At 40.3% G+C, this 57,671-nt stretch carries 55 protein-coding genes, 1 tRNA gene, 1 pseudogene and 1 riboswitch; of the genes and pseudogenes, 41 read left to right on the plus strand and 16 right to left on the minus strand.

Going from position 1 to position 57,671, the window contains the following annotated elements; translation table 11 throughout:
- Positions 1-241: 241 nt before the first annotated feature.
- From KQ486_RS10170 to tsaD, 6 genes are all read left to right on the plus strand, one after another.
- Positions 242-318: transfer RNA gene (locus KQ486_RS10170), tRNA-Asp, on the plus strand.
- 174 nt (positions 319-492) lie between these two features.
- On the plus strand, positions 493-1,449 hold the full coding sequence (gene thiL / locus KQ486_RS10175; protein WP_246569287.1) for a thiamine-phosphate kinase: 957 nt from the start codon (positions 493-495) through the stop codon (positions 1,447-1,449).
- A 15-nt stretch (positions 1,450-1,464) separates the two neighbouring features.
- Complete coding sequence (gene tsaE / locus KQ486_RS10180) at positions 1,465-1,914, plus strand: tRNA (adenosine(37)-N6)-threonylcarbamoyltransferase complex ATPase subunit type 1 TsaE (RefSeq protein WP_144163754.1); 450 nt, start codon at positions 1,465-1,467, stop codon at positions 1,912-1,914.
- Positions 1,911-2,609, plus strand: a complete 699-nt coding sequence (tsaB, locus tag KQ486_RS10185) for a tRNA (adenosine(37)-N6)-threonylcarbamoyltransferase complex dimerization subunit type 1 TsaB (RefSeq protein ID WP_144163755.1) — start codon at positions 1,911-1,913, stop codon at positions 2,607-2,609. The genes tsaE and tsaB overlap by 4 nt, the downstream gene beginning before the upstream one ends.
- Positions 2,602-3,051 carry a ribosomal protein S18-alanine N-acetyltransferase gene (gene rimI / locus KQ486_RS10190; RefSeq protein ID WP_144163766.1) on the plus strand — a complete coding sequence of 150 codons (450 nt, stop codon included), beginning with the start codon at positions 2,602-2,604 and terminating at the stop codon, positions 3,049-3,051. Before tsaB ends, rimI begins: the two co-directional genes overlap by 8 nt.
- The gene (gene tsaD / locus KQ486_RS10195; protein WP_144163756.1) at positions 3,052-4,062 is read left to right on the plus strand and encodes a tRNA (adenosine(37)-N6)-threonylcarbamoyltransferase complex transferase subunit TsaD; all 1,011 of its coding nucleotides are present in this window, start codon (positions 3,052-3,054) and stop codon (positions 4,060-4,062) included.
- Positions 4,063-4,380: 318 nt separating this feature from the next.
- Here tsaD and KQ486_RS10200 read toward each other — a convergent pair whose 3' ends face one another.
- Entirely contained in the window at positions 4,381-6,318 is a 1,938-nt protein-coding gene (locus KQ486_RS10200) for an ABC-F family ATP-binding cassette domain-containing protein (protein ID WP_144163757.1), read from the minus strand.
- An 87-nt stretch (positions 6,319-6,405) separates the two neighbouring features.
- Between KQ486_RS10200 and KQ486_RS10205 the strand changes: the two genes are divergently transcribed.
- The gene (locus tag KQ486_RS10205; protein ID WP_144163758.1) at positions 6,406-7,035 is read left to right on the plus strand and encodes a redox-sensing transcriptional repressor Rex; all 630 of its coding nucleotides are present in this window, start codon (positions 6,406-6,408) and stop codon (positions 7,033-7,035) included.
- Positions 7,036-7,071: 36 nt separating this feature from the next.
- Positions 7,072-8,481, plus strand: a complete 1,410-nt coding sequence (locus tag KQ486_RS10210) for an MDR family MFS transporter (protein ID WP_144163759.1) — start codon at positions 7,072-7,074, stop codon at positions 8,479-8,481.
- Between the two features lie 580 nt (positions 8,482-9,061).
- On the opposite strand, the gene KQ486_RS10215 is transcribed toward KQ486_RS10210, so the two are convergent.
- Together KQ486_RS10215 and KQ486_RS10220 are read right to left on the minus strand one after the other, a co-directional pair.
- The gene (locus KQ486_RS10215) at positions 9,062-9,265 is read right to left on the minus strand and encodes a YdiK family protein (RefSeq protein ID WP_144163760.1); all 204 of its coding nucleotides are present in this window, start codon (positions 9,263-9,265) and stop codon (positions 9,062-9,064) included.
- Positions 9,266-9,268: 3 nt separating this feature from the next.
- Positions 9,269-9,985, minus strand: coding sequence for a CPBP family intramembrane glutamic endopeptidase (locus tag KQ486_RS10220; protein ID WP_144163761.1), 717 nt, complete (start codon positions 9,983-9,985; stop codon positions 9,269-9,271).
- A 249-nt stretch (positions 9,986-10,234) separates the two neighbouring features.
- On the opposite strand from KQ486_RS10220, the gene groES reads away from it, so the two are divergent.
- From groES to KQ486_RS10250, 6 genes and pseudogenes are all read left to right on the plus strand, one after another.
- Complete coding sequence (gene groES, locus KQ486_RS10225) at positions 10,235-10,519, plus strand: co-chaperone GroES (protein WP_144088986.1); 285 nt, start codon at positions 10,235-10,237, stop codon at positions 10,517-10,519.
- Positions 10,520-10,558: 39 nt separating this feature from the next.
- On the plus strand, positions 10,559-12,190 hold the full coding sequence (gene groL / locus KQ486_RS10230; RefSeq protein ID WP_216687557.1) for a chaperonin GroEL: 1,632 nt from the start codon (positions 10,559-10,561) through the stop codon (positions 12,188-12,190).
- 592 nt (positions 12,191-12,782) lie between these two features.
- Positions 12,783-13,553: a gluconate 2-dehydrogenase subunit 3 family protein gene (locus KQ486_RS10235; RefSeq protein ID WP_255439962.1), complete on the plus strand. Its 771-nt coding sequence runs from the start codon at positions 12,783-12,785 to the stop codon at positions 13,551-13,553.
- A 20-nt stretch (positions 13,554-13,573) separates the two neighbouring features.
- Positions 13,574-15,325 carry a GMC family oxidoreductase gene (locus KQ486_RS10240; RefSeq protein WP_216687558.1) on the plus strand — a complete coding sequence of 584 codons (1,752 nt, stop codon included), beginning with the start codon at positions 13,574-13,576 and terminating at the stop codon, positions 15,323-15,325.
- Positions 15,326-15,483: 158 nt separating this feature from the next.
- Positions 15,484-16,056 (plus strand): SCO family protein, encoded by a 573-nt coding sequence (locus tag KQ486_RS10245; protein ID WP_216687559.1) that lies wholly within the window; start codon positions 15,484-15,486, stop codon positions 16,054-16,056.
- Between the two features lie 169 nt (positions 16,057-16,225).
- A pseudogene (locus KQ486_RS10250) lies at positions 16,226-16,327 on the plus strand (hypothetical protein); the annotation flags it as partial.
- Positions 16,328-17,174: 847 nt separating this feature from the next.
- Here the strand turns inward: KQ486_RS10250 and KQ486_RS10255 are convergent.
- Positions 17,175-17,531 carry a hypothetical protein gene (locus tag KQ486_RS10255; RefSeq protein WP_216687560.1) on the minus strand — a complete coding sequence of 119 codons (357 nt, stop codon included), beginning with the start codon at positions 17,529-17,531 and terminating at the stop codon, positions 17,175-17,177.
- Positions 17,532-17,636: 105 nt separating this feature from the next.
- Here KQ486_RS10255 and KQ486_RS10260 point away from each other — a divergent pair, with 105 nt between their 5' ends.
- Positions 17,637-17,999, plus strand: a complete 363-nt coding sequence (locus KQ486_RS10260) for a coiled-coil domain-containing protein (protein WP_216687561.1) — start codon at positions 17,637-17,639, stop codon at positions 17,997-17,999.
- A 587-nt stretch (positions 18,000-18,586) separates the two neighbouring features.
- On the opposite strand, the gene KQ486_RS10265 is transcribed toward KQ486_RS10260, so the two are convergent.
- Complete coding sequence (locus tag KQ486_RS10265; RefSeq protein ID WP_216687562.1) at positions 18,587-18,799, minus strand: hypothetical protein; 213 nt, start codon at positions 18,797-18,799, stop codon at positions 18,587-18,589.
- A 121-nt stretch (positions 18,800-18,920) separates the two neighbouring features.
- Positions 18,921-19,148, minus strand: coding sequence for a YczO family protein (locus KQ486_RS10270; RefSeq protein ID WP_144163779.1), 228 nt, complete (start codon positions 19,146-19,148; stop codon positions 18,921-18,923).
- A gap of 377 nt (positions 19,149-19,525) precedes the next feature.
- On the opposite strand from KQ486_RS10270, the gene KQ486_RS10275 reads away from it, so the two are divergent.
- The 6 genes from KQ486_RS10275 (at position 19,526) to KQ486_RS10300 (ending at position 26,662) form a co-directional block, all read left to right on the plus strand.
- Complete coding sequence (locus tag KQ486_RS10275) at positions 19,526-20,482, plus strand: AAA family ATPase (protein WP_144163778.1); 957 nt, start codon at positions 19,526-19,528, stop codon at positions 20,480-20,482.
- A gap of 1 nt (position 20,483) precedes the next feature.
- Positions 20,484-21,749 (plus strand): DUF58 domain-containing protein, encoded by a 1,266-nt coding sequence (locus tag KQ486_RS10280; RefSeq protein ID WP_186278680.1) that lies wholly within the window; start codon positions 20,484-20,486, stop codon positions 21,747-21,749.
- The gene (locus KQ486_RS10285; protein ID WP_144163776.1) at positions 21,749-23,953 is read left to right on the plus strand and encodes a DUF4129 domain-containing transglutaminase family protein; all 2,205 of its coding nucleotides are present in this window, start codon (positions 21,749-21,751) and stop codon (positions 23,951-23,953) included. The genes KQ486_RS10280 and KQ486_RS10285 overlap by 1 nt, the downstream gene beginning before the upstream one ends.
- Positions 23,954-24,080: 127 nt before the next feature.
- Positions 24,081-24,183: riboswitch (purine riboswitch) on the plus strand.
- 153 nt (positions 24,184-24,336) lie between these two features.
- Positions 24,337-25,659 carry an NCS2 family permease gene (locus KQ486_RS10290; protein WP_144163775.1) on the plus strand — a complete coding sequence of 441 codons (1,323 nt, stop codon included), beginning with the start codon at positions 24,337-24,339 and terminating at the stop codon, positions 25,657-25,659.
- A gap of 285 nt (positions 25,660-25,944) precedes the next feature.
- The gene (locus tag KQ486_RS10295; RefSeq protein WP_216687563.1) at positions 25,945-26,511 is read left to right on the plus strand and encodes a DUF2179 domain-containing protein; all 567 of its coding nucleotides are present in this window, start codon (positions 25,945-25,947) and stop codon (positions 26,509-26,511) included.
- Positions 26,483-26,662, plus strand: coding sequence for an NETI motif-containing protein (locus KQ486_RS10300; protein ID WP_255439964.1), 180 nt, complete (start codon positions 26,483-26,485; stop codon positions 26,660-26,662). Before KQ486_RS10295 ends, KQ486_RS10300 begins: the two co-directional genes overlap by 29 nt.
- Before the next feature lie 71 nt (positions 26,663-26,733).
- On the opposite strand, the gene KQ486_RS10305 is transcribed toward KQ486_RS10300, so the two are convergent.
- Positions 26,734-26,964, minus strand: coding sequence for a YgaP-like transmembrane domain (locus KQ486_RS10305; RefSeq protein ID WP_186278679.1), 231 nt, complete (start codon positions 26,962-26,964; stop codon positions 26,734-26,736).
- A gap of 72 nt (positions 26,965-27,036) precedes the next feature.
- On the opposite strand from KQ486_RS10305, the gene KQ486_RS10310 reads away from it, so the two are divergent.
- Genes KQ486_RS10310 through KQ486_RS10325 form a run of 4 tightly spaced genes read left to right on the plus strand, consistent with a single transcriptional unit; the run spans position 27,037 to position 30,439 of the window.
- On the plus strand, positions 27,037-28,785 hold the full coding sequence (locus KQ486_RS10310) for an adenine deaminase C-terminal domain-containing protein (protein ID WP_216687564.1): 1,749 nt from the start codon (positions 27,037-27,039) through the stop codon (positions 28,783-28,785).
- 33 nt (positions 28,786-28,818) lie between these two features.
- Entirely contained in the window at positions 28,819-29,877 is a 1,059-nt protein-coding gene (locus KQ486_RS10315) for a DUF3048 domain-containing protein (protein ID WP_216687565.1), read from the plus strand.
- 43 nt (positions 29,878-29,920) lie between these two features.
- Positions 29,921-30,226: a YerC/YecD family TrpR-related protein gene (locus KQ486_RS10320; protein ID WP_144163770.1), complete on the plus strand. Its 306-nt coding sequence runs from the start codon at positions 29,921-29,923 to the stop codon at positions 30,224-30,226.
- Complete coding sequence (locus KQ486_RS10325; RefSeq protein WP_216687566.1) at positions 30,227-30,439, plus strand: hypothetical protein; 213 nt, start codon at positions 30,227-30,229, stop codon at positions 30,437-30,439.
- Between the two features lie 15 nt (positions 30,440-30,454).
- Here the strand turns inward: KQ486_RS10325 and crcB are convergent, their stop codons facing one another.
- Positions 30,455-30,793, minus strand: coding sequence for a fluoride efflux transporter CrcB (gene crcB, locus KQ486_RS10330; RefSeq protein WP_144163769.1), 339 nt, complete (start codon positions 30,791-30,793; stop codon positions 30,455-30,457).
- Positions 30,790-31,164 carry a fluoride efflux transporter FluC gene (locus KQ486_RS10335; RefSeq protein ID WP_144163768.1) on the minus strand — a complete coding sequence of 125 codons (375 nt, stop codon included), beginning with the start codon at positions 31,162-31,164 and terminating at the stop codon, positions 30,790-30,792. The genes crcB and KQ486_RS10335 overlap by 4 nt, the downstream gene beginning before the upstream one ends.
- A 115-nt stretch (positions 31,165-31,279) precedes the next feature.
- Between KQ486_RS10335 and mgtE the strand changes: the two genes are divergently transcribed.
- A complete protein-coding gene (gene mgtE / locus KQ486_RS10340) occupies positions 31,280-32,650 on the plus strand; it encodes a magnesium transporter (RefSeq protein ID WP_216687567.1) in 1,371 nt (456 codons plus the stop codon).
- Between the two features lie 437 nt (positions 32,651-33,087).
- Here the strand turns inward: mgtE and KQ486_RS10345 are convergent, their stop codons facing one another.
- The gene (locus KQ486_RS10345) at positions 33,088-34,470 is read right to left on the minus strand and encodes a glycine--tRNA ligase (RefSeq protein ID WP_216687568.1); all 1,383 of its coding nucleotides are present in this window, start codon (positions 34,468-34,470) and stop codon (positions 33,088-33,090) included.
- Positions 34,471-34,890: 420 nt separating this feature from the next.
- Between KQ486_RS10345 and pcrB the strand changes: the two genes are divergently transcribed.
- The 5 genes from pcrB (at position 34,891) to pruA (ending at position 42,736) form a co-directional block, all read left to right on the plus strand.
- Positions 34,891-35,598: a heptaprenylglyceryl phosphate synthase gene (gene pcrB, locus KQ486_RS10350; RefSeq protein WP_216687587.1), complete on the plus strand. Its 708-nt coding sequence runs from the start codon at positions 34,891-34,893 to the stop codon at positions 35,596-35,598.
- On the plus strand, positions 35,599-37,812 hold the full coding sequence (pcrA, locus tag KQ486_RS10355; RefSeq protein ID WP_216687569.1) for a DNA helicase PcrA: 2,214 nt from the start codon (positions 35,599-35,601) through the stop codon (positions 37,810-37,812).
- A 39-nt stretch (positions 37,813-37,851) separates the two neighbouring features.
- The gene (ligA, locus tag KQ486_RS10360; RefSeq protein ID WP_216687570.1) at positions 37,852-39,846 is read left to right on the plus strand and encodes an NAD-dependent DNA ligase LigA; all 1,995 of its coding nucleotides are present in this window, start codon (positions 37,852-37,854) and stop codon (positions 39,844-39,846) included.
- Positions 39,847-39,858: 12 nt separating this feature from the next.
- Entirely contained in the window at positions 39,859-41,070 is a 1,212-nt protein-coding gene (locus KQ486_RS10365) for a CamS family sex pheromone protein (protein WP_216687571.1), read from the plus strand.
- A gap of 109 nt (positions 41,071-41,179) precedes the next feature.
- Positions 41,180-42,736 (plus strand): L-glutamate gamma-semialdehyde dehydrogenase, encoded by a 1,557-nt coding sequence (gene pruA, locus KQ486_RS10370; RefSeq protein ID WP_216687572.1) that lies wholly within the window; start codon positions 41,180-41,182, stop codon positions 42,734-42,736.
- 315 nt (positions 42,737-43,051) lie between these two features.
- On the opposite strand, the gene KQ486_RS10375 is transcribed toward pruA, so the two are convergent.
- The 3 genes from KQ486_RS10375 to pepF form a co-directional block, all read right to left on the minus strand.
- Positions 43,052-43,231: a septum formation initiator gene (locus KQ486_RS10375; protein ID WP_216687573.1), complete on the minus strand. Its 180-nt coding sequence runs from the start codon at positions 43,229-43,231 to the stop codon at positions 43,052-43,054.
- Positions 43,228-43,905: a Dph6-related ATP pyrophosphatase gene (locus KQ486_RS10380; RefSeq protein WP_216687574.1), complete on the minus strand. Its 678-nt coding sequence runs from the start codon at positions 43,903-43,905 to the stop codon at positions 43,228-43,230. Before KQ486_RS10380 ends, KQ486_RS10375 begins: the two co-directional genes overlap by 4 nt.
- A 116-nt stretch (positions 43,906-44,021) precedes the next feature.
- Positions 44,022-45,821: an oligoendopeptidase F gene (pepF, locus tag KQ486_RS10385; RefSeq protein WP_216687575.1), complete on the minus strand. Its 1,800-nt coding sequence runs from the start codon at positions 45,819-45,821 to the stop codon at positions 44,022-44,024.
- A 364-nt stretch (positions 45,822-46,185) separates the two neighbouring features.
- Here pepF and gatC point away from each other — a divergent pair, with 364 nt between their 5' ends.
- From gatC to KQ486_RS10405, 4 genes are all read left to right on the plus strand, one after another.
- Complete coding sequence (gatC, locus tag KQ486_RS10390; protein WP_144161949.1) at positions 46,186-46,479, plus strand: Asp-tRNA(Asn)/Glu-tRNA(Gln) amidotransferase subunit GatC; 294 nt, start codon at positions 46,186-46,188, stop codon at positions 46,477-46,479.
- Positions 46,480-46,491: 12 nt separating this feature from the next.
- A complete protein-coding gene (gene gatA / locus KQ486_RS10395) occupies positions 46,492-47,970 on the plus strand; it encodes an Asp-tRNA(Asn)/Glu-tRNA(Gln) amidotransferase subunit GatA (RefSeq protein ID WP_216687576.1) in 1,479 nt (492 codons plus the stop codon).
- The gene (gene gatB, locus KQ486_RS10400) at positions 47,967-49,397 is read left to right on the plus strand and encodes an Asp-tRNA(Asn)/Glu-tRNA(Gln) amidotransferase subunit GatB (protein ID WP_216687577.1); all 1,431 of its coding nucleotides are present in this window, start codon (positions 47,967-47,969) and stop codon (positions 49,395-49,397) included. Before gatA ends, gatB begins: the two co-directional genes overlap by 4 nt.
- Positions 49,398-49,464: 67 nt before the next feature.
- Positions 49,465-50,370: a diacylglycerol kinase gene (locus tag KQ486_RS10405; RefSeq protein ID WP_216687578.1), complete on the plus strand. Its 906-nt coding sequence runs from the start codon at positions 49,465-49,467 to the stop codon at positions 50,368-50,370.
- Between the two features lie 87 nt (positions 50,371-50,457).
- On the opposite strand, the gene KQ486_RS10410 is transcribed toward KQ486_RS10405, so the two are convergent.
- Positions 50,458-50,655 carry a hypothetical protein gene (locus KQ486_RS10410; protein ID WP_216687579.1) on the minus strand — a complete coding sequence of 66 codons (198 nt, stop codon included), beginning with the start codon at positions 50,653-50,655 and terminating at the stop codon, positions 50,458-50,460.
- Positions 50,656-50,905: 250 nt separating this feature from the next.
- Between KQ486_RS10410 and rlmD (KQ486_RS10415) the strand changes: the two genes are divergently transcribed.
- The 5 genes from rlmD (KQ486_RS10415) to KQ486_RS10430 all read left to right on the plus strand — a co-directional run bounded on the left by rlmD (KQ486_RS10415) (position 50,906) and on the right by KQ486_RS10430 (position 55,254).
- A complete protein-coding gene (gene rlmD / locus KQ486_RS10415) occupies positions 50,906-52,273 on the plus strand; it encodes a 23S rRNA (uracil(1939)-C(5))-methyltransferase RlmD (protein WP_216687580.1) in 1,368 nt (455 codons plus the stop codon).
- Between the two features lie 258 nt (positions 52,274-52,531).
- Positions 52,532-52,669, plus strand: a complete 138-nt coding sequence (locus KQ486_RS14720; RefSeq protein WP_446053829.1) for a DUF6429 family protein — start codon at positions 52,532-52,534, stop codon at positions 52,667-52,669.
- Complete coding sequence (locus tag KQ486_RS10420; RefSeq protein WP_216687581.1) at positions 52,662-54,101, plus strand: YcdB/YcdC domain-containing protein; 1,440 nt, start codon at positions 52,662-52,664, stop codon at positions 54,099-54,101. Before KQ486_RS14720 ends, KQ486_RS10420 begins: the two co-directional genes overlap by 8 nt.
- Before the next feature lie 560 nt (positions 54,102-54,661).
- Entirely contained in the window at positions 54,662-54,931 is a 270-nt protein-coding gene (locus tag KQ486_RS10425; RefSeq protein ID WP_216687582.1) for an AbrB/MazE/SpoVT family DNA-binding domain-containing protein, read from the plus strand.
- Entirely contained in the window at positions 54,931-55,254 is a 324-nt protein-coding gene (locus tag KQ486_RS10430; protein ID WP_216687588.1) for a type II toxin-antitoxin system PemK/MazF family toxin, read from the plus strand. The genes KQ486_RS10425 and KQ486_RS10430 overlap by 1 nt, the downstream gene beginning before the upstream one ends.
- A 52-nt stretch (positions 55,255-55,306) precedes the next feature.
- Here the strand turns inward: KQ486_RS10430 and KQ486_RS14395 are convergent, their stop codons facing one another.
- Positions 55,307-55,525: a hypothetical protein gene (locus tag KQ486_RS14395; protein ID WP_246569289.1), complete on the minus strand. Its 219-nt coding sequence runs from the start codon at positions 55,523-55,525 to the stop codon at positions 55,307-55,309.
- A 170-nt stretch (positions 55,526-55,695) separates the two neighbouring features.
- Positions 55,696-55,800: a YjcZ family sporulation protein gene (locus KQ486_RS10435; protein ID WP_144161970.1), complete on the minus strand. Its 105-nt coding sequence runs from the start codon at positions 55,798-55,800 to the stop codon at positions 55,696-55,698.
- A gap of 351 nt (positions 55,801-56,151) precedes the next feature.
- Between KQ486_RS10435 and rlmD (KQ486_RS10440) the strand changes: the two genes are divergently transcribed.
- A complete protein-coding gene (gene rlmD / locus KQ486_RS10440) occupies positions 56,152-57,615 on the plus strand; it encodes a 23S rRNA (uracil(1939)-C(5))-methyltransferase RlmD (RefSeq protein WP_216687583.1) in 1,464 nt (487 codons plus the stop codon).
- Positions 57,616-57,671 lie beyond the last annotated feature (56 nt).

The raw sequence follows: 57,671 nt of genomic DNA on the forward strand, positions 1-57,671 counted from the left end.
GTTGAATAAACTTCATAGCAAGGTAAGATATGGAGTACTCGAAGAGTGCAACCAAAATTTTTACCGCAACTACGTTGGATTAACTTCGAAGGAAGGTAAGATGGGAGTACTCAAAGAGTGCAACCAAATTAATCATCGCATCTTCGTCAGATTAACTTCGATGTAAGATGAAATATGGAGTACCCGTAGGGTGCAACCAAAATATTCACTCATATGAAGGTGGATTTAATTTTTTAAATAAGGTCCGGTAGTTCAGTTGGTTAGAATGCCTGCCTGTCACGCAGGAGGTCGCGGGTTCGAGTCCCGTCCGGACCGCCATTCATACATAATGTAAAACATGTGGGAGACCACATGTTTTTTTGTTTAGCTTAAAAAAGTTTATTCATGTAAAAGTATAAATCTTATTCCATTACATATGCGAAGTATTCTACTAACGAATTTCATAAGCACATGTTATTATTGAAAAAAGATCTCTTCATTGGTGGTGTTCTTTTGAAGGAATTCGAGTTTATTGAAAAGATTAAACCGTCTTATTATAGAAATTCATCTGTTATTAAAGGGATCGGTGATGATGCTGCTGTTGTAAGCCCGCCAAATGGATATGAGCTTGTAATTGCTTCTGATACAATGGTAGAGGATATTCATTTCTCTTTTGAATATATGCAGTTGAGTGATATTGGCTTTCGTGTATTGGCGGCGAATTTAAGTGATTTAGCAGCAATGGGAGCAAGACCACTCTACTACGCAGTAAATATAGCTGTTCCATCTACTTATTCTGATGAACAATTAACCGATTTGTATGTTGGTATGAATGAACTTGCCCAAAAGTATAAACTCGATTTAATTGGTGGAGATACAGTTTCTGCAAATGAATTGGTTATTACGATTAGTGTATTTGGAAAAGTGTTGCCGAATAGAAAACGATTAAGAAGTTACGCGCAAACAAATGATATTGTTTTTGTTACAGGTAATCTAGGAGAAGCAGCCTATGGTTACGACCTACTACAATCAAATTTTCTTTTGGAAAATTATTTTACCAATCGACATAAGCGACCTATTCCCCGGATTGATTTTGTGGAATTGACCGATTCAGTGATTCGTATGTCTTTGAATGATCTGAGTGATGGATTAGCAAGTGAACTCAATGAAATCGCTGAAGCTTCACAAGCTACAATTGTAATCCACTGGGATGACTTACCGATCCATTCTAAAATGACCAATATAGAAATTGAGCAATTAAAAAAGTATGTTTTATCAAGTGGAGAAGACTTTGAGTTGGTCGGCACGTGTTCTCCAACAGAATGGGATCTATTGAAAGAGGCTACAAACAATCAGCTACCAGTGACACCTATTGGCAAGGTTACTGCTGAAACAAGTACGCCAGAAGTATATTTAACGATAAATGAAACAAAAACAATTTTGTGTAAAAGTGGTTATTCACATGGCTAGAAGATAGGTGATTGGATGAAAGAATTTATTGCAAATAATGAAGAAGAAACAATGGATTTTGCTGAAAGGTTAGGCGAGTTATTACAACCAAATCAAGTAATCACGCTCGATGGTGATTTAGGTGCAGGGAAAACAACGTTTACAAAGGGGTTAGCAAAAGGGTTAGGAGTCAAACGAACAGTCAATAGTCCAACCTATACGATTGTAAAAGAGTATCGTGGTCGGATGCCTCTTTATCACATGGATGTGTATCGACTGGAGGATAGCGAAGAGGATATTGGTTTTGATGAATATTTTTCAGGTGAGGGTGTCACTGTGATCGAATGGTCCGATTATATTCACACTTTTCTACCTGATACGTACTTAAAGATTCAAATGAAGAAGGAAAGTGCAGATCAACGTCAAATTCTTCTTCAACCTATTGGCGAAGAATATGAGAAATTAATTGAGGAGCTTCAACAATGAACATATTAGCAATCGATACTTCGAACCGACCAATGAGTGTCGCATTATATCACAATGAGATTCCTTTGATTGAGCACACGTTAAATAGTAAACGAAATCATTCTGTGCAATTGATGCCAGCGATTGAGTATTTAATGAAGGAAGTGAACCTTCAGCCTAAAGATCTTTCGAAAATTGTCGTTGCTAATGGTCCTGGTTCGTATACAGGATTACGGATTGGTGTCACTACGGCAAAAACACTGGCTTGGTCGTTAAATATCCCATTAGTTACTGTCTCTAGTCTTGAGCTTGTAGCGGCTAATCTAATTTACTCAAATGGTCTTGTTTGCTCGTTTTTCGATGCGAGACGGGGAAACGTCTTCACTGGATTGTATCGTGCTCAAGAAGGCCAATTAGCGGTACAATTGCCTGACCAGAATATCGCGATGGACGAGTGGTTGAATCAACTAAATGAATTGGGAGAACCGATTACAATGGTCAGTCCAACAGAGCATTCATTTCATGATTTGGTTTCTGAAAAATTAGGCGATCGTGCCAAATGGATTAGAGGGCATCTGAGTTTCCCGCAAGCGGGCCAGCTTGTTCTACTGGGAAAAGATCGAGAACCCGTGGATATTCATTCAACGAGTCCGAATTATCACCGATTAGTTGAGGCTGAAGTCAAATGGATGGAGAAAAATGGACGCAATGAGTAAGGAAGCGATTGTCAGACGGATGACCATTGAAGATTTGGATCAAGTGATGGACGTAGAATATGCTTCCTTCCGTTCACCATGGAGGAAAGCAGACATTTTACATGACTTAATCAATAATCCATTTTCAGATTACCTAGTCATTGAAAAAGGAGATCGAGTCATTGGCTATTGTGGTGCATGGACAGTCGTGGAGGCGGCACAAATAACGAACATTGCTATCCATCCAGAAGAGCGAGGACAAGGATATAGCGTGAAATTATTTCAACGGATGATCAAATACTTAAAATTAAAAGAAGCAACTGAGCTGACATTGGAAGTAAGAAAATCCAATCATGTGGCTCAGCAATTATATGAGCGATTTGGTATGAAACCAGTAGGCGTACGAAAAAATTATTATCAGGATGATGGAGAAGATGCCATTGTCATGTGGGTGGAGTTATAAATGAAGCAAGAAAAAATTTTAGCAATCGAAACAAGTTGTGATGAAACAGCAGCAGCAGTCGTCGAGGGAGGTACAACATTACTTTCCAATGTCGTCGCGACGCAAATGGAGATCCACCAGAAGTTTGGTGGTGTCGTCCCCGAGTTGGCTTCCCGCCACCATATTGAACAAATTACCATAGTCATTGAAGAGGCATTAAACGAAGCGAAAGTCACGATGGAAGAGATTGATGCAATTGCGGTCACTGAAGGCCCAGGTTTAGTCGGTGCATTGTTGATCGGTGTGAATGCAGCAAAAACGTTGGCATTTGCTCATCAGAAACCATTAATTGGTGTGCATCATATTGCCGGTCATATTTATGCTAATCGGTTGGAACAAGAATTTCAATTTCCGCTGTTAAGCTTAGTTGTTTCTGGAGGACATACAGAGTTAATCTTAATGAAAGAACATGGCGATTATGAAATTATTGGAGAAACAAGGGATGATGCTGCGGGTGAAGCATACGATAAAGTCGCAAAAGCATTAGATTTGCCTTATCCAGGTGGACCGGTGATCGATCAACTGGCTCACGAAGGAGAAGAAACATACGATTTTCCACGTTCTTGGTTGGAAAAAGGGTCATTTGATTTTAGCTTCAGTGGTTTAAAAACGGCGGTTGTGAATCAAATCCATCAGTTAAAGCAAAAAAATGAACCGATTTCAAAAGCCAATATCGCAGCATCCTTCCAAGCAAGTGTTGTTGATGTGTTGGTGGAAAAGACCTATCAGGCGGCCCAACAATACGGTGTGAAGCAATTGATCGTCGCTGGTGGTGTTTCAGCGAATCGAGCGCTCCGAAAGTCGATTGAGGAAAAGTTTGAAGGTACAGACATTGCAGTATCCATTCCTCCACTATATTTATGTACGGATAATGCAGCGATGATTGGAGCAGCAGCTTCCATTCAGTATCATAAAGATGAATATGCTAAGCTAGATTTAAATGCACAACCTGGCTTAATGATTGAAAAGTAAAATATGTTATCCACAGCGACAACGAGTTGCTGTGGGTATTTTTTTATATAGACTGTTATGACGCTGTTGATAATGTGTATAAAAATGTGGATAACAATTGATTTAATTGTGGATAGTGTGCATAAGTCTGTGGATTGGGATTAAATCAATGGAGGATATGTGGATATGTTCGTGGATAAATATAATGAAAGAAAACTCGTCTAATTTATTATTAGATTTCCTATTAAAGTGCAGTTCATTAATATTGCACTCTAAATCGATGCAAAAAAACCCGAACTGACATTTAGTTCGGGTTTGACTTTAAATATAGCTGTTTTTTTATTGCATTCCATCCATCTGCAGTTGCAATTGCTCCCACTCTTCCATATGTTTTTCGAGTAGATGTTGATGGTGCTGCAGATCATCTTGAATGGATTGTAATCTGGAATAGTCACCAGCAATTTCAGGATCGCTCATCGTTTCTTCTAGTTGTTCAATTGTCGTTTCCGTCTTGCTAATTTCTTCTTCGATGGCTTCGAGTTTTCGTTGCACTTTACGATATTCACGTTTGAACTCTTTTTCTGCTTGAAAGTCATGCTTGTCTGATTGCTCACTTTCACGTTCATTTTCTGATCTTGCCAACTCTTCCAGTTCAGCTTCTTCTTCGATCTTTTCAACGTAATAATCATAGTCACCCAAAAAGACGCGTGATCCTTCTTTCGTTAATTCCATCACTTGAGTGGCAATTCGGTTAATGAAATAACGGTCGTGCGACACAAATAGGATCGTTCCTGGAAAATCAGCCAATGCTGCTTCAAGAACTTCCTTGCTGTCTAAATCTAAATGGTTTGTCGGTTCGTCCATTACCAGTACGTTTGCTTGTTGTAGCATGAGTTTTGATAAAAGCAGACGAGCTTTTTCGCCACCGCTCAGCATGCCAACCGTTTTTAATACATCATCACCACTGAATAAGAAGTTACCGAGAATGGTCCGTACATCTTTTTCATTTTTTTGTGGATAGTCATCCCATAACTCTTGAAGAACAGTTTTTTTCGGATGTAATGACGCTTGTTCCTGATCGTAATAGCCGAATTGTACATTTGTGCCAACTTGGATTGTACCGTGTACTTGTGCTAATTTCTTTAAAATCGCTTTGAGCAATGTTGATTTCCCCACACCATTGGGTCCGACAATTGCTAAACGATCCCCTCTATTAACATGGAAGTTCACCTTTTGGAAAACAGGTTCATCCATGTCTTCATATTGGGCCATCAAGTTTTCTACTTTCAATACATCATTTCCGCTTTTGCGTTGGATGGAAAAAGAAAACTTGGTCGATTTATTTTCAAGAGTCGGGCGGTCCATCAGCTCCATTTTCTCTAATTGCTTTCTTCTCGCCTTCGCACGATTACTGGTAGAATCTCTAGCAATATTTCGTTGAATGAAGTCTTCTAACTGTTTCACTTCCGCTTGTTGCTTCTCATATTGCTTTAACTCAAGTTCATAATCTTTTGCACGTTGGGTTAAATAGTAGCTATAGTTTCCATGATATTTCTTCGTTCGTTGGAAGGTCACTTCATACACGGTTGAGATGGTTCGGTCAAGGAAATATCGGTCGTGAGAAACAATTACAATTGCACCGTCATATCCCCTCAAATAGGCTTCCAACCAACTTAGCGTCCGGATATCCAAATGGTTTGTCGGCTCGTCCAGGATTAACAGCTGTGGTTTAGCCAATAATAGTTTCGCCAACGCGAGCCTCGTTTTCTGCCCACCACTTAATTCATTAACAGGTGTAGAAAAATCGAAATGGCCAAAATCTAGTCCATGCAATACAGATTCAATCTCAGCTTCATATTGAAAACCACCAGAAGACTGAAACAAGTTTTGCTTTCGGTCATAGTCTTGGAGCAGTTGTTGATATGCTTCTTCATCTTTCATTTCATCAGGATCGGCCATCTTTACTTCCATGGCTCGCAAATCTTTTTCCAAAGCGATTGTGTCTTCAAAAAGAGTGAGCATCTCATCCCAGATCGTAGCTGTGGAATTCAAACCAGAGTGCTGTTCCAAATAACCAATCGTCAAATCCTTTGGTTGATAGATTTCGCCTTCATAAGAAAGCTCTCCAGCCATTATTTTAAGCAAGGTCGATTTACCTGCGCCATTTCGTCCGACGATGGCAATCCGATCTTGGTTATGTACTTCTAATTTAATATCCGATAGAATAAGGTCAGCGCCAAAATATTTACGGACTTGATTTAATTGCATTAAGATCATAATTTCACCTCTAACTATATCTCCTCCATTTTAGCATGGTTATAAAGAATACGTTAGTGGTTGAATTGGATAAAAGGAGTCTAAGTGATGAAAGATGACCGCATCCCACGAGCAACGGTGAAGCGGCTGCCGCTTTACTATCGACATTTAAATATTCTTTCAGATCAAGGAAAAAATCGAATTTCCTCGAAAGATTTAAGTGAAATCGTCAAAGTAGATTCAGCAACCATCCGAAAGGACTTTTCTTATTTCGGTGAGTTGGGCAGAAAGGGTTACGGATATGATATCCAGAAATTAATTCAATTTTTCCGGAAAATTCTTGACCAAGACGAGGTCTCAAAAGTAGCGTTGATCGGCGTCGGCAACTTGGGGAAAGCATTATTGAACTATAATTTTATTAAAAATGATAATATGAGAATCGACTTAGCATTTGATACGAATGAGCAGAAAATCGGTCATTCGATTGGGAATGTAAGTATTTATGCGTTAGATGAACTTGAGACAAAGTTAAAAGAATCAGGGATCCAAGTGGCCATACTGACTGTACCTGGAAGTGTTTCCCAACAAGTCGCTGACCGCTTAGTAGAAAGTGGAATCGAAGGAATTTTGAACTTTACGCCAATCCGATTAAACGTACCGGATACTGTGCAGGTACATAGCATTGATTTAGCCGTTGAGTTACAAACATTGAATTATTTTTTGAAAAACAAATCGTAAAAATTTTTTTTGGAAAACGTTTTGAGGTGAGCAGCATTGAGTAAGGAAGCTAGTACCACGAATAAATGGCTCGTCATCATATCCGTTTTATTTGGAACATTTACGGTCATTCTAAATAACAGTATGCTGAATCCGGTTCTTCCGGACTTTATGTATATATTCGATTCAGATGCCGTCGGAGTCAGTTGGATCTTAACGATTTTCATGCTGTCCATGGGCATGACGATGCCATTGACCGGATACTTAGGTGACCGATTCGGAAAGAAAAAAGTGTATATTGCCGGTTTACTTTTGTTTATGACAGGGTCGACACTCGGTGCACTCTCACAGACGTTGAGCATGGTCATTATTGCCCGTGCTGTACAGGGGATTGCCGGAGGATTAATGATGCCGAACGCCATGGCATTAATCTTCCAAGCATTTCCGAGAAATGAACGTGGCTTCGCAGTCGGGGTATATGGCATTTCCGTCATGATCGCACCAGCCATTGGCCCGACGATCGGTGGAATCATTGCAGAAAACTTCTCTTGGTATTTTCTATTTTTATTTAATATTCCTTTTGGTCTATTGAGTTTGACGTTGTCTTCTAAATATCTGAAACCAACACCTTCTGATCCGTCGTTGAAATTTGACTGGATTGGATTTTCGATGGTTACTGCAGGCGTTGGTTCGATCCTTTATGTTCTTGGACAAGGCCGTGAATTTGAATCAGCACTCACGTGGACCAATTTGTTATTAGTGATTATTGGTTTCATTCTAATTGTTTTATTTGTTCGCTTTGAGTTAAGACAAAAACAACCTTTACTTGATTTAACCGTGTTTCGAATTAAAACGTACCGATACTCAATAATGGTTACATCTGCTGCATCCATCGGTCTGTTTTCAGGTCTATTCTTGATCCCTTATTTGATTCAAGAAGCATTAGGATTAGGACTAATTGAAACAGGATTAGTCTTTTTACCAAGCGCGCTAGCGAGCGGTGTATTCATGACGTTAGGTGGAAAATTACTTGACTTGAAAGGCCCGAAATTTGTCGTGCCACCAGGGTTGGTTTTACTCGCCGGTGCATCTTTAATATTCGGTTTTTATGTTGATCTGTCGACGCCTTATTGGTTGATTGTTGTATTCTTTGCGATCCATGGATTTGGTTTAGGGTTCGGAAACATGCCGGCTACAACGGCAGGCATGAATGCCATACCAGAGAGACTTGTCGCCCAAGGCTCAGCGATGAACAACCTCATTCGTCAAATTGCTTCATCTATGGGCATTGTATTATTCTCCGTTTATTATGAGACACGCCGAGGGAGCATTATGCTCGCAAATGACATCTCTGCTGAAGCGGCAACAATGCAAGCACTCAATGAAGCATTCATTATCGCAGCGATCTTTGTAGCAAGCGCCATCCCTGCAGCTTTAAAAATGAAGCAGGAATATAATGAAGAATAAGGAACCTTCTCCGAGTTGGAGAAGGTTTTTTTGAATTTTTGGGGTGCGGGGGTGCATATATTTTGTCTTTGGGCTCATATTTTCGTGGAGTGGTAGCATATATTCTTGCTCTGGTCTCATATCTTATGAAACAGGGAGCATAAGTAGAGGTAGGGGGCACATATATTTTGGAGTTGGGTACATATACTTGAGATCCGATCATTTAGGGTCCACCTCGTAACTGATAAAAGCGAAAATAAGGAACCTTCTCCGAAATGGAGAAGGTTTTTTTGATTGTTGGTGGGGCAGGGCGCATATATTTTGTCTTTGGGCTCATATTTTCCTGAAGTGGTTGCATATATTCTTAGTCTGGTCACATATCTTATGCAGCAGGGAGCATAAGACAAGGTAGGGGCACATATTTTTCTGAGTTGGGTACATATACTTGAGATCTGATCATTTAGAGTCTACCTCGTACCTGTTAAATGCGAAAATTCAGCTGAAAATTTGCTAACCACTAAAAAAGTCCCTCACCATCCAAGCAAGTCGTATTTCATACCCAAATAAAAAACCGAGATGCTAGATGCCATCTCGGTTTTCCTTATTTCTTCTCTTGTTGCTCTTGTAATCGTTTATGGAGCCCGAACATTTTGATTGCTGCACCGAAATCGAACGCTGCAATCAATGTGAAAATGATTGTCGCAATGTTCCAGACAGTATCTTCAACACTCATGTAAGCGATGTACATGAATCCTAACCCCATCAACAAGTAAATAATCGCAAAAAATCGCGGTGATGCACGCATAAGTTATCCCCCAATTAAGATTGTTGCCGTATTTTCTAATTCCTGTAGCCGTCTTTCCAAATCTTCAATGTCGACGAATAGGTTGATCAATACGGCCGTTGCATTCATGGCTCCGTGGGCAATCATCGGTACAATGATCCTTTTTGTTTTTACATATAAATAAGAAAAAGCAAAGCCCATAGCCACATACGTTAATGTGAACGTGAAATCAAGATGTAGAGCGCTAAATATTAAAGAAGAGAGTAGCGCTGCAAAAAAGAAATTCATTCGTTTATAGAGTTGTCCAAAGAAAATTTTTCGGAAAATCAATTCTTCGAAAAATGGTGCGAATACAATTGGTACAATAATAAACCAGTAATTCGCCTCAATAATACTGATGATATCCATCGTATTTTCAGAAGCTTGGTCAATGCCGATAAACTGGAAGTTAATGATATTGGCTAAATATTGTGCGCCAAATGCGATGAACACACCGCCAATCGACCAGCCGATTAACTTACCAATTCCTTCACGATCACGCATATTGCTTGGTTTCATATCTTCTTGAACCAAGTATAGCATGACGAGCGCTGCGATCGTATAACTGAATAAATGCCAATATACAAAATGATCGACGGATTCCATATTCGGAAAGACACTTTCGAAGAGATCCATACCGAAGAATGGTGACATTTGTACCAATATATAAGTGAAGATGATGAGCCAATATCTTTGAGGCAATTCGACCGTCTCCTTTTGTTGATCATTCATGAGATGATACACTAGTTTTGTTGGCTATTTTTAAGATATTTTTTAGAAATCAAAAAAGAACCTAACGTTTATTTTATACTAAATCAAAAGCCGAAACAAAAATATTGTTTTTTACTTGCAAAAAAATAAAAGATTGAGTATTATAATATTGGATTTAGCACTCAGCTAATACGAGTGCTAACAAAACGATTATTTAATTTATATGAGGAGGTTTTTGTCGTGTTGAAACCACTAGGAGATCGCGTCATTATCGAGGTTGTTGAGCAAGAAGAAACAACTACAAGTGGAATTGTTTTGCCTGATTCCGCAAAAGAAAAACCACAAGAAGGAAAAGTCGTGGCAGTCGGCTCTGGTCGAGTGACTGAGCATGGTGAGAAGGTTGCGCCAGAAGTAAAAGAAGGCGACCGCGTCATTTATTCAAAATTTGCAGGAACAGAAGTGAAGCAAGACGGCAAAGAATACTTAGTCCTACGAGAAAACGACATCTTGGCTGTTGTTCAGTAATAAAAATTAACGGAATGAATCAAGGAGGTATTTATACTTATGGCTAAAGAAATGAAGTTTGGTGAAGACGCTCGTCGTCAAATGCTTAATGGTGTTAATACATTGGCAGATGCCGTAAAAGTAACATTGGGACCAAAAGGACGTAACGTCGTTCTTGAGAAAAAATTCGGTTCTCCATTGATTACGAATGACGGTGTAACGATCGCAAAAGAAATCGAATTGGAAAACCACTTTGAAAACATGGGTGCGCAGCTAGTATCTGAAGTTGCTTCCAAAACAAACGATGTTGCCGGTGACGGTACAACGACAGCAACGGTTTTGGCACAAGCAATGATCAGCGAAGGATTGAAAAACGTTACATCTGGTGCAAACCCAGTAGGTATCCGTCGTGGAATCGAAAAAGCTGTTGAACTAGCAACAAACGAACTTCGCGAGATTTCTGAAACAATCGAAGGAAAAGACTCGATTGCACAAGTTGCTTCCATCTCTTCTGCAGATGAAGAAGTTGGTCAGTTGATCGCTGAAGCAATGGACCGTGTGGGTAACGATGGTGTTATCACGATCGAAGAATCCAAAGGTTTTGCAACAGAGCTAGAAGTCGTTGAAGGTATGCAGTTCGACCGCGGCTATGCTTCTCCATACATGGTTTCTGACCAAGATAAAATGGAAGCAGAGCTTGAAGATCCATACATCCTAATTACTGATAAGAAAATTTCCAATATCCAAGAAGTTCTTCCTGTATTAGAGCAAGTTGTACAGCAAAGCAAGCCAATCTTGATTATTGCTGAAGATGTTGAAGGTGAAGCGCTAGCGACACTTGTTGTCAACAAACTACGTGGAACATTCAACGCAGTAGCTGTTAAAGCTCCTGGTTTCGGTGACCGTCGTAAAGCAATGCTTGAAGATATCGCGACACTAACTGGAGCAGAAGTCATTACAGAAGACTTAGGTCTAGACTTGAAATCAGCTACAATTGACCAATTAGGCCGTGCTTCAAAAGTTGTTGTCACAAAAGAAAATACAACAATCGTTGAAGGTGCTGGCGAAGCGGACGAACTATCTGCTCGCGTTAACCAGCTACGTGCTCAATTAGAAGAAACAACTTCTGATTTCGATAAAGAAAAACTACAAGAGCGCTTAGCTAAATTAGCAGGCGGAGTAGCAGTCATTAAAGTTGGTGCTGCAACTGAAACAGAATTGAAAGAGAAAAAACTACGCATCGAAGACGCATTGAACTCAACACGTGCAGCCGTTGAAGAAGGAATCGTTTCCGGTGGTGGAACAGCTCTTGTAAACATCTATCGTAAAGTAAGCGAATTGACACTTGATGGCGATGAAGAAACAGGTAAAAACATTGTCCTTCGCGCACTAGAAGAACCGGTACGTCAAATTGCTGAAAACTCCGGACTAGAAGGTTCAATTATCGTTGAACGTCTAAAAGGTGAAGACCTAGGCGTTGGATTCAACGCTGCAACAGGCGAATGGGTGAACATGGTAGAAGCAGGTATTGTAGACCCAACCAAAGTAACTCGTTCAGCGTTACAGCACGCTGCATCCGTAGCAGCTATGTTCCTAACAACAGAAGCAGTAGTTGCCGACCTACCAGAAGAAAACGGCGGTGGCGCCCCAGACATGGGCGGCATGGGCGGCGGCATGCCGGGCATGATGTAATAGCTGCCTGAAACCGTTGATTCAAAAGGGTTTTAACTGAAAAAATGTAATGCTAATATTTTATATGAGGCTAATCACTTGTTCCTATAGTGATTAGCCTCTTTTTTATATTATTAATGATACAAGCTACTTTTTAGTAAATAATTTCTATTACCTTAAAGAAATAAAAAGAGTATAGAGTATAGATTATTTTCATGACATAAAAAAGTGCGATCCAATCTACCATTATTCAACTCAGTCTAATCGTTTCTTTAATTATTTACTTTGCAAGATAGGGTTTAAAGATCGCAGTTTAAGGTAATAAATAGGGTAGTCACTTTTTTAAAAAGGCTCTGTTAAGGTCCGTTGTTGATATTGTGATCCGCTACCGGAGGACGCTTTTGCCCTAACGGAAGGAGAGATTAATGAAACATTAAACAAACTATTAATTTAAAGAAGCCTGATAGGTCTTTTGGCATGCCCGCTCTCGAACTACTTAGAACATCATGAAATAAATAACATAATTAGAAAATTTTAATTCGAAAAGAGAGTATGTTAGGGTGTATTAAAAATAAAAATACTAAAATATTAGATTGAAATGAGGTGTTTGGTCGTGGTAGATGACAAGAATAAAAATGGTAATGGTGACGCTAATCAAGAAGAAGATAGCAGCCGACGTAAGTTTCTAAAAGACGCTGGTATTTTTACAGGTGGTGTAGTTGGTGCTGGCTTCCTTGGAGGCGTTATTGGTAATAAATGGTGGGATGACTCTGATTCTGCTACAGAATCAAAAACAACTCCCGATTTTAGTGAAGCTAGAATCTTTTTTAATCGTCGAGAAGATTTCAACGTTTTAAGTTGGGCGACTGAGCGAATCTTTCCAGAGGATGATCATGGACCGGGTGCAATTTTATTAGGTGTTCCATATTTCATTGATAGACAATTAGCTGGCCCTTGGGGTAAAAATGCCGATGATTATATGATGGGACCATTTAAAGAAGGGGAAAGCACGCAAGGTTTTCAATCACCTTTGAATCGGGGAGAGATTTTTACCCAAGGGATTCGTGAAATCAATAAGGTGAGCAATAAAAAGTTCAAAAGCTCTTTCCCAGAGTTGGAAGAGGAACAGCAAAATGAAGTTCTAATGATGTTTGAGAATGATGAAGTTGAATTAAAAAATGTAAGTTCGGCTAGATTTTTCAGTTTACTTAGACAAGCAACACTTGAAGGGGCTTATTCTGATCCCTTGTATGGTGGAAATAGAAATATGGATGGATGGCGCATGAAAGAATTTCCTGGCGCCCAAAGTGCCTATATAAATGAAATTGAAGAAGAAGATTTTATTAAGATGGATCCAGTTAGCCTGAGTGATTATAATCAATAGTGCGAAAAGGAGATATTACGATGGCAAAAAAACTAGATAAGGTTGAGGTTGTTACAGTAGGAGTTGGTTGGACAGGCGGGATTATTGCTGCTGAACTTGCTAAAGCAGGATATCAAGTATTAGGCTTGGAAAGGGGCGTGGAGACGTCACTAGATGATTATAATCAGATAAAAGATGAATTAAAATACAATCCCAGAAATGAAATGATGGATGACCTGTCTGATGCGACGCTTACCTTCCGTAATAATTTAGATACAGAAGCTTTACCAATTCGTGATAATGGTAATCTAAGAATTGGAAAAGATACAGGTGGCGGAGGCAGTCACTGGGCTGCACAATACCACCGTTATTTCCCATATGATTATGAAATTTACAGTAAGACTGTTGAGAGATACGGGAAAGATAAAATACCTGAAGGAATGACCATTCAGGATTGGGGTATTACTTATGATGAAATAGAACCTTACTACGATAAATTTGAAAAAATGGCGGGAATTTCTGGTGAAGAAGACCCTTTCGGACCACAACGTTCGAATCCATATCCAACTCCCCCAATGAAAGACGTTCCTATTACAAAGATGTTTAAGAAAGCTGCCAAAAATTTAGGTTATCATCCACTTACCTTGGCCTCAGCTACTCTATCAGAATCGTATGAGAATCCTGATGGTCAAAGAATTAATGCTTGTCAGTACTGTGCTTTTTGTTATAGTCATGGATGTCAATTTGGTGCTAAATCAGATCCTATTATTACGGTGATCCCGACTGCACAAGAAACGAATAATTTTGAGCTTCGTACAAACGCCAATGTAACGCGTATATTATATGAAGATGGTAAAGCTAAAGGAGTTTTATATACGGATACGCGTACAGGAGAAGAATTTGAACAACCAGCTGATGTTGTCGTAATGACAAGCTATACATTTAATAATGTTCGTTTATTATTACTATCAGAAATTGGGAAACCTTATAATCCGAAAACGGGTGAAGGAGTCATTGGTAAAAACTTTTGCGATCACCACGTAGCTGATGGTGCGAGTTCAGTTCGTGGATTCTTTAATGATAAAAAGTTTAATTTATATGCGGGAGCTGGAGGATTAGGTGCTATTTTTTACGATCTAGCTGCCGATAACTTTGATCATTCGGATGTTGACTTTATCCATGGTGGTGTCGCTAGAATAACCCAAGGCGGAAGTGGTGCAATTACACATAACCCTGTGCCAAAAGGAACGCCTAGTTGGGGTAGAGAATTCAAAGAGAAGTCTTTATTTTATGCGAATCGTACATTAAACGTTAACTTTATGTTCGCTGTTATGCCTTGGAAAGATCACTATATGGATCTCGATCCTAATTATACTGATCGTTCGGGTGATCCATTATTACGCGTCACGTTCGATTTTAAGGATCAAGATCATAACTTGCTTAAATTTGGAAGAGATGTGTGTGAAGATGTAATGAAAGAAATGGGAGCAGACATCATCGAACCAAGTGAAGATATTGAACATATTAGCGGGAGTTTTATATTCCAACATAGTAGTGGAGGCGCTATTATGGGGAACTCACCTGAAACCTCTGCAGTAAACAATTACTCACAAATGTGGGATGTAGATAATTTATTTGTTGTAGGTGCTTCTGCATTTCCACACTTTAGTTCCGCAAATCCAACGGGAACAGTAGGAGCTATGGCTTATCGTGCTGCTGAAGGTATTGAAGAGTTTTTAGCGAATGGTGGAGGTCAATTAGTCGAACCAAAAGATGCTAAAGCAAATACCTAAAGTTTGAAACTTTAAACATGTTCTTTAAATAAATATTACTTTTTTACAAGTAACCTGATAATCATTTTTCAACAGTTATCAGGTTACTTATTGTTTATTTTATAATGATTGATTATCGTTCCTAATAAAATTTCTTGGTTACCGAAGGAGAATATGACATGGGAAGAGTAAAGATATTATTCTTGTTATTATTCCTTGTTTTCTTAGTGTCTTGTGGAAATGAAGCGGAAATCGAAACCAATATGTCAGAACCAATGTCAGACTTTCAATTTAAAACACAAGATAAAGAAACGCTAAGTTTTGAAGATTTAAAAGATGATTGGTGGATAGCAAATTTTATGTATACAAGTTGTGAAGCTGTATGTCCAATTACAACCGAACGAATGGCAGATATTCAAAAAACATTGGACAAAGAAGGCTTACACCCACATCTGGTCTCTTTTAGTGTTGACCCAGAAAATGATACACCTAAAGTTCTAAAAGAATATGCTAGCCAATATGATGCTAATTTTGACTCATGGAGTTTTTTAACAGGGTATGACTTTGAAACGATTCAAGATTTATCTCAGGAAACTTTTAAAGCTAACTTAGCACAAGGGGCAGTTGGACTAAAATCCCATGGAGTTAATTTTTATTTAATCAACCCTAAGGGAGTTATCGTCAAAAAATATAATGGAATGAACGAAAGCGAATTAGAACTACTTGTTAAGGATGTAAAAAGAGTTAAGTAGGATCTTGAGCAGTAGATAGGTAAATAATTGTTTGATGCCATGTTTGTACTATACATGGCATTTTTATATGGATTTATAATCCAATATTTAACGATTGTAAAACATGACAAACATCCCAGGATTTATGATAGTAATATGCTCTATAAAAGTACCACGCAGCTTTACACCCGTAGCTGCTATGTTCCTAACAACAGAAGCAGTAGTTGTCGACCTACCAGAAGAAAATGGCGGTGGCGCCCTAGACATTGGCGGCATGCCGGGCATGATGTAAGTGAACCCTCAAGCATAGATGCAATAAGGTTTAGTTAGAAAAAAATCGGTAAAAGTAACAAATAAGCCACAATATCCACTTAGAGGTCTTTCATCACTTGACTAAAGTCGATAAAAGACCTTTTTAATTTTAATGAATATAAAAATAACTTTTCCTAAACATCTTACCCATTTAATGGAAGCGCTAACGTTTATTTCGATTAACTATGTGTTCATATACTTTCTAATAAGTTTGAATTTCGCACTAATAGGGCGGTATTAGTTGGGACTAGTTAATCGTTCTTACCATTATGAAAGTCGACAACACCAACAGTAAAGCAAATCAAACACCTGTACTTTATAAGTGTAGAGGGTTTTTGTTAATTGAAAATTTTTGAATAAATAAATTATGACGATCAAATTTGTGAAATTCAAATAAAGGTGTAATTCTTAATGAAAGTATTTTTTAAAGTATTTCTTTTAAGTATAGTTATCTACCTAATTGGGGGCTTAATATTTAATGATGGCAATAATATAGAGGTTATAATCTTACCTATGGGCCTTGTAATAATTGTCTTGTTGTCCTATATTATCTCTCTTTTACACGACATTAAAGATAAATAACATATAATTAATTCATTTTGACCAACGATTGCAGCTCTCTTTATAGAAGGCAGCTTATTCGAAATTCAGAATACAAATGAAGAGAACTATAAGGGTGAGTGAGCGACTGCTTTGTTGCTCAAAAATATTAAGGATAACTAAAAGTAAGATTCAGCAATAATCCATAAAATATAAAAATGCTTCTCGTTAGTTAAAAAACTTTTGAGAAGCCTTTTATATATTATTTGTAATTATTTTTAATTTTACTATACCCTCTGTGTCCCTTTAAGTGCCCATTCCATCCTGCTCAGCAAAATGCTTCTCGTTAACTCGCCAGTCATATTAAATACTTGCAGATTAAACGTTGGGTTTTTCTGATCGGAATAATTTTTCCATTGTTCCGCGACATAGACTAAATCGGAAGCTTTAATTAATGCGACATCTGTATCTTGCTCAGAAAAGGCTTCTAATTTTTGGGCTTGAGCAACAGCTTCTTTTGTGTAGTCATGAACAATGATTAAAAATAGTGTAACTCTCATTTTCTCTGATCGAATATATCTCAAAAATTGATTAAAGTTGGTTTCTGAAAACGTATAAGGTTCCTCTGTACTATATTCCTGCAATCATCCGATTGTTTCTTCCTCTGTTAATGAGAATACAAACTCACTTCCTTTTCCGATAAAATCTTAGTATAATAGATTTATCATTAAATCAAAGGAGGAGCTACAATGGAAAAAAGTGAATTCAATATGATTATTCAAGCGATTCATGAACTGTCAGACAAAGTTGATGGTGTGGAAGAAAGAATAAATTTACGCTTAGACAAGCTTGAACAGCGCATGGACAGTCTTGAACAGCGCATGGACAGTCTTGAACAGCGCATGGGCAGTCTTGAACAGCGCATGGACAGTCTTGAACAGCGTGTGGACAATCTTGAACAACATATGGAACGTTTAGAAGAAAAAGTGGACAAAAATCATGGTGTTGTTACGGATAAAATTGATCGACTAACTGAAAAAGTAGAATATATTCAAGAAAAAATGATCGATCATGATGAGGATATTTTCCGGTTGAAAAAAAGGGTTCTATAAGATCAAAACAGCTATCAATACTACGAGTCTTTTATTTCTCACCGTCTGCTATGATCTCCAAGTTTAACCTACGCAATCATCGTCCTAGATGAATAAACACTTAAAACGAACATACAAACTTCATTCCACAGAAATTCTTACTACAATTTAGCATTCAAGTCGTAACTTACAATAAAATCCGACACGATTTGGACCCTTTTTGGCAAAATATGTGCCATGTAGCTTATATATGCGCCCTGCACTATAACTTATGTTACCAATCTGAGAAAATATGGTCCGAACCATTCGATATATACGACCAAAAGAAGAATATATGAGCCTTCCAAACGAGCGTCATATGATTTTCCTTATTCACCAACCGTATGGCAAAAAAATTTAAAAGAATGATTTCATTTAAAAGGGGCTATTTCAGGTATGTCGTAATCGTTACGGTATATGATGCTTCCATATCTGAATGGTCGGCTGATCAATCTTTGCCGAAAGATAAGTAATAGAAGTTCATGCAGCTAGTCAAAAGGGTCTGATTTATTCAAACTAGCTTTCTATGGGGTTAAAGTTGTCTACTGTAATAATTGAATTCGATTATGTCACCAATTCTGGCAACTTGGGCAACAGTAAGAACAACCGTCGAAGATGCGATAGGGATGTTCGAGAGTGACTTTCTTGATTGCTAGTTGACAGTCATCAAATTTTCCGATAAAAACTTTCGAGTCAGTGGGTGAAACGATTGCACAGTCATCTGTATGGATTGTGAATATTCCTGTTGGATGAGGTTCTTCAAGGTAATAATAAGCTGACATCCAATCTCCCCCTCAAAATCTATTTAATAGTAGTTATTCTGCATATATTGTAAAATTCCTTCATTATTATGTAATTAAGGATAAATTCCAACATAAAAAAGCTGGCTTAAAGCCAGCTGGATTAGTCGATCTCATCATGTTTTTTATTATCTTTTTCTTCCCATTTTCTCTCTGACTGTGACGTTTCCTGGTAGCCAGCTCCGTCACGATTTTTCAACTCATCAATCTTCAAATCTTCCATTGGTATATCATCCGTGTGTTGTTGTTCTTTCATTCCATCTAAAGGTGTCCGTTTTTCATCATAGACAGAATCGCGCTTTCTATTTGTAGGTTTGTGATCTTTACTCATCAAATCACCTCATAACTCTTGTTTGTTATTGTTTACCTCATTTTTTTATATGCTAAACACAGAAACGCGCAGGTGCCGTTTCCTAGTCGTTCTATTTTCTGTTAACATTTAAGAGAGTTTGTTTATAAGAGTTAAACATGGTTATTTATATCAAATCAGCCTAAAAGAGCTTGTCGTGTAATTTGTAGGGTAAAATGTCGGAATTATTGGTAAAATGGAAAGTAGTTAAACGAATATTACATTGATACTGTCATTCTGTTGAATGGTATATAACCGTTCATCTGATAGATTAGTAGTTTACGCGTATATTTTGCGTAAAATACGCTAACGCTGAAAGTAGATTTGTCATTGAAAGATTTGAAGGAGGAGAACCGGGGATGGAGCGATCGATTGTGACGCAGCATTCAAAAATAGAAGAGCTGTTGACGAATATGGAAAAAGTAATTGTCGGTAAGCGAGATACGATTGAGCTGACGATTGTTGCTTTGCTTGCTGGAGGACATGTGTTATTGGAGGATGTGCCGGGAGTCGGAAAGACGATGCTTGTGCGGGCGCTAGCAAAGTCATTGGATTTGGACTTTAAAAGAATTCAATTTACGCCGGATCTATTGCCTTCCGATGTGACGGGAGCTTCTGTCTATAATCAGAAGGAAATGACTTTTGAATTTTTGCCAGGACCGATTTTCGGAAACATTGTTTTAGCGGATGAAATTAACCGTACGTCACCGAAGACTCAGTCCGCTTTATTGGAAAGTATGGAGGAGCGTAATATTACGGTTGATGGCCAAACGATGGCGTTGAAGCAGCCGTTTTTTGTCATGGCGACACAAAACCCGATTGAATATGAAGGGACGTACTCTTTGCCAGAAGCTCAGTTGGATCGTTTCTTGATTAAATTAAAACTGGGTTACCCGACAGAGCAAGAAGAAATTGATATGCTCGGGCGTACGACTTCCGTTCACCCTGTCGATAAAATTCAAGCGGTTATGACACAGGAAGAAGTCATTGATTTGCAACAACAAGTAACAGAAGTTCATGCCAGTAATGCGATCAAGGAATACATTGTGAAATTGGTTCATCAAACAAGAGAACATCCAATGCTTGAACTAGGAGCGAGTCCGCGTGCTTCGATCTCCTTGATGCGTGCTTCAAAAAGTTATGCGTTTATTCAAGGTAGGGATTATGTCGTTCCAGATGATGTGAAGTGGATGCTGCATCATGTCTTGATTCACCGCTTGCTCGTCAGTTCAGAAGCAAGGTTTGAAGGGCGCACGGTTGCTTCGATTTTAGATGAGATTGCAAATAAAACTCGAATACCGATGGAACGTGGTTAAGATGATTGCTTCGATCCGTACTTTTTTTCGATTTATTTTTGTTTTAGTTCTCGCTGGTCTTCTTTTTTCCTATGCCATGTTTCAAGGCGGGTTTGTCAGCTGGTTTTTATTTTTTGGCTTTCTCCCCGTATTCCTTTATTCGTTATTTTTAACACTTTATCCATTGAGTTCGTTTAAAGCTGAACGTCAATTTTCTCCGAAATATGGAGAGGCAGGACAAGACATTCAAGTGGAAGTGACGTTAAGACGCTTTTTGCCATTGCCGATCTTTTATTTAATAATCGAGGATCCATTGCCTGAAAGTCTGAATTGGAAAGATACACGTGCGAAAAAGTATTTATTTTTAAGCAGACCGAATGTATTGATGAACCGGGAAGCGAAAAAAACCATTCTATTTCCGTGGTTCAAGCGAAAATTAACCTACCAATACATGCTCGATCATGTACCGCGTGGAAGACATACATTCAATACCGTAAAAATTGTGACAGGAGATTTTTTGGGAATCATTAAGAAGCGAAAAGAGATTGAGGTTCAAAACGATATTCATATGCGAGCATGGAATCGAACGACCAAGCTATCCAGTGGAATGTCTGCGTTTGATGAAGGAAGGCAGTCAGCGTTTTTACCTCAAGTGAGGCACACAAATGTTGTTTCGGGTGTACGAGATTATGCCCCTGGCGATCGTTTTTCCTGGGTGGACTGGAAGACGACTGCTAAAAAACAGCGACTTGTCACAAAAGAGTTTGAGCAAGAAAAAAATAAAGACGTAACAGTGCTGTTGAATGGGGCCATAGAAGATACGGATCGTTGGCTTGCTTTCGAAGCGGCCATCGAGCTGTCTCAATCGTTGGCGCGACACTCATTAAATTTGTATGGGAATGTTCAATTTATCCATGCGGGTGCTGTCCAAGAAGAATTAATGTTGTCGAATCGCAGGCGGTCCGATGAACAACTCATTCAATTATTGTCAACAATCCAACCATTGCAATCGAGTTCATTTGAAGAGCAATTGATCAAGGAAGCGTCGTTACGTGCGGCTGATCGTAATCTGATCATCGTATCAGCAGAATTAAACCAACAAATTGGAGAATCGGTCTTGCGCTTAAGTCAGCAAGCAAGAGACGTTTTGTTTTTATTTATTGCAGGGAATAAACAGCTGACGAATCAAGAGCAAGCCGTCATCAATCGTTTGGAACAGAGTATTGCTGGTTTCCAATGGCTCTCTGAAGATCATTTGACGAGTGAGATTATCGAGGTGAACACGTAATGCGTTTGAACGGAAATCCGGCCCACCCGTGGGTAAGTATTTTATTATATATCGGCAGTATGCTTTTATTATTCGAATGGATTATCCCACTTGAAATCGTAACGGACACGGATTACGTTCATGTGTTTTATCTATTCGTCGCTTACTGTTTTTTGTTGACGGCGGTCGCTATGCCGGCATGGGTTCGTTCACCGCTTAAATTGTTCGGACTGCTCGTCGTCATGGATGTTCTGTTTTTTGATGCGCGTTTTATGTCAACGTCGTGGATGCAACAATTTTTCGCTGATCTAAGCATCAATACCGAGAGGCTTTCCAATCGGAGTTGGATGGAATTTACGGCGCCGTTTCGAACACTTCTATTTTTGATTCTATTATGGATGTTAAGTTATTTACTTTATTATTGGTTTGCGATTGTCAAAAAGCCATTATCATTTATCGTATTTACATTTGTTTATTTAACGGTTTTGGATACATTTACAGAATATAGTGCTGTTTGGCCAATTGTGCGTTCGTTTGTCATCGGGGTCGGTGTATTAGGCATCAGTCATTTATTTAAATTGGCTGAAGCGGAAAGATTACGGCTTCAATCGTTTCGTGTACTCCTGAAATGGTTGACGCCTTTGATCTTCGTGATTATTGCCGGAACATCAATCGGGTATGTTGCACCGAAGTTTAGTCCCCAGTGGCCTGACCCGGTTCCTTTTTTACAAGGAACGGCTGAGGAAGGTTTCAGTGGGATTGGCTTTCAAGACAAGGTACAACGGATTGGATATGGAGAGAATGACGAACAATTAGGTGGCGGATTTATTGCTGATGATACGACCGTGTTCTATGCAACTGCTGAATCGAGCCAATATTGGAAAGTCGAAACAAAGGATCGATATACCGGAAAGGGCTGGGAGCGAACGGTCGAAGGTGAATTCGCTACGGGAATTCCGGGAGAAATGCTCGCGTTGGAAGCATACTCGACAACGGTTACAAGAGAATCCGGTCAATCTAGTATTCAGTTGGTCGAACCAGGCAATTTAAATAAACTGCCGTATCGTTATGGAACAGCATCTTTTAGAGATTTGCAAGTCGAATACAATCCAGTGACTGGGGAAGTCAAAAGCCCAGATAACCTGCCAGGGGAGCCATACAATTTGCATGTGGAGCAACCGAAGTTCCCTCTCGAGCAGATGCAGAAACAAGTGCCTAAGATGCATGGTGTGCCAGAGCCATACCTACAATTGCCGGATACATTACCCGACCGTGTATACGAATTGACAGAGGAGATCATTGCAGGGAAAGAAAATCGCTATGAGCAAGCGAAAGCCATCGAACAGTATTTTTCTCGTAATGGATACGTTTATGAAACGAAGGATGTCCCAGTTCCTGATGACGACCAAGATTTTGTCGATCAATTTTTATTTGAAACACAAAGAGGCTATTGTGACCACTACTCAACATCGATGGTTGCAATGCTCCGTTCAGCCGGGATTCCATCTAGATGGGTCAAAGGCTTTACGGGTGGAGAAGTGACCCAACAGACAGACCTGGCGGAAGGTGAAGACTTAACGACGTATGAAGTGCAAAATAATAACGCTCACTCATGGGTGGAAGTTTTTTTTCCTGATGTCGGCTGGGTGCCTTTTGAGCCGACGGTCGGATTCTCCAACCAGACCGATTTTATGGCAGAAGAGTCGCCAGAAAGTTTGGAGGAAACGAACGAACCAACGGAGCAAGAAGAACAAGAACTCCCTGAACCTGAATTGGATGAAGGTCCTGAAGAACAACAGCCAGAAGAAGAAAGTGGTCGTGAAAATGTTGAATCAGCATCCGATGTTTCCGGTTATACCTTGCTGAAATGGGGCATTGTCATTGCGATTGCTGCGTTAATCATTTGGGTGATTGTGCGCTATCGCTTCCGCCTCATGTCCTATTGGAAGAAAAACAAATTACAACGGAATCATGATCAGGAATCGTTCACAGATGCTTATGGTTTCTTATTGAAGCTATTAGAAAAAGAAGGATATGCCGTAGAAAACGGTCAGACATTACGAGAATTCTCCAAGAAAGTCGACCGATTGACTGGAAACGCAGATATGTCTGAGCTGACCAGTTACTACGAACGGGCTGTTTACCGGGAAGAGAACCTGGAAAGTGAGCGAGAGAGAATCAACCAGTTATGGTCGCGTATTGTTCGTAATTTGCTTGCTAAATAAGAGTGATTTGCATAATTCATTCGGCTTTTGGCTATAAAGATTTGCATAAGGTAAAGCGAATGGAAAAAATATACGTGAAATTCCCTCTTGACGAATCGTGTAAGAGTTTGTAAAGTAGAGATGTAAAATAAAATTAAACTTGAACACTTCGTATAATATTGGGGATATGGCCCAAGAGTTTCTACCAGACCACCGTAAATGGTCTGACTACGAGTGATTGTCAATAGCCAAAGCGATGGTTCGTTATGATTTGACCAAGCTTATGGTATGTTTGCAATCTTCCTCGTAGCACTCTTGGAAATGACCAAGGGTGCTTTTGCTATTCTAAGAGAGTTATTTCTTGGATAGTCGTGGTGTTTCAAGTGATCGAGGGGGAAATTGCTATGAAAAAGTATTTTCGTTTTGAAGAGTTAGGAACAAATTATCGGACGGAATCCATGGCAGGTTTGACTACTTTTCTTGCGATGGCATACATTTTATTCGTTAACCCTGCTGTCCTCAGCTTGAGTGACGTCGAGGGAGTCGAAGGAATGGACCCTGAGGCTGTATTTGTAGCAACAGCTTTAGCAGGTGCGATTGGTACGTTAATTATGGGTTTGCTTGCCAAATATCCTATCGCTTTAGCGCCGGGTATGGGTCTGAATGCATTCTTTTCTTATAGTGTAGTTGTAGGAATGGGGATTCCTTGGGAAACGGCTTTGGCCGGAGTACTCGCTTCAGGTCTGATTTTTATCGTATTGACATTGACTGGAATACGCGAGAAAGTCATCGATGCCATTCCAAATAATTTAAAGCTCGCTGTTGGTGCTGGTATCGGTTTGTTTATCGCATTCATCGGCTTGAAAAACGTTGGAATTATTCAGGCTGACGATGCAACATTGGTCGCCCTCGGTGATTTAACCAATCCAAGTATCTTACTGACAATCTTTGGTGTGTTCGTCACTGTTATATTGTTAGCGGCAAATTTCAAAGGTGGCGTTTTTTACGGAATGATCATTACGGCCATTGCCGGAATGGTCGTCGGTTTGATCACTGTACCAACTGGTGTAAATGATGTTGTTGGTAGTGTACCAAGCTTAGCGCCAACATTCGGTGCAGCACTTAGTCATTTCGGTGAAATTTTTACGATGGATATGTTGGTCGTCATTTTAACGTTCTTGTTCGTTGATTTCTTTGACACAGCAGGAACATTAGTGGCGGTTGCGACACAGGGTGGTTTGATGAAAGACGGGAAGCTCCCACGTGCAGGGAAAGCTCTTTTCTCGGACTCTGCAGCGACTGTCAGTGGGGCGATTTTAGGTACGTCAACGACGACGTCATTTGTTGAATCGACAACAGGTGTCGGTGCAGGTGGTCGAACAGGGTTTGCATCTGTCGTCACAGCGGGATTGTTCTTGCTCGCTCTATTCTTCTCACCATTGCTTAGTGTGGTGACATCGGAAGTGACTGCACCAGCACTGATTATCGTTGGTGTTTTGATGGTAGCCAATTTAAAAGAGATTGAATGGGATAAATTCGAGATTGCTGTTCCAGCTTTCTTGACCGTCCTCATGATGCCTTTAACCAATAGTATTGCAACAGGTATTGCGATTGGATTCATTTTCTATCCGATTACGATGCTTGTCAAAGGCCGATACAAAGAAATTCACCCATTGATGTATGTGTTAGGTGTTATTTTCTTCTTATACTTTATGTTTTTATCCTAATTTATTTTCTGAAATAAGAGAGCCCCGATCGACTGGATGATCAACAGTTGATGGGGGCTTTTTGATTGCTTGGTAAGGCAGGACAGTATTCAATCCATTGGATACAATAAGAACATTATCTCGTTCAACTGTCGACAGTTGACCTAAGCTCTCAATTGGTATTAAAATACATAAGAATTGATTGGGTAAAATATGCTGACTACTCATATAGTTAATAGTGATTGCTCAGTTCAATTAAGGGAAGACTGAACATAAAAGTATATTCATTTGAGAGGAGACTTGGCGTTGCTTGAATCTAGCCTTGTCATGGTAACAATTATCCTAGTGGTAAATATTGTATACGTATCTTTATTGACCGGACGGATGATTTTTACCTTAAAAGGGAAAAAATATATTGCAGCTACCATTGGCGTTTTTGAAATAACCGTTTATGTAGTAGGCTTAGGACTTGTCTTGGACAACCTAGGTGAAATCCAAAACGTCATTGCTTATGCACTCGGCTTTGGGATTGGTGTCATTGTTGGAATGAGAATTGAAGAGAAGCTGGCGATTGGGTATATTACGGTAAACGTTATTTCCTCTAACCCAGACATTCCATTTACTCGTAAGCTTCGTGCAAAAGGTTACGGGGTGACGAGTTGGTATGCATATGGAATGGACGGTGATCGCTTGGCGTTACAGGTGTTGACACCACGCCGTTACGAATTAATGCTGTACGAAGCGGTTAAGGAAATCGATCCAAAAGCATTTATCATTGCTTATGAACCACGTCAAATCCACGGTGGCTTCTGGGTGAAGAAAGTAAAAGGGAGTCGATTACAGCGTGAAGAAGAAAAAGTACAGGGTGAGTGATTTTGACTCGATCGATGTGTGTTTAGACCAAATGGCAAAGGACGGATATCGGCCAATCAGACGGATGGAAAAACCCGTTTTTGAAGAGAAGAAAAACGGTGAACGCGTACCGATTAGTCAAGAGATCATCTTTGAGGCGATAGAAAAATAACGAGGTTCAAAAGTGGATAATTCCCTTTTGAACCTTTCGTTTGTTGGAAATTTTTGATAACCTTAAATCGATCATTCATTTAAATAAGGTTTGTGTAAAAACCTCTGCGGGTCGAATAGCTCCTTTGTCGGGCAATATTTTGTCATACCTTCAGCGGCGATTAGCGCTGATAACTCGACTAACAAAAGGTTTCCGATTGTTAAAGGACGACGTGAAAGCCTCGCTGACCCTACTGCTAAACCGCATAGTCCGATGCTTGTCCGGACAAACGCACTAACCGTTCCGATATTTTGTTTTCTCACGACTTTTTCCTTCCCTTTACAGATTTAATGCATTAAAATATAGACTATACAGAGATAAATGGAGGACTGAACATGCAAGAACATTTATATCGTTGGCGCAACAAGCAGCTAAGAGAACATGTTGCTATTATTGACGGAAAAATTTCACCGACGATCGTTTTAAAAAATGCGACTTTCTTAAATGTCTATATAAAAAAGTGGCAAACAGCAAATATTTGGATCTATGAGGATCGCATTGTGTTTGTCGGCGAAGACATGCCGAAGAAAATGACAAACACTGAATTGGTCGATTGCTCCGGAGAATACCTTGTTCCTGGTTATGTTGAGCCTCATTCACATCCATACCAGTTATATAATCCCCATTCCTTGGCGGAGTATGCATTGAAAAAAGGAACGACAACACTTGTTAATGACAACTTGATGCTTCTTTTATTATTGGAAAAAAAGAAAGCGTTTTCTTTTATTGATAGTCTACAAGATATACCTGCTTCTCTTTTCTGGTGGGCTCGATTCGATTCGCAATCTGCACTCCGGGAAGAGGAAGAATTTTTAGATAATGAAGAAGTATTGGATTGGCTCAATCATGAAGCTGTCATTCAAGGGGGCGAACTGACGAATTGGCCTGAAATTTTAAAAGAAGATGACTTATCCCTATATTGGATGCAGGAGACGAAGCGGCTTCGTAAGTCCGTGGAAGGTCATTTCCCAGGCGCTTCCATCCGAACCTTGTCAAAAATGAAATTGCTTGGCGCGGATGGCGACCACGAATCGATTTCTGCGAAAGAATTGTATTTACGTTTGCAGTTGGGTTATTACGCAGCGATTCGCCATTCTTCCATTCGGCCGGACTTGAGAAATATACTAAAGGAGCTTACGGCTTACGATGTGAAGGTTTGGGATTATATGATGTTCACAACCGATGGAGCAACCCCTACTTTTTACGAAGAAGAAGGAATGATTGAACGCTGTATCGAAATAGCGATTGAAGAAGGGGTTCCCGTTGAAGAGGCGTATGCTATTGGCTCAATCAATGCGGCAAAATATTTTAATTTAGAGCATCGTCTTGGAAGTATTGCGCCGGGTCGCACAGCGCACATCAATTTCCTTTCTTCAAAAGAGAATCCAATACCTACTTCCGTTATGGCGAAAGGAAAATGGATTGTCCGAAATGGAGAAACAGCGAGCGATTACATGAAGCCAGTTGATTGGCCAGCCTATGATTTCAATCCGTTGAAATTAGATTGGGAGCCTGATGCAGATGACTTACATATTTCGATGCCTTTTGGTATGGAAATGATGAGTGATGTATTGTTGAAGCCTTATGCCGTCAAAACGGAATCGAATAAAAATTTACTGTCCCGTTCAAATAACGAAGCGTATGTACTTTTGATGGATAAGGAAGGAAAATGGTTAACATCTACCTATATAAAAGGGTTTACCGATTCTCTTGGTGGACTTGCGAGCTCCTATTCCAATACAGGCGATGTCATTTTGCTCGGTAAGAAAAAGAGCGATATCCAGCTTGCATTCCAGCGAATGAAGGAGCTAGGTGGAGGCATTGTTCTTGCACATAAAGGTGAAATCATTTTCGAACTACCTTTACGGTTACAAGGTGTTATGGCAAACTTAAAGATGGAAGACGTTATTGAAAAAGAGAGAGAATTGAAAAAGCTGTTACAAGAATTCGGTTATACATTTGGCGATCCTGTCTATACATTGTTATTTTTATCATCGACACATTTGCCCTATATCCGAATTACACCATCAGGAATTATTGATGTCATGAAAAAAGAAGTCTTGTTCCCGTCGATTATGCGTTAATGCAAATTTCAATTAAAAGGTAGTGGGGAAACGATGAGAAAGTATTACGTTATTTTTACTTTATTAATGATTTTGGTAGTCACCTCCGCTTGTAGCGACGATGAAGAAACGAGCGAGGAACCGGCTGAAACGGAACAAAATCAAACGGATGACGAATCTACCGAGAATGAAAATGAAGAAATTGAAACGAAACCTCAATACACTTATCCATTGAACGGAGAAGAATCTGAGGAAGAAGTGACGAATCGTGCGTTGGCGGTGATGATTAATAATCACTCAAAAGCTAGACCGCAAACAGGGTTGATTGATGCTGATGTTGTATATGAATTTTTGGCTGAAGGACCGATTACTCGCTTTCTGGCAATATTTCAAAGTCAATTACCAGAAGCGGTTGGACCTGTACGAAGCGCGCGCTCTTACTATATAGAGACGGCCAAAGCACACGAAGCGTTGTACATTTATCATGGCGCAGCAAATTTCATTGAAGAAGATTTACGTGCCGGTTGGGTGGATAATTTGAATGGAGCTTATTATGACGACGACGGATTTTTGTTCAAACGGGAATCCTTCCGAAGAGCCCCACATAATTCGTATGCGTTATTGGAAAATGCTTATGAAGTCGCAAAACGGAATAATATAGAGACAGAAAAAGAGCATGACTGGCTCGGTTTTTATGAAGAAGATGAGCTGAGCGAAGTTGATGGTTCACCAGCAACAGACATAACGATTGATTATTTCAGTAACTTAAGTGTTTCCTATGGATATGATGAAGCGACGAATACGTATGCACGTTTTGCCGATGGACAGCCATCTACCGATTTAAACACAGAAGAACAGCTTCATTACGCAAATGTTTTAATATACGAAACACACCATGAGGTCATTGATAAGGCATTACGCCGGGACATTGACCGCGAATCGGGTGGAAAAGGATACTTGATCCAAAATGGTGTAGCAAAAGAAATTGAATGGAAAAATGTCGATGGACTAATGCTCCCATTTGTAGACGGGAAAGAAGCAAAATTAGTTCCCGGTAAAACATGGATCAACGTGATCCCACTAGGCATTGAAGAGAAAGTAACGATTCAATAAACAACAAAGAATGGACAAGAAAAAACCTGGAGGAGGGTTTTACATGCAAATCGATAAATTGCGCGGGAAAGAATTGGATCAGTTTTTCAAAGGAATTCTTGCATTGAAAGACGTTGAAGAATGTTATAAGTTCTTTGACGATGTAGCAACGGTCAATGAAATCCAAGCACTCGCACAACGAATGGATGTCGCTCGGATGCTTCGTGAAGGCCACACGTACCAACGAATTGAGGAAGAAACGAATGCCTCAACGGCGACGATTTCACGCGTAAAACGAAGCTTGAATTACGGCAGTGAAGGATACGAAATGGTATTCGGTAGAATTTATGCAGATGAAAAAGAAGAATAAATGAGTAAAAAATCCGTTCCGTTTAAGGGAGCGGATTTTTTTATGTGTGAAAATGGAGATATTTGGACGATCAACGCCCGAATGAGTGCCAAATCAGCACGAAAGGTCGTCGAGAAGCGGTCTCAACGCCCGAATGGAGTTCATAAAAGTAGCTTCGGTCGAAGAGAAACCGCGCGACTATTGATTCATAAAGCGAGAGGTGTATTCAGTTGAATAGACAATCGTTTTTTACCCAACCAACACATATCCAATTGAAAAACAGATGCCTATTCCAATAAAGCTGCTCGCGATATAAAAGGCCGCAGTTAGATATTTTTTCCCACGAAGCATGTCCACTGTTTCAACGCTGAACGTCGAGAAAGTTGTGAAGGCTCCGAGAAAACCAGTGCCAAGTAAGAGAGTATTTGGCCCACTCGACATGGCGGCGATTACGATTCCTAATAAAAAAGATCCAATTAAATTGATAGTGAGTGTTCCCCAAGGAAATACATTTGTTTTAGAAAATAATAGAGAGAGCACATATCGAGTGATCGCACCGAATGCTCCACCGATCATGACGTGAATCATTTTGTCACCTTCTTTTCCATCCAAATAAATCCACTGAGTGCTGCGAGTATTCCTCCAATTAAGGTTGCTGATGCGTAAGTGACCAAGTAAGTATATTGCTCGCTATCAATGAACGTGAAAAAATCGAAGGCTACTGTAGACATTGTTGTAAATCCACCACAAAACCCAGTCCCTAATAATAATTGGAAGATGTACTTTTCTGGATGTGTGATGAAGTAGGCTACGATTGCTCCTAATAGGAAGCTTCCCAGGATATTGACGCTAAATGTTGCTATGGATGGTGTGTCAGCAAGTAAGCGGGCGATCATGTACCGAAAGCCGCTTCCTAAAGCGCCTCCTAAGCCGACGGCCAATAAATAGTGTAATTTCATCGAAATACTCCTAGTTTTTGTTTCTTTTATTCTAACATGTTCATTCTGTTAGAGGTTCAAACTGCATAACTTCGGGTAATCCAATAGATAGATTGTATTATTGAGGTGAACCGTTATGTTTCTATTATTAAGTGCGATTTCGGCACATCGTTCTTATAAAAAATTGGATGAATATCTTCAAAAAGACGATATTGAGTCATTTAGGCATGAATTATTACGTTTGCATCCATATAATCAGATGACCTGGTTTGAGCAATTACAAAATCCTTCCTTACGAAAAAAGGTTTATGAATCTTTATCAGCTAAGGAATTTGCTGAGATATTTCAAAAATTGAAAGTGAAGGATCAAGTAGAAAAGATTCAAGAGTTAGATGAAACCTACCAGGCTGAAGTTTTTTCAGCGATGTCAACGAATCGATTAGCCGATTTATTTAATCGTTTGCCAGAGGATGTTATTCATCAATCGATTGATCAAATGGATGCTGAACAAGCACGGACAACAATGCAGCTGATGAAACATGAGGAAGGTACAGCTGGAGCGTTGATGACAACAGAGTTTGTTTCGTTAAATAAAGATTTGGCTGTTGAGCAGGCTATCGAGAAATTGCGAGAGTTTAGTGAGGACGCGGAGACGATTTACTATATTTATATTGAAAATGACGATCATAAATTAGTAGGCGTCGTTTCGCTTCGTCATTTGTTGGCGGCTGAATCAAACCAGACATTAGAAAAAATTATGAAGGAAGAAGTCATTCAAGTTTTTCAAGAGGAAGATCAGGAAGATATTGCGAAGCTGACGAAGGACTATGACTTGATTGCCATTCCTGTTGTTGACGAAGATTATCATTTATTGGGAATTATTATGGTCGATGAAATCATGGATGTCGTAGAAGAAGAAGCGACAGAGGACTTAGGTGAATTCGCTGCCTCTAGGGGCGCATTAGGTATTGAAATATCTGCGTTGATTGCTGCGAAAAAAAGAGCGCCGTGGATTATGGGATTATTGCTGATTGGGATGATTACAGCACAGATCATTAGCTTTTTCGAAAGTACGTTACAAGAAGTTGTGATGTTATCTGCGTTTATTCCTTTAGTGATGGGTGCTGCAGGAAACACGGGGACACAGACACTAGCAGTCATTGTTAGAAGTATTTCAAATGACGAAGTGAAAAAAGGTGTCTGGAAAATTATTTTACGGGAATTATCTGCAGGGTTCATGATCGGTATTTGCTCGGCTGCGGTTTTGCTTATCGTCATTCCGATTTTCTATAACGGAAATTGGCCACTGGCATTTATCGTCGGCGGCTCGGTTTTTCTCGCATTAGGATTTGCGACCTTCATTGGTTGTGTCATTCCAATTATTATTAACAAATTAAATATTGATCCGGCCGTTGCTTCAGGACCTTTTATAACCACGCTGAACGACATGGTTAGTATCGTCATTTATTTCCTAATTGCAACATCATTTTTACAGTACTTGCAATAGAATATATTTAAGGGAAAAATACTAAAAAAGGATAGTTTGACCGCTACCCTTGGATTGCAGCTTTCTAATCGACGGAAGGCCCGAATTTTATTGCTCTATCGTCGAATAGAAACCCTCTAATCGACGGTAGGCTCGAATTTTCTTGCTCTATCGTTGAATAGACGCACTCTAATCGACGATAGGGCCAAATTTTTTCACTCTATCGTTGAATAGACGCCTTCTAATCGACGGTAGGCTCAAATTTTCTTGCTCTATCGTCGAATAGACGCTCTCTAATCGACGGAAGGCCCAAATTTTCTTGCTCTATCGTCGAATAGAAGCCTTCTAATCGACGGTAAGGCCGGAATTTTCTTGCTCTATCGTCGAATAGACGCTCCGCAGCCCAGCCATAGCCACAAAAAAATGACACCAAGTCAACGCTTGGTGTCATTTTTATATTAATATTTCATTTTGTCAGCCAAAAAGGATTTTAGTTCGCTGATTGGCATTCTTGTTTGTTCCATTGTGTCGCGGTCGCGCACTGTGACTTGACCGTCTTCTTTGGAGTCGAAGTCGTATGTGATGCAATACGGTGTTCCGACTTCATCGTGACGGCGGTACCGTTTTCCGATTGAACCCGATTCGTCATAGTCGACCATGAAATCTGCAGCCAAGTCGCGGAATACTTCCTGTGCTTCTTCAGAAAGCTTCTTCGATAATGGGAAGACCGCTGCTCTATACGGTGCGATTGCTGGATGGAAATTCATCACTGTACGTGTTGTTCCATCTTCGAGTTCTTCTTCCTGATATGCATCGGCTAGGAAAGCAAGAGCCAAACGGTCTGCGCCTAATGATGGTTCGATGACGTAAGGGATATAACGCTCGTTTGTTTCCTGATCGATGTATTCAAAGTTCTCGCCGGAATGCTCTGCATGCTGTGTTAAGTCATAGTCCGTACGAGATGCAATACCCCATAGCTCACCCCAGCCGAATGGGAAGAGGTATTCCAGGTCAGTTGTTTCTTTACTGTAGTGAGATAATTCATCTTCATCGTGTTCGCGGCGTCGAATCAATTCTTTATTCAGTCCGAGGTTTGTCAGCCAGTTGTGACTGAAGTCTAACCAATAATCAAACCATTCTTTTTCTTGGCCTGGCTTACAGAAGAATTCGATCTCCATTTGTTCAAATTCTCTCGTCCGGAACGTAAAGTTCCCTGGTGTAATCTCATTACGGAAACTTTTACCGATTTGTGCAATTCCGAATGGAACTTTTTTACGCATTGAACGCTGAACATTTTTGAAGTTCACAAAAATTCCTTGCGCTGTTTCCGGGCGCATAAAAATTTCATCTGAAGAGTCTTCGGTAACTCCTTGATATGTTTTAAACATCAAGTTGAATTGACGGATATCTGTAAAATCATCCGATCCACAATTCGGACAAGTAATGCCTTCTTCTTGAATGATTTTCTGCAATTCGTCAAAAGGCAAGCCATCAACGACACGCTCTTCGCCTTTTGCTTCAAAATGATTTTCGATTAAATGGTCTGCGCGGTGGCGTGATTTACATTCTTTACAATCGATCATTGGGTCATTGAAATTGCCTAAGTGACCGGATGCTTCCCACGTTTTTGGGTTCATCAAAATTGAAGCGTCCAAACCGACCATGTTCGGCTGTTCTTGGACAAACTTTTTCCACCAAGCATCTTTCAAATTACGCTTCACTTCTACTCCAAGTGGACCATAATCCCACGTATTTGCTAATCCTCCGTAAATTTCAGATCCTTGGAAAACAAATCCGCGGTGTTTCGCATGATTGACAAGCTGTTCCATATCTTTCGCCATGTATATAGCCTCCTTCATAATCTGTTACATAAAAAAATCTCGTCCACAGGGCATTAACTGCCCAGGGACGAGATGTGATCTCGCGGTTCCACCCTGCTTGACATGAACATCATGTCCGCTTTCAAAAAAATACACTCCAGACTGCCTTTTCGCCAATACTTGCTTCAGGCTTACACCGTCCCTGAATCGCTTTTTGCAGAGGTGATTGGTTACTATTGGTCCTTCTTCGTGGGTTAATATGCATATTTCCTGAGAACATCGTAGCATAACGGAATCTTTTTCTCAACAAAATTGTGCGGAGGGAGCGGGAGGCCATCAAATTAATCCGAATTGCTTAAGAAGAATCGGTGAAAGACACCCCCTGTTTCTGCTATAATAAGTGAGGTAAAGGTATGTAATTTTGGAGGCGTGTGTCGAATGATTGAAGATTACCGAATGTGGAGACACATTTTTAAATTAGATCCCAATAAACCAATCGATGATGAATCGTTGGAAAAAATCTGTGAGTCGGGTACAGACGCAGTGATCGTAGGTGGAACGGACGACGTGACACTAGATCAAGTGCTTGATTTGTTGGCAAGAATTCGACGTTACCAAGTGACGTGTATTTTGGAAGTATCCAACTTGTCGGCGGTCACACCAGGCTACGATTTTTATTTTATTCCAATGGTATTGAATACAGAAAATCCAAACTGGTTGATTGATTACCACCAGCAAGCCGTCAAGGAATACGGGGAGTTCATTGAATGGGAAGAGTTGAAAGCGGAAGGCTATATTATGTTGAATCCTCAGTCCAAAGCATACCAATGGACAGAATCGAAACAGGTAACGGATGAAGATGTGATTGCTTATGCACAAGTAGCCGAACATTTAATGCATCTTCCTTTCGTTTATATGGAATACAGCGGTACATACGGAGATGTGAAGCTTGTGGAAAAAGTAAGTCAAGAACTCGATCAAAGTTTATTGATTTATGGTGGTGGAATTACCACGAAGGCAGAAGCGAGAGAAATGGCGCGGCATGCAGATATCGTCGTTGTCGGAAACGTCATTTATGAAAATTTGAATGCAGCATTGCGAACTGTTCACGCGGTCCATTCAGTCGAGAAAATTAAGGGTGGGAAATAAATGAGTTTATCCATGCAAGAAATCCTTGAAGGAATGAACGAAGAGCAAGCGAAGGCGGTCAAGCATACAGATGGTCCACTGCTTGTCATGGCAGGTGCCGGAAGTGGAAAAACACGCGTGCTGACTCACCGGATTGCTTATTTACTATCAGAAAAAGAAGTCGCGCCAATGAACATTTTGGCGATTACATTTACGAATAAAGCTGCAAAGGAAATGAAGGAACGGGTCACGAAACTTGTCGGAGACCAAGCACGAGAGATCATCATGTCGACGTTCCACTCCCTTTGTGTTCGGATTTTGCGACGAGACGGGGATAAGTTAGGCATCGATCGCAACTTCGCGATTTATGATGCATCCGATTCGCAGACAGCCGTAAAAGAAGCGTTTCGGATTAATAACGTCGATCCCAAAGTGTTCAATCCGAAGGCGGTTAAGTATGCGATCAGTGATGCGAAGAATAAACTGATCACGCCAAAAGTGATGAAGCAGCAAGCGAATGATTATGGTGAAGAAAAAATCGCTGAATTATATGAAACGTACGAAACGATTTTGAAGAAAAACCAGGCGCTAGATTTTGATAGCTTAATTATGGAAACCCATTTTTTATTCCAAAAAAATCCGGAAGTTCTTCATTACTACCAAAACCGTTTTCAATATATTCATGTCGATGAGTACCAGGATACAAACAAAGCGCAATATGAATTGGTGAAACAGTTAGCCGCTCGTTTTCAAAACCTATGCGTCGTAGGCGATTCCGACCAATCGATTTATAAATGGCGTGGAGCAGATATTTATAACATTCTTTCGTTTGAAGAGGACTATCCAAACGCGAAAGTAATTTTGCTCGAACAAAACTATCGTTCAACGAAGAAAATTTTGCAAGCTGCGAATACGGTCATTGAAAATAACCAATCGAGAAAGCCGAAAGATCTATGGACAGAAAATGATGACGGAACGGAAATCAAGTTGTTCAAAGCACTTGATGAGCGGGATGAAGCGCGTTATGTCATCGACCAAGTACAAGAGTTAAACCGGACAAAAGGTACACGCTATAAAGAAATGGCAATTCTTTACCGAACGAATGCGCAATCACGTGCAGTGGAGGATGTGCTCGTGAAGTCCGACATCCCTTACCAAATCGTCGGCGGGACAAAGTTCTATGACAGAAAAGAAATCAAAGACTTGCTCGCATACTTACGCTTAATTACGAATCCGCATGATGATATTAGTTTTCAGCGTGTCGTGAATGTGCCGAAGCGTGGCATCGGAAAAACGTCAATGGAAAAATTGCAAATGCATGCAGAAATCAATGATTTATCGCTGTTTGATGCGGTTAAAGAGTCAGATTTTACTGGCATGAGCAAAAAGGCATCTAACCAGCTGAATTTGTTCCGTGAAATGATTGAAGACTGGCAACAACAGCAAGAATTTTTGAATGTCACGGATATGGTCGAACAAGTACTGTCTCGTTCAGGCTATGAAGCAGAACTGATGAAAGATCGTTCGATTGAATCACAAAGCCGCTTGGAAAACTTAGAAGAATTCAAAACTGTTACAAAGCAATTTGAAGAAACGAGTGAAGATCAGACGTTAATTTCATTTTTGACAGACTTAGCTTTGATCTCTGATTTGGATAACACCGATGAAGAGACGAAAGATAAGCTTACATTAATGACCTTGCACGCGGCGAAAGGACTTGAATTTCCAGTCGTCTTTTTAGTCGGAATGGAAGAAAACATCTTTCCGCATACCCGTTCGTTATTCGATATGGAAGAAATGGAAGAAGAGCGCCGCTTGGCATACGTAGGCATTACCCGGGCAGAGCGCGATTTATTTATTACACATGCGACGTCCCGTACGATTTTCGGTCGAACGCAATACAATGAGCGAAGTCGCTTTTTGGATGAAATTCCGTTCGAATTAATTGAAGAAGACGTCAAAGAGACAACGCAACAAACAGGCTTCCGAACAACGATCGATGATTTCAGACCAAATCGGACGACGGGTAAAAGAAAATCTCGTGTAATTAAAGAAAAGCCAAAAGGTGATGTGAATTTCCAATTAGGAGATAAGGTTTCGCATAAAAAATGGGGTGAAGGTACGGTCGTCAAAGTGGTCGGTGAAGGTGAAGATACCGAGTTGGATATCGCGTTTCCTGCACCGACAGGAATTAAACGATTGCTCGCCCAATTTGCACCAATCGAGAAAATATAAGGCGATTTTCTATGTGAAAAAGGATAAAGGATGAGTGACATGAGCGAAGCAGAAAAGAGAGCTGAAGCGTTACGAAAAGAGCTCAATCAATATAATTATGAGTATCATGTGTTGGACCAACCGACCGTTCCCGATGCGGTGTATGATCAAAAGTTACACGAGCTCGTTCAACTGGAAGAAAAACATCCAGAGCTCATTACGGATGACTCACCGACCCAACGCGTTGGCGGACAACCGTTAGACGAGTTTCGAAAAGTCGATCATACGGTACCGATGTTAAGTCTTGGCAATGCTTTTAATGCTGAAGATTTACGTGACTTCGATCGTCGTGTTCGAGGAAAAATTGGAGATGACTTTCAATATGTATGTGAGCTGAAGATTGATGGCTTGGCTGTTTCATTGCGTTATGAGGAAGGGAAGTTTGTACTTGGCGCAACAAGAGGTGACGGAAAGACAGGGGAAGACATCACGCACAATCTACGGACTGTCAAGAGCATACCCCTTCGTTTGACGGAATCTGTGACGATTGAAGCTCGCGGCGAAGTGTTCATGCCGAAACCATCTTTTCTTTCTTTAAATGATAATCGAGAAAAAGACGGGCTTGAACTTTTCGCAAATCCTCGAAATGCGGCGGCAGGTTCACTGCGTCAGCTCGATCCGAAAGTCGCCGCAAATCGTAATTTAGACGTCTTCTTATATGCGGTCGGTGAATGGCAAGCAGCATCGACGGCTTCACATAGTGAACGATTGAAATACTTACGTGAATTAGGATTTAAAACAAACCCAGAAACGAAGCGATTCGACACGATTGAAGAAGTCATTGAATATACAGAGGAGTGGACGATCCACCGAAATGAGTTGGACTATGATATTGATGGCATCGTCATTAAAGTCGATTCGATCCAGCAACAGGAAGAGCTCGGTTTTACAGCGAAAAGCCCTCGGTGGGCCATCGCTTATAAATTCCCTGCTGAAGAAGCGATTACCGACTTACTAGATATCGAACTTAGCGTCGGACGGACAGGCGTTGTCACACCAACAGCGATTTTGACCCCTGTTCAAGTTGCTGGAACGACCGTACAGCGTGCATCGTTGCATAATGAGGATTTAATTATTGAAAAAGATATCCGAATTGGAGATACCGTCGTCATCAAAAAAGCGGGTGACATAATTCCGGAAGTCGTTCGCGTGGTTGAAGATCAGCGAGACGGGGATGAGCAGGTTTTCCGGATGCCTGATACATGTCCGGTATGCGGAAGCCATTTAGAAAAGATTGATGGCGAAGTAGCTTGGCGTTGTATGAATCCAAATTGTCCAGCTCAGCTAAAAGAAGGGCTCATCCATTTTGTTTCGCGGACTGCGATGAACATTGATGGTCTAGGTGAAAAAGTCATCGAACAATTATTTGACCATGAGCTTATTCGTAATATTGGTGATTTATACCACTTGAAGAAAGAGGACTTGCTTCAATTGGACCGAATGGGTGAAAAATCCGTTACTAATTTGTTGAATGCCATCGAAACATCTAAGGAGAATTCACTCGAACGACTGTTATTTGGGTTGGGCATCCGCTTTGTCGGCAGTAAAGCGGCAGACATTTTATCCGCTGAATTTAAATCGATCGATCCATTAATGGAGGCTGATCGCGAAACGCTTGAGAGTGTCCCGGAAATTGGAGAAAAAATGGCTGATTCCGTTGTGACGTATTTTGAAAAACCAGAAGCAAAGGAATTGATTCAACGGCTGAAGGAATCAGGTTTGAATATGAGTTATTTACACGAAGCAATCGAAGTGCCTACTGATTCTCCATTTGCTGATAAAACAATTGTGTTGACCGGCAAATTAACCGAAATGTCTCGCGGAGAAGCGAAAAGCCAGATTGAGTCGCTTGGTGGAAAAGTAACAGGAAGTGTTAGTAAAAATACGGATTTACTGATTGCTGGCGAGGATGCCGGTTCTAAATTGGAAAAAGCCAAAGAATTATCCATCGAAATATGGAATGAAGCACAGATGCTAGAAGCACTGAATGCTTAGGGAGTGGACGGAATGAAACGATTTATCCTGTTCAGCCTGGCACTATTATTGATTGTCTCAGGCTGTGCACCGAACTATAACACCGATGAAGAAGTTGTTCAGGAAACAGAAGATGAAGAGGAACAGCGATACATTATCCCGACCAATAAGCTAGAAGAAGATACGTATCGAACCATTTTGCCTTATGTTCCTGGTGTCGCGCGTGGATTGATCGTCAATAAAGTAAGAAATCGATACGATATCGATGAAGTCGAACAAGGATTGATCCGCCAAGCGAAAGACGTTTTCGATACAGAGGAATACTTTTTCCAAGAGGGGCAGTACTTAACAGAAGATTTGTTAAAAGATTATTTGAGTAGGCAACTTACAGAAGAAAAACTTCGTGAAGAATTAGCTGCGAACGAGGATGCAGACCCTGAGGATATTCAAGTCGGATTGAATCCGCCGTTAAATGAAAAGAAATATAAAAAGGCAGACAAAGAAAAGAAAAAAGAAATGCAAGAAGATAGTCCACAGATTCTCTCCTATATACACGAGCAAAACTATTTGCAACGCGTGAATGAAGATCAAATGCAACTTGGAGGAATCGCAGTAGCACTTGTATTGAAATCTGAATATGCTTTCCAAACAGATATTGGTGAACCGACGCTTTACACAGAAATCGATGAAGCGGAACTATTGAAGTTTGGCAAGGAAACGGCTGAAAAGGTGATCAATCGGCTAAGAGATCGTGAAGAATTAGCGGACATTCCGATTTTGGTTGCTTTGTATAAAGAAAATGAGGCAAGTGGAATTACACCTGGAAATTATTTAACCAAGGCGGTTGTCGATCCGAATGGCCGTACAATCGGTGAGTGGGAAAATATTAATGAAAAATACGTTCTTTTTCCATCTGGAGAAGCTGAGCGAAACCATTACGATCAATATGAAGCCTTTACGGCATTTGAAAGAGATGTCGGCGAATTTTTCCCGAATTATATTGGTGTAATTGGTACGGGTTATTTTAATGGTGGAAATTTACACGACTTATCAATTGATATAACAATAGAATTCAACGGAAAACAAGAAGTTGTCGGCTTCACACAACATGTGTACCGATTAGTTCAGGAACATTTTCCAAACCATTACGATGTGGAAGTGAATGTCATGTCACCGGAACGCCAAGAAAGCGTCGTTTACAGAAAAGCAGACAAAGAAGAACCAGAAGTTTATATCTATCAATAACTGTTTTTGATAGGGAGGCAAAAAAGAAGGATTGAATACCGCCTCCCTTTCATTTAGAATAGGTATGTAAGCGCTATAATATCAGAAAATTAAGAGGAGGAAGATTTCAATGGTAGTACCTTTCAAACATGAACCGTTTACAGACTTTTCATTAGAGGAAAATCAGAAAGCGCAGAAAGAAGCGCTTCATCAAGTTGAACAAATGCTTGGCAAAGAGTATCCTCTCCTCATCGACGGTGAAGAGGTTTATACAGATGATAAAATTGTTTCGACAAATCCAGGAAATAAAGATGAAGTGATCGGTAAAGTTTCCAAAGCGAATAAAGAACTTGCAGAGAAAGCGATCCAATCAGCAAATGAACATTTCGAATGGTGGAGAAAATCCACTGCCGAAATGCGTGCAGATATTCTTTTCCGTACAGCGGCAATTATTCGTCGCCGACGCTTTGAATTTAATGCATGGATTATCAAAGAAGGCGGAAAACCGTGGAAAGAAGCTGATGCGGATATCGCAGAAGGAATCGACTTCCTAGAATATTATGGAAGACAAATGCTCGAAATTGATAGTGGAAAAGGACTAGACATCGTCAGCCGTCCAATCGAAAATAACCGCTTCAGTTATATACCATTAGGCGCTGGTGTCGTTATTTCACCATGGAACTTCCTATTCGCTATTATGGCTGGAACGGCCGTTTCTCCAATGGTGACTGGAAATACCGTCATCTTAAAGCCAGCAAGTAATACACCAGTCATTGCTTACAAATTAATGGAAGCATTAAAAGAAGCAGGACTCCCTGGTGGAATCATTAACTACTTACCAGGACCAGGTGGAGAAGTCGGTGATTACTTAGTCGAGCATCCGAAAACGCGCTTTGTCAGCTTCACAGGTTCTCGTGAAGTAGGTACTCGTATTTTTGAACGTGCAGCAGTCGTGCAAGAAGGGCAAGAGTGGTTAAAACGTGTCGTCGCAGAAATGGGCGGAAAAGACACAATCATCGTGGATGACAATGCGGACTTGGAGTTAGCCGCTGAATCGATTGTTAACTCAGCTTTCGGTTTCTCTGGTCAAAAATGTTCAGCTTGTTCTCGAGTCGTTGCGCATGAAGACGTTTATGATCAGTTGTTAGACCGCTGTGTTGAATTAACGAAAGATCTTGATGTCGGTGATCCATCTGAGAAAAACTACTACATGGGCGCGGTCATCGATCAAGCTTCCTATGATAAAATCTTGAACTATGTTGAAATCGGAAAAGAAGAAGGCGCTCGCCTCGTACATGGTGGTACGGGAGATGACAAGAATGGATTCTTCATCCAGCCGACAATCTTTGCGGATGCCGATCCAAAATCTCGCATCATGCAAGAGGAAATCTTCGGACCAGTCGTTGCCTTTACAAAAGCAAAAGACTTTGACGAAATGCTAGATATTGCAAACAATACAGAGTACGGCCTAACTGGAGCAATTATCTCCAACAACCGTACGCATATTGAAATGGCGAAAGAAGACTTCCACGTCGGAAACCTTTACATTAACCGTGGATGTACAGCAGCCATCGTTGGCTACCACCCATTCGGCGGATTCAAGATGTCTGGAACCGACTCCAAAGCAGGCGGACCTGACTACTTGAATAACTTCCTACAAGGAAAAACAATCTCCGAAATGTATTAATAAAAAGATGAGAAAATCCCGGTCTTGTGCCGGGATTTTTCCTTTTATATTTGGTTGTATGAGGTGGTTGATAAATGTGATTTGAATGTTGATAGAGTTGGTCTGACTGTCGATAAAAGCGCTCTGACTGTTGATAAAGTGTTTCAAACTGTCGATAAAGTCGCTCTGACTGTTGATAAAGCGTTACTAACTGTCGATAAATACGCTCTGACTGTTGATAAAATAATACTTACTGCTGATAACCACGAGTTTACTAGTCATAGCCACTCGCCGCACTCTAATAGACGCACAGAGAGGTTTCAACCTTACACCAAATCAGTCCGAATCTCTCCGGTTTTTCATTTCTTTAACTACATTGAGTCCTGCACCGATCGTGACACCTACAGCGATTCCGGTCACGAGGTTATCTGTAACGAGCCATACGGCAATGGCGATCAATACACCGATGACCATATCGGGAATCAAACTTGTTTTTTCTTTATCCTTATTTGTCATGTTGTTTCGCTCCTAACTAAATCGATATATGTATAATAAGGTCCTTCATGAGTGTGTTCGCTAATCTTATAAGGTAAGGTTCGCTCAAATAACGGGCCGTCAACGACAAAGGTATGAAACTCACCATTTTCACCGCAAACATCAACATTCTTAGGTAGAGCCTCTAGTAAATCCGTCGTTATTTTTTCTCCTAAAAAAGAAATCGGAACAGTCGTTGGATCTATTGTCGTGATGATCGTTTCATACCCGAGCTCCATGAATTCGTGAATTAAATCATCTGTCGATTCGCCCCATAATGGGAAAATCGCTTCCAATCCAGCTTCTTGAACTTGTTTTTCCCGGTAGTCACGAACATCCTTCAACAAAATATCACCGAAAACAATGTGAGAAATCCCTTCATCCCGTGCTGTTTCATAGGCATCGAAAATTCGTTGATTGTAATTTTCGTTGGACGGATCTTTCGGTAAAAAGACTTTGTGCATCGGTAATCCTAAAAGTTCGGCTTGCAAATCGACGAGTTCTTCCCTGATGCCATGGGTAGTGGAACGTTCATATCCTTCAGTGATTGTCGTCAGCAAACCTACGACTTCAATATCTGATTGGTTCATCATTCGATGTAAGGCGAGCATCGAATCTTTCCCACCACTATGCGAAACCCATACTTTTCTAACCATATGTAAAACCTCCAGTTACTTATAGTTTATCGGATTTTAATCTTTTCTTCTAGAAAGTCGTATTTATACAAAAGAAAACAGAGCTCTAATTTCTTAGCAGCTCTGTTTCAAATCAGTTATTCATAGCTTTTTTCAAGTTCATCGACGAGTGAACCGACATAGGCGACAGCTTTTCTGACGGCGTCTGGTGTCGACATATCGACTCCTGCATATTTCATTAATTCAAGCGGTGTTTTCGTTCCACCCATTTTCAAAACGTCCAACCATCGATCAATTGCCGGCTGACCTTCTTCTTTAAACAACTGATGTACAGCGGTCGAAGCCGTGAGTCCAGCTGAATACGTATATGGATAAAGGCCCATATAATAGTGTGGCTGACGCATCCAAGTTAACTTGGCTCCTTCATCAATCTCAACGGTATCTCCCCAGAAGTTTTCCAAAGCTTCACCTTTTTGTTCAGATAACGTTTGGGCTGTTAACGGAATGCCTTTTTCCGCCAATGAATAAACCCGGCGTTGATATTCTCCTTCGAGCAGGTGCGTCACGAAGTTATGGTAATACGTGCCAAGCAGTTGCAGGATGATCCAGCGACGCATCCGTGGGTCGTCCGTATTTTCCAATAGGTGATCGGCTAACAACAACTCGTTCAATGTAGATGGTGCTTCAATGAAATAAGTTGACGGACGTGTATTGAAAATTCGCTGGTTTTGATTGGCAAAATAAAAATGTCCCGCGTGACCTAATTCATGTGCCAAAATAAATCCACCACGCATGTTACCAGTAAATGTCAGTAAGATATATGGATGGGAACCATATGGACTCGCACAAAAGGCGCCAGTTGATTTTCCGACGTTATCGGCATAATCGACCCAACGCTCGGTCATCGCTTTTTTCATGGCATCTGTATATTCTGGCCCCATCACTTGCAATGCATTTAGAATGGTATCGCACACTTCTTCATAAGAAGATTCTGGATTAAAGTCGGGGTCCAATGGAGCTTTTAAGTCGACAAAAGACATCTTGTCCAAGCCGAGAACACGCTTTTTCAACTTTGCAAAACGTTGCATATGCGGTGCCAATTCTTTTTGAATGACATCCAGTTGGTTATGATACATTTCTTCCGTGACTTTTTGCGGTTGTAACAACATTTGTGTGACGTTATCATAGCCGCGAACCTTTGATAGCGTAACTTGCTTTGTCACTTCCGTTGAATACGTAGCGGCAAATGTATTTTGATAGTTTTTCAATGTTTCAACGAACGATTCATAGGCCTTATGGCGAATCGCCGTCTGAGGTGAAAGCTCATATTCATCTTCAAACAGAGCAAATGAATTCGGATACGTCTCGCCATCGTGTTCAAAGTCAGCGAAGGCCATATCTGATGACTTGCTCCGCTGATAAATCATATACGGCGCACTTGTCACTTGTCCAAGAGAAGCTAATACTTTTTCTGTTTCAGCGGATAAGGTATATGGTTTTTCTTCGATTAAATCTTGTAAAACCAATTGATAGTCACTTAGGTTTTCATTTTCGTTGAGATACTTTTCGATTGTACCTTCAGGCAACGCCAAGATCTCTGAATTTACAAAAGAGAGAGCTGCACCAACCTTCGCAAGCGTAGCCGAAACTTTTGCTGAGTTCGCCTGGTTTTCTGCGTTCGTTCCATCTTCCGAACTACGTAGATTGGCATACGTTGCGACAAGCGTCGCTTTTTCCATCAATGCTGTTTGAGCTTCGAGGCAATCATACAAAACATTTGCCCCTTCATGGAGTCGCCCTTCATATTGTGTGACCGTCGGAAGCTCATCCTCCAACTCCATTCGTGCTTCTTCCCAATCAGCTAGTGTTGAAAATAAATCTTCTAAATTCCATGTTTGTTCAACAGGAACTTCTGAACGCTTCATGCGCTGTGCCATGTAATTCCCCCTATAAACTATTTCGTGATACTAAGTATTATAAAGGAAACAACTAAATTTGTCAGTTTAATCTTACTATTTTTTATAGAAAGATTTTTTGAAAAGAAGTCTTGTATCTAGCCCATGAGTTCGGCAGTCCACCACGCGAATTTGAACGGCGATCGCTAAAAGCCGTTAGCAAGCGAAAGGGTGCGGTCCAATCCCATTGAGCCAACTTCCGATCATCCAATTTCGTCAGCGATTCTCTACCTATACTTATCGTTGCCATGCGAACGGTTATTTTGCTATGATAAGGGAGTATTGTAAGGTTATTTTTGATTCATAATGTTACATATAGATGGATGTAAATATTGGAGGTGCCAGAATGTCTAAAAAGATTTCGACTGAAGATGTGAAGCATGTCGCTCATTTGGCAAGACTTGCGATTACAGATGAGGAAGCGGAAAAATACAGTGAGCAATTGAGCTCGATCATTAACTTTTCCGAGCAATTGAGTGAGGTTGATACAAGCAACGTTAAGCCGATGACGCATGTACTAGATATGAAGAACGTGTTCCGTGAAGATGAACCGAAAGATTGGATCACAAAAGAAGAAGCACTAAAAAATGCACCGGACCAAGCAGATGGGCAATTCCGTGTGCCATCAATTTTGGAATAAGGAGGGAACAAGGTGTCTTTATTAGATTTAACAATAAAAGAGCTACAAGAAAAATTAAGCAGCAAGGAAATTACGGTTACCGAATTAACACAAGCTTGCTTTGACCGGATTGAAGAAACCGATGACCAAGTAAATGCTTTTTTGACATTAAATAAAGAAGCGGCATTGGAAGAGGCGAAGCAATTAGACGAAGAAGGAATCGATGCCGATCAATTCCTCTTGTTCGGCATGCCTATTGGAATCAAAGATAATATTATGACGAAAGATTTAAAAACGACGTGTGCAAGTGAATTTCTCAGCAACTTCGAAGACCCTTTATATGATGCAACAGTCATTACGAAGCTCAAAAATGCGAATGCCATCAATATCGGTAAATTAAATATGGATGAATTCGCGATGGGTTCTTCAACTGAAAATTCAGCTTACCAAAAGACGACCAATCCATGGAATAAAGATTATGTACCAGGAGGGTCAAGCGGTGGCTCAGCAGCAGCGGTAGCAGCCGGACAAGTTCCATTCGCATTAGGCTCAGATACAGGCGGTTCCGTTCGTCAACCAGCATCCTACTGTGGTGTAGTCGGCATGAAGCCTACATACGGCCGCGTTTCGCGCTTTGGCTTAGTAGCTTTCGCTTCATCACTCGATCAAGTCGGCCCATTGACAAGAACCGTTGAAGATAACGCAAGAATTCTTGAAGTGATTTCTGGGGTAGACGAGATGGACCCTACGAGTGCAAACATTGACGTGCCAAATTACCGTGAAGCATTGACTGGTGATATTAAAGGCTTGAAAGTCGCTGTGCCTAAGGAATATCTCCAAGAAGGCGTCGACGAAGAAGTTGCCAATAAAATTAATCAAGCGATTGATACATTAAAAGAACTCGGTGCTGAAGTTGATGAAGTTTCTTTACCACACTCGAAATATGCAATCGCAACCTACTACATGCTTGCTTCCTCTGAAGCTTCTGCCAATCTCGCTCGTTTCGACGGAATCCGTTATGGAAAACGTGCGGAGAATGCGGACAACTTGATCGATATGTTCAAGCAATCGAGAAGTGAAGGATTCGGTGACGAGGTCAAACGTCGGATTATGCTAGGGACGTTCGCATTGAGCTCAGGTTACTATGATGCGTATTACAAAAAAGCACAGCAAGTTCGCCGTTTGATTACAGAGGACTTTGAAAAAGTTTTCGAAAACTATGATGTGATCGTTGGACCAACTTCACCGACAACAGCATTTAAAATCGGTGAACAAATCGACGATCCACTAACTATGTATGCGAATGATATTTTGACGATTCCAGTCAACTTAGCCGGCGTACCAGCAATCTCTATTCCTTGTGGTTTCCATCCGGAAAACGACATGCCAATTGGACTGCAAATCATAGGGAAACACTTTGACGAAAGCAATGTCTATCGTGTTGCGCATGCGTACGAGCAACAAACAGAGCATCACAAACAAAAGCCAGCCATTGGGGGTGTCAACGAATGAACTTTGAAACAGTCATAGGACTCGAAGTACACGTCGAACTGAAGACGAAATCAAAAATTTTCAGCCCGAGCCCAAACGCTTTTGGTGACGAACCGAACTCGAACGTCAATCCAATTGACTTAGGCTACCCAGGCGTATTGCCAGTGTTGAATAAAGAAGCGGTCAATTTTGCGATGCGAGCTGCAATGGCGCTCAATTGTGACATTGCGACAGATACAAAGTTCGACCGAAAAAACTATTTCTATCCAGACAACCCGAAAGCTTATCAAATCTCTCAATTTGACCAGCCAATCGGTGAAAATGGTTGGATTGAGATTGAAGTCGACGGTAAAAAGAAAAAGATCGGTATTACTCGTCTGCACATGGAAGAAGATGCAGGAAAATTAACACACGGTGATGACGGCTATTCCTATGTGGATTACAACCGTCAAGGAACACCACTGATCGAGATTGTTTCGGAACCAGACATCCGCACACCTGATGAAGCTTATGCGTACTTGGAAAAACTACGGAATATTATCCAGTTCACAGGTGTTTCTGACGTAAAAATGCAAGAAGGCTCCCTTCGTTGTGATGCGAACCTATCCTTGCGCCCGGTCGGACAAGAAGAATTCGGGATGAAAACAGAACTGAAAAACTTGAACTCCTTTAACTTTGTTCGCCAAGGACTTGAATTCGAACAAAAACGTCAGGAAAAAGTGCTGCGCATGGGTGGAGAAATATTACAAGAAACCCGTCGATATGATGAGAAAACAAAAGAGACAGTGCTCATGCGGATTAAAGAAGGATCTGACGACTATCGTTACTTCCCAGAACCAGACTTAGTACCACTTTATATTAGTGATGAGTGGAAAGAACAAGTACGCCAGTCGATTCCTGAGCTGCCGGAAGAACGGAAGAAACGTTATGTCGGAGAGCTAGGACTCGACCAATATGATGCAGAGGTGCTAACGTCAACAAAAGAAATGTCCGATTTCTTTGAAGAAACCGTTAAACACGGAGCCGATGCGAAACAAGCAACTAACTGGTTGATGGGTGATATTTCCGCGCATATGAACAAGCAACAATTGGAATTGAATGACTTGAAAGTTACACCAGAAAGCTTAGCAAAAATGACGAAGTTGATCGAAGAAGGCACGCTATCTAGTAAACTTGCGAAAAAAGTCATTACTGAACTGATGAAGCAAGGCGGCGACCCAGAAAAAATCGTCAAAGAAAAAGGTCTCGTTCAAATCTCTGATGAAAATCAATTGCGTGAAATCATTACGGAAATCTTGAATGAGAACGAACAATCGATCGTTGATTATAAGAATGGTAAAGACCGTGCCCTTGGCTTCCTTGTCGGTCAGGTGATGAAGAAGACCAAAGGACAAGCGAACCCACCAATGGTCAACAAAATTTTAAAAGAAGAAATAGATAAACGATAAAAAGAATATAATCCGACAACAATGATTTGCAACGACGAAAGAGTACAAGCTGAACGAAGGTGAAACGATGAAACGTGCTCGCGTAATTTATAATCCGACCTCAGGTAAAGAAGGAATGAGAAGATACTTACCTGATGTATTGGAAATGTTGGAGAAGGCAGGCTATGAAACATCTGCACATGCCACAACAGGTGAAGGGGATGCTACAACAGCGGCGCAAACCGCATGTGAACGACAATATGATCTCGTCGTTGCAGCTGGTGGAGACGGGACATTGAATGAAGTCATCCACGGCTATGCAAACCAGCCTCACCGCCCGAAGCTTGGAATCTTGCCGATGGGAACAACGAACGATTTCGCCAGAGCGTTAAAATTACCACGAGATCCCAAAAAAGCGACTGAGCTGATATTAAAAGGGTATTCAAAAAAGCTTGATATCGGAAAAGTGAATGACAAGCATTTTATGAATATCGCCGGTGGTGGGAAACTGACGGAACTGACATACGAGACTTCCAGTAAGCAAAAAGCATTATTGGGTCAGCTGGCGTATTATTTGAAGGGAGTCGAAATGCTTCCTTCCTTACGTCCAGCTTACGTCAGAATTGATTATGACGGCAATGTATGTGAAGAAGAAATCATGCTTTTCCTTGTTGCGAATACCAATTCAATTGGTGGATTTGAAAAGCTTGCTCCTAGAGCCGTCATGAACGATGGGTATTTTGATTTGTTGATTCTGAAGAAAACGAACTTGGCTGAGTTTTTGCTATTGGCGAACAAAGCGTTGAGAGGGCAGCATGTTGATGATGATAAAGTCATTTATACCCATGCAAAACATATTGTTGTCGAACCACGAGATGAACTGTTATTGAACATTGATGGTGAATATGGAGGGAAGCTTCCAGGAACGTTTACAAACCTTCATAAACATATCGAGTTTTTTGTACCACGTGAACATTTCGAAGAGAGTGAATAGAGAACGAAGCATAAAGTAGTTCAGGTAGAGAGCGCAATTGAAAAACTTGCTCCTTCCTTGAACTACTTTTTGATTTAAGATACGGCATTATTTAGGCAAGATCTCATCCTGCTGTTCATTTTCAATTTCCATGACATACCATTTCTTGTCTGATTGGATATGTTTATTCAATTTTTTTACGAAGTTCTCTGCAGTAGAGTAATCAACAAATGTTTTGTTAAACGTACTACTTGAGGCTTTTAGGTATTCTGTTTGACCATTAATATTTCTGGCAATTATGTACATGAGATCTCCTCCTTAGTCTTTTGTGAGCATTCAGTGAGAATTTATTACGCATTCGTTAAGTGTAAAATTTTCTGAATTGTTTATATGTATTATACATTACTTAGCAAGTTATTGGAATTACATAATAGTTAAGTAATGATGTCATTTTAAGAAATAATGTAACATAACGAATGATTTTTACTTAGATTTGGGAAAAATGAACTACTTCCTATATAATGGAACCACCAACACATAAAGGACGGAATGAAATATGGCAAAAGCACCTGTAGAAAAAAATCAATATATTGATGTTACATTCGAAGATCTAACACATGAAGGAGACGGCGTTGCGAAAGTAGATGGCTATCCTTTGTTTATTCCATACGGATTACCGGGTGAAAAAGCGAAGGTAAAAGTAGTCAAAACGCGGAAAAACTTCGGTTTCGGAAAGTTAATCGAACTGTATGAGGAAAGTGAGCACCGGACAACACCGCCTTGCGATATCTTCTTTCAATGCGGTGGCTGTCAGCTGCAACATATGACTTATGAACGCCAGCTTGAAATGAAACAAAAACAAGTAAAAGACGTTATGCGGAAAATCGCTCATCTGCCTGATGTCCCTGTCCATCCAACAATCGGCATGGAAAACCCATGGGATTATCGCAACAAAGTATCGATCCCAGTCGGTAAGCGGGATGGTAAAGTCATCACAGGCTTTTACCAAAAACGATCCCATAACATCATCGACATGGACTCTTGCCCGGTTCAACACCCACAAAACGATAAGTTAATCCAAGAAATGGCGAATCTATTCGAAGAGCTCCATATCGAACCATATGACGAGAACACCCACCGAGGCGTTATCCGCCATGTCATTGTACGAACAGGACAACATACAAACGAAATGATGGTCATACTCGTGACCAACACGAAAGAACTTCCTAAAAAGAAGGAACTTATTGAAAAAATCCAAGCAATCGACCCGGACGTGAAAAGTATCATTCATAATGTGAATACGAAGAAAACGAATGTGATCATGGGTCCAGAGTCAAAGACAATTTGGGGTAGTGATACGATAACCGATCGAATAGATGACTTAGAATTTCAAATCGGCGCACCTTCTTTCTATCAAATTAATCCACTGCAAACGGAAAAGCTGTATGCGAAAACGTTAGAGTATGCGCAGTTAAGTGGTAACGAAACAGTCATTGATGCTTATTGCGGTATAGGAACGATATCTTTGTTCCTCGCTCAGCACGCCAAAAAAGTTTATGGTGTTGAGGTTGTCCGCCAAGCGATCGATAACGCAAAAGATAATGCGAAGCACAACCGATTGACCAATACTGAATTTTACGTTGGACAAGCCGAAAAAGTCATGCCTTGGTGGCACGCACAAGGGTTAAGACCCGATGTAATTGTTGTCGACCCACCAAGAAAAGGGTGCGACGAAGAACTGCTGGATGCAATGGTCGGGATGAATCCAGATCGAATCGTTTACGTTTCTTGCAACCCATCAACATTGGCTCGTGATTTGAAAATTTTAGATGAAGCGGGTTATGAAACAAAACAAATCCAGCCAGTTGATATGTTTCCACAGAGTAGTCATGTGGAGTGCGTGGCGTTGATAGAGTTGAAATAACTTGGTGGCAATTGGTTTAGTGGATTCCAACAATAAATGAAGTATGTTTTAGGTTCCCTCGGACGAATGGTTCGGGGAACTTTTTGACCTCGGGGGTCTACTTTTACGCAGAAATACGGGGTTAATAATTGGGGAAGGGTCAAGGCACTATTATTAAAGATACATGCTTGTAAATAGTCGGCTTTTCTAATAAGCTAAAATTAACACTGATTTAGGAATGGTTTTATAGGATATGGAGGAAAGGCTTAAGGGCTTGCTCTGTTTTTATTATACTTACCGTCATGGAGGGAAAGTGATTTTCCGGGGGAATTGAGAAGAGGGTGGAAGGGATATACGTTTGATACCTTAAATGAATTAACTGATGAAGATTTGATTGGAGGTCTCACAATTGGATAAAGAAAAATTAAGAAAACGCGCATTATCATTCGTCTCAATTCCTGCTGATTTTAAGCCTATCATAGAGGAGTATGCTCAAGGTGAGAATGGTGAAGGGGAGGCCATGTTTTCTTGGGCAAACGAAGAAAAAGATAAAGGTCTTACTATAAATCTCGATTTGGCCGGAAATTTAACAAAGTTATCAATTGACATGGATGAGGATAGGGATTTCAATGGGGATTCTTTAGATGTAGAGGAACGAAAAGAACGGGCGGAGCAATTTCTGCTTAGTCACTACCCTGATGCTTTAAGCGATTTAACCTTTTATGAAAAGGAAGAGTTGGGTCAAGTCTTTCGCTTTAACTATGAGCGGATGATCATGAACTTGCCGCTCAAGTCTTCTGGTTGTTTTATTGATGTAGACCAAGTCGGGAATATAGTTACATTTTCTTATAAAGTTGCAGGGCATATACCAGAAATACCAACCACTTTGATTTCAAAAGAAAAACTGATTGAACACGAACAAAATAGACTCGATTTTAAGCAAACGATTACAAATCTCTATACGATTGTTCATGATGTGGAAGAAGATGATCTCCGTCTTGTCTATGAGCCAGAGCCATCTTTCATGAAATATAGAGCGGATATATTGACTCCGACCTTAAGCATTATCCACGATGAAGCTGTTTCAGAAACTTATATTCCGCTTCCGGCGCCTTCGAATACGACCAAACAAAAAGATTTGTCGATAAAAGAGGTCGTTGGTATTACGGAGGGAATGGAAATCATTCGGGAAGTCGATATGGGGGAAGAAACAGGAGTTGTATGGCGGGACCGAAACTGGAAGATGGAGGAAGATGATTTATCAATAAGTGGCTTTTTCAAGAATCGCTCAGAGGATACGGTTAAAGCCTTCATTTCAAGTAAAACAGGACAAGTCAGAAGTTTTATGTGGTTCAAAGAACGAAGTGGCGATCTCAAACTTACTCGTGAGGAATGTTTACAAAAGGCTACTGACTTTCTTCAAATGATCCTTCCAGATTATCATAGATATCTACAATTAATTGTACGAGAGAATGAAGAAGAAGTGGACGATTTCAGGAAAACGGAATCATTCTCTTTCCATATTCATAACGGTAAGGGCGTACCCGTTGAGTTAGAAATAGTAATCGTCGCAGTTAATCGTGAAACAGGACAGATCGATCATTATAGCGGACCGAGTTTTGATATGGAACAATTGCGCCAAATTCCCACAGAACCAGTGATTTCTAAAGAAGAAGCGAAAAAAATATTTCTCAGTCACTTGAACTTTGAATTAGCTTGGGACAAAGATTATGACGAAGAAACAGAATCCAACATTCTTGTCTATCAAGCTTGTGATAAGTATACCAGAACTCCCATTCGGTACATTGATGCCATGACTGGCGTCGTGATTACTGCAAAAGATAAGTAGGGTGTGCTCCTGCTATTATCAAGTAATCGTCATGGAAGTGAATGATAAACAAAGAAAGCAGAGTAAGATTAAGGTATCGAGGTGTGGGTTATTAGAAGATAGCAGCATATATGGGGGAATACATTTACGCAAAATTAGTATATTCGTGTAAATATATCAATTGTTGATGATAACACATATTGAGAGTGTGGCTTTGATAGAATTGAAATAGCTTGGTCAATAGGTTTTGGAAACTTTAGTTAAATTTGAAGTTTGTTTTATGTTCCCTCGAACGTATGGTTCGGGGGATTTTTCTATCTGGGGGTCTAAAATATGATCAAGTAATAGTATGAAAGTGCTTCGATGTTTATGAACTTATTTGTCGAATGAAGTTAGGGTTAGATCATATGGCTTAATAATATTCGTTCGTGGTTTGCCTGATGCATTAAGTTGAGCAATATAATCTTCACATTCCTTGGTACAGTTTCTTTTTCTCTTAAATAATGCCACCTTCATATCATACAACGCAACAACGTTGTATATACTATGTATATACGAATAATGCAAAAGGTGGTATAATAATGACAAAGGAAAGTAAAGGGAGGATTAAGATAACCACAAAAGTTCAAAAATGGGGAAATAGTCTTGCTGTAAGAATTCCAAGCACCGTTTCAAATCAACTCTCAATCGAACAAGGGTCGGAAGTTGAAATAGAAGTAGAAGCACACTCGTTAAAAATTACGCCTAAAAAGAAAGAATATACGCTGGAAGAATTAATGTCACAAGTCACGCCTGAAAACCGACATGAAAAAGTGGATTGGGGAAAACCTAAAGGGTCTGAAGCATGGTAATGGAAGTACCTGATAAGGGAGATTTAATTTATCTTAATTTTAGTCCACAATCAGGACACGAACAATCTGGGCATAGACCAGCTATTGTGCTATCTCCTAAGTTGTTTAACCAAAACACATTTCTAATAGCATGTCCGATCACTAATCAAGAAAAAGGGTATCCTTTTGAAGTGAAAATTCCAAGCGGGTTAAAGGTGAAAGGTGTCATTTTGACAGATCAAATAAGAAGCGTGGAATGGCGTTCAAGAAACGTGAAGATAGTTGATCAAGCACCAGCTGAAACAACGGATGAATGTTTAAAGAAAATAGCTACATTTTTATAATCATAAAACCGTACTCAAATAGGGGGTACGGTTTATTTTTTTAGGGTCTGAACTAACGTCCCGCTACTTTTGTATAGTGCAAAATAAAAGTAGCTTCACGGTCGCAACCACATGAAGGACCGTATTGATCGTAATACATATCATGGGCTTTGCAGGCAGCATCTACGGCATTGACCGGGGTTTCTGGTCCGTGGCATCCTGGCCCGCACCAATTATACTCCGGAAAATATGCAAAAACGTGAAGAAAATCCCCTCTTATTTTTTGATACATGATTAGTTTTCATCTCCTCTCGCTGGATTAAGTGTCACAATAAAGAATAATTACGTACCTAAAGAAAATAAAATGATTGATTTTGAAAAAACTTAAAAAGGAGACCCTTTTAAAATCGGGTCTCCTTATCTGTATCTATTAAGCAAGCGCGTCATTTACACAAAACTAAATTAATATCCATATCCTCCGTAACTGAATGCTCCTGCACCAACGATAATTAATAATACGAACAATACGACAATTAACGCGAATCCTCCGCCATAGCTTTGTGACATTCATATCAACTCCTTCCAGAATTAAAAGACCCCATCTTAAAGGGCCTTTCTATACTACTGTATGAAATTTTTCTCGATCTGTTTGGACTTCTGTATCTAAGACAAAAAGTTTAAGAAATAATAGGGGATGGTCATATAAAGATCATGACCGAAAGAACGGGGAATTTATTGGTAGACTGATAATGTATAATAAAAAAACTTCCCGCGAAACAACCTATGTGTAGAACGGCTCCGTCATGTTAATTGCATGGGGAAATGTTATAATGTTTGGTACTTATCAATTCCGATGTATTTTTTAAATAAATAATCGATTTATATTATATAAAGAAGAAAGTTAGGTCGTGAATAAACATGAAACAAAAAAACAATAGAAATAAAGTGAAGAAAAATAAACGCAGCTCGACTAAAAAGCCAGCCAATCAAAGAACACATCAAAAAACGAATAACTCAAAACCCCAGCATAAGAACCAACCTAAATCGAAGAAAAAAACGATTGCAGAAGTCACTTGCACTGGTTTAACGCATGAGGGTAAGGGGGTTTTTGAGTGGGAAGGGAAGTCTCTTTCTGTAGATAACTTCTTACCAGGTGAGAAAGCAGAAGTACTCATTTCACAAAAGGGACGATTTCCAAAAACGGAACTCAAACGAATCATTACGCCATCGAGAGACCGCGCGGGTTCACCAGCTTCCTATTATGCGCAGAGTGCGGGGTGTCAAATTCACCATATGACGGATGAGGCCCAGGCTCGCTTCAAGCAGAATGTCGTGGACGATTTAATGAAGCCGTTCGGTAAGCCGAAACCAATTATTACGATGGACCATCCTTATGATTATCGTAATAAAAACACGATGACATTTGGTTTGAATAAGAAGAAGGAAGTCATCACAGGTTTATACGCACCGAATTCCCATCGCATCATACCGATGGAGCGTTCCATTATTCATGATCCGAAAGCCGATGAAATTATCCAAACGATTAAAGGGATGATGAAATCCTTTAAAATGCAGCCATATGACGAAGATTCAGATCGAGGATTTTTGCGCCATGTGCTTGTAAGAGTCGGCAAAAACAGTGGCGAAATCATGGTTGTCATCGTTGCAGCTTCACCAATATTTAAGGGCCAGAAGAATTTTGTGAAAGCGTTAAGAGAAGCACACCCAGAGATTTCAACGATTTTATTGAACGTAAATACCAGAACGGACAGCATGATCCTCGGCGATCAAGAGAAAGTCCTTTTTGGCAAAGGCACAATCAAAGACACACTTTGTGGTTTGCAGTTCGAAATTTCAGCCTCATCTTTCTATCAAATCAATCCTGTTCAAACGGAAAAACTATATGCAAAAGCGATTGAAATGGCCAATCTGACTGGAAGAGAAACCGTCATTGATGCTTACTGTGGGATCGGTACAATTGGATTGGTTGCAAGCGAAAAAGCAGGTAAAGTCATTGGTGTAGAACTGAATAAAGGCGCAGTTCGTGACGCGATACAAAACTCGAAACGTAACGGTGTGAAGAATGCCAGATTTTATCAAGGTGATGCAGGCAAATTCATGGTTCAAATGGCAGCACGCGGTGAACAAGCGGACGTCGTTATTTTGGATCCACCGAGAAGCGGAAGCGATGAAGCGTTCTTATCGAGTGTTGTTAAACTCCAACCCAAACGCGTTGTATATGTTTCGTGTAACCCAGAAACACAAGCTCGCGATATGAAGTATTTAGTGAAAAATGGTTATCAGGTAAAGGAAATTCAACCAGTAGACATGTTTCCGCAGACGAATCATGTGGAAGGCGTGGCGTTGTTGGAGTTGAAATAGCTTGGTGGTAATGAATTTGTGTGTTTTAGCTGAATAGTGAAGTGTGATTTATATTC

Origin of the sequence: Allobacillus halotolerans, from assembly GCF_018967645.1 — a bacterium.
GTDB lineage: Bacteria > Bacillota > Bacilli > Bacillales > Alkalibacillaceae > Allobacillus > Allobacillus halotolerans.

Coding starts and splice junctions, on each gene's coding strand:
- tsaE (WP_144163754.1), top strand. CDS start 1,465: ATGAAAGAATTTATTGCAAATAATGAAGAAGAAACAATGGATTTTGCT.
- tsaB (WP_144163755.1), top strand. CDS start 1,911: ATGAACATATTAGCAATCGATACTTCGAACCGACCAATGAGTGTCGCA.
- rimI (WP_144163766.1), top strand. CDS start 2,602: ATGAGTAAGGAAGCGATTGTCAGACGGATGACCATTGAAGATTTGGAT.
- tsaD (WP_144163756.1), top strand. CDS start 3,052: ATGAAGCAAGAAAAAATTTTAGCAATCGAAACAAGTTGTGATGAAACA.
- KQ486_RS10200 (WP_144163757.1), bottom strand. CDS start 6,318: ATGATCTTAATGCAATTAAATCAAGTCCGTAAATATTTTGGCGCTGAC.
- KQ486_RS10205 (WP_144163758.1), top strand. CDS start 6,406: ATGAAAGATGACCGCATCCCACGAGCAACGGTGAAGCGGCTGCCGCTT.
- KQ486_RS10215 (WP_144163760.1), bottom strand. CDS start 9,265: ATGCGTGCATCACCGCGATTTTTTGCGATTATTTACTTGTTGATGGGG.
- groL (WP_216687557.1), top strand. CDS start 10,559: ATGGCTAAAGAAATGAAGTTTGGTGAAGACGCTCGTCGTCAAATGCTT.
- KQ486_RS10240 (WP_216687558.1), top strand. CDS start 13,574: ATGGCAAAAAAACTAGATAAGGTTGAGGTTGTTACAGTAGGAGTTGGT.
- KQ486_RS10245 (WP_216687559.1), top strand. CDS start 15,484: ATGGGAAGAGTAAAGATATTATTCTTGTTATTATTCCTTGTTTTCTTA.
- KQ486_RS10260 (WP_216687561.1), top strand. CDS start 17,637: ATGGAAAAAAGTGAATTCAATATGATTATTCAAGCGATTCATGAACTG.
- KQ486_RS10265 (WP_216687562.1), bottom strand. CDS start 18,799: ATGTCAGCTTATTATTACCTTGAAGAACCTCATCCAACAGGAATATTC.
- KQ486_RS10270 (WP_144163779.1), bottom strand. CDS start 19,148: ATGAGTAAAGATCACAAACCTACAAATAGAAAGCGCGATTCTGTCTAT.
- KQ486_RS10275 (WP_144163778.1), top strand. CDS start 19,526: ATGGAGCGATCGATTGTGACGCAGCATTCAAAAATAGAAGAGCTGTTG.
- KQ486_RS10280 (WP_186278680.1), top strand. CDS start 20,484: ATGATTGCTTCGATCCGTACTTTTTTTCGATTTATTTTTGTTTTAGTT.
- KQ486_RS10285 (WP_144163776.1), top strand. CDS start 21,749: ATGCGTTTGAACGGAAATCCGGCCCACCCGTGGGTAAGTATTTTATTA.
- KQ486_RS10290 (WP_144163775.1), top strand. CDS start 24,337: ATGAAAAAGTATTTTCGTTTTGAAGAGTTAGGAACAAATTATCGGACG.
- KQ486_RS10310 (WP_216687564.1), top strand. CDS start 27,037: ATGCAAGAACATTTATATCGTTGGCGCAACAAGCAGCTAAGAGAACAT.
- KQ486_RS10315 (WP_216687565.1), top strand. CDS start 28,819: ATGAGAAAGTATTACGTTATTTTTACTTTATTAATGATTTTGGTAGTC.
- KQ486_RS10320 (WP_144163770.1), top strand. CDS start 29,921: ATGCAAATCGATAAATTGCGCGGGAAAGAATTGGATCAGTTTTTCAAA.
- KQ486_RS10325 (WP_216687566.1), top strand. CDS start 30,227: ATGAGTAAAAAATCCGTTCCGTTTAAGGGAGCGGATTTTTTTATGTGT.
- crcB (WP_144163769.1), bottom strand. CDS start 30,793: ATGATTCACGTCATGATCGGTGGAGCATTCGGTGCGATCACTCGATAT.
- KQ486_RS10335 (WP_144163768.1), bottom strand. CDS start 31,164: ATGAAATTACACTATTTATTGGCCGTCGGCTTAGGAGGCGCTTTAGGA.
- mgtE (WP_216687567.1), top strand. CDS start 31,280: ATGTTTCTATTATTAAGTGCGATTTCGGCACATCGTTCTTATAAAAAA.
- KQ486_RS10345 (WP_216687568.1), bottom strand. CDS start 34,470: ATGGCGAAAGATATGGAACAGCTTGTCAATCATGCGAAACACCGCGGA.
- pcrA (WP_216687569.1), top strand. CDS start 35,599: ATGAGTTTATCCATGCAAGAAATCCTTGAAGGAATGAACGAAGAGCAA.
- ligA (WP_216687570.1), top strand. CDS start 37,852: ATGAGCGAAGCAGAAAAGAGAGCTGAAGCGTTACGAAAAGAGCTCAAT.
- KQ486_RS10365 (WP_216687571.1), top strand. CDS start 39,859: ATGAAACGATTTATCCTGTTCAGCCTGGCACTATTATTGATTGTCTCA.
- pruA (WP_216687572.1), top strand. CDS start 41,180: ATGGTAGTACCTTTCAAACATGAACCGTTTACAGACTTTTCATTAGAG.
- KQ486_RS10375 (WP_216687573.1), bottom strand. CDS start 43,231: ATGACAAATAAGGATAAAGAAAAAACAAGTTTGATTCCCGATATGGTC.
- KQ486_RS10380 (WP_216687574.1), bottom strand. CDS start 43,905: ATGGTTAGAAAAGTATGGGTTTCGCATAGTGGTGGGAAAGATTCGATG.
- pepF (WP_216687575.1), bottom strand. CDS start 45,821: ATGGCACAGCGCATGAAGCGTTCAGAAGTTCCTGTTGAACAAACATGG.
- gatC (WP_144161949.1), top strand. CDS start 46,186: ATGTCTAAAAAGATTTCGACTGAAGATGTGAAGCATGTCGCTCATTTG.
- gatB (WP_216687577.1), top strand. CDS start 47,967: ATGAACTTTGAAACAGTCATAGGACTCGAAGTACACGTCGAACTGAAG.
- KQ486_RS10405 (WP_216687578.1), top strand. CDS start 49,465: ATGAAACGTGCTCGCGTAATTTATAATCCGACCTCAGGTAAAGAAGGA.
- KQ486_RS10410 (WP_216687579.1), bottom strand. CDS start 50,655: ATGTACATAATTGCCAGAAATATTAATGGTCAAACAGAATACCTAAAA.
- rlmD (WP_216687580.1), top strand. CDS start 50,906: ATGGCAAAAGCACCTGTAGAAAAAAATCAATATATTGATGTTACATTC.
- KQ486_RS10425 (WP_216687582.1), top strand. CDS start 54,662: ATGACAAAGGAAAGTAAAGGGAGGATTAAGATAACCACAAAAGTTCAA.
- KQ486_RS10430 (WP_216687588.1), top strand. CDS start 54,931: ATGGAAGTACCTGATAAGGGAGATTTAATTTATCTTAATTTTAGTCCA.
- KQ486_RS14395 (WP_246569289.1), bottom strand. CDS start 55,525: ATGTATCAAAAAATAAGAGGGGATTTTCTTCACGTTTTTGCATATTTT.
- KQ486_RS10435 (WP_144161970.1), bottom strand. CDS start 55,800: ATGTCACAAAGCTATGGCGGAGGATTCGCGTTAATTGTCGTATTGTTC.
- rlmD (WP_216687583.1), top strand. CDS start 56,152: ATGAAACAAAAAAACAATAGAAATAAAGTGAAGAAAAATAAACGCAGC.